General features: G+C 59.6%; 52 protein-coding genes (2 of these 52 running past the window's edge). 23 read left to right on the top strand and 29 right to left on the bottom strand.

What is annotated here, in order from left to right; genetic code table 11:
• Positions 1 to 729, bottom strand: partial view of an HpcH/HpaI aldolase family protein gene (locus ACYVI2_RS01235; RefSeq protein ID WP_415818043.1) — the 5' portion only. 63 nt of this gene lie to the left of the window's left edge; 729 of the gene's 792 nt are visible here — the first part of the coding sequence; its start codon is at positions 727 to 729; its stop codon lies beyond the left edge, outside the window.
• An 83-nt stretch (positions 730 to 812) separates the two neighbouring features.
• Between ACYVI2_RS01235 and ACYVI2_RS01230 the strand changes: the two genes are divergently transcribed.
• Both ACYVI2_RS01230 and ACYVI2_RS01225 read left to right on the top strand, forming a co-directional pair.
• Positions 813 to 1,736 carry an NAD(P)-dependent oxidoreductase gene (locus ACYVI2_RS01230; RefSeq protein ID WP_415818045.1) on the top strand — a complete coding sequence of 308 codons (924 nt, stop codon included), beginning with the start codon at positions 813 to 815 and terminating at the stop codon, positions 1,734 to 1,736.
• A 22-nt stretch (positions 1,737 to 1,758) separates the two neighbouring features.
• Entirely contained in the window at positions 1,759 to 2,481 is a 723-nt protein-coding gene (locus ACYVI2_RS01225; RefSeq protein WP_415818047.1) for a FadR/GntR family transcriptional regulator, read from the top strand.
• Between the two features lie 30 nt (positions 2,482 to 2,511).
• Here the strand turns inward: ACYVI2_RS01225 and ACYVI2_RS01220 are convergent, their stop codons facing one another.
• From ACYVI2_RS01220 to ACYVI2_RS01200, 5 genes are all read right to left on the bottom strand, one after another.
• On the bottom strand, positions 2,512 to 4,923 hold the full coding sequence (locus tag ACYVI2_RS01220) for a TonB-dependent siderophore receptor (protein WP_415818049.1): 2,412 nt from the start codon (positions 4,921 to 4,923) through the stop codon (positions 2,512 to 2,514).
• 235 nt (positions 4,924 to 5,158) lie between these two features.
• Positions 5,159 to 6,148: a FecR domain-containing protein gene (locus ACYVI2_RS01215; RefSeq protein ID WP_415818051.1), complete on the bottom strand. Its 990-nt coding sequence runs from the start codon at positions 6,146 to 6,148 to the stop codon at positions 5,159 to 5,161.
• Positions 6,149 to 6,156: 8 nt separating this feature from the next.
• Positions 6,157 to 6,690, bottom strand: coding sequence for a sigma-70 family RNA polymerase sigma factor (locus ACYVI2_RS01210; RefSeq protein WP_415818053.1), 534 nt, complete (start codon positions 6,688 to 6,690; stop codon positions 6,157 to 6,159).
• Positions 6,691 to 6,911: 221 nt separating this feature from the next.
• Positions 6,912 to 9,029, bottom strand: a complete 2,118-nt coding sequence (locus tag ACYVI2_RS01205; RefSeq protein WP_415818055.1) for a TonB-dependent receptor domain-containing protein — start codon at positions 9,027 to 9,029, stop codon at positions 6,912 to 6,914.
• 278 nt (positions 9,030 to 9,307) lie between these two features.
• The gene (locus tag ACYVI2_RS01200; RefSeq protein WP_415818057.1) at positions 9,308 to 10,072 is read right to left on the bottom strand and encodes a GntR family transcriptional regulator; all 765 of its coding nucleotides are present in this window, start codon (positions 10,070 to 10,072) and stop codon (positions 9,308 to 9,310) included.
• A 161-nt stretch (positions 10,073 to 10,233) separates the two neighbouring features.
• Here ACYVI2_RS01200 and ACYVI2_RS01195 point away from each other — a divergent pair, with 161 nt between their 5' ends.
• The 4 genes from ACYVI2_RS01195 (at position 10,234) to ACYVI2_RS01180 (ending at position 14,746) form a co-directional block, all read left to right on the top strand.
• On the top strand, positions 10,234 to 11,625 hold the full coding sequence (locus tag ACYVI2_RS01195) for an NAD(P)H-dependent oxidoreductase (RefSeq protein ID WP_415818059.1): 1,392 nt from the start codon (positions 10,234 to 10,236) through the stop codon (positions 11,623 to 11,625).
• Positions 11,626 to 11,694: 69 nt separating this feature from the next.
• Entirely contained in the window at positions 11,695 to 12,705 is a 1,011-nt protein-coding gene (locus tag ACYVI2_RS01190; RefSeq protein WP_415818061.1) for a Bug family tripartite tricarboxylate transporter substrate binding protein, read from the top strand.
• 19 nt (positions 12,706 to 12,724) lie between these two features.
• Positions 12,725 to 13,228: a tripartite tricarboxylate transporter TctB family protein gene (locus ACYVI2_RS01185; RefSeq protein ID WP_415818063.1), complete on the top strand. Its 504-nt coding sequence runs from the start codon at positions 12,725 to 12,727 to the stop codon at positions 13,226 to 13,228.
• Positions 13,229 to 13,237: 9 nt separating this feature from the next.
• A complete protein-coding gene (locus ACYVI2_RS01180) occupies positions 13,238 to 14,746 on the top strand; it encodes a tripartite tricarboxylate transporter permease (protein WP_415818065.1) in 1,509 nt (502 codons plus the stop codon).
• Positions 14,747 to 14,868: 122 nt separating this feature from the next.
• Here ACYVI2_RS01180 and ACYVI2_RS01175 read toward each other — a convergent pair whose 3' ends face one another.
• The 3 genes from ACYVI2_RS01175 to ACYVI2_RS01165 all read right to left on the bottom strand — a co-directional run bounded on the left by ACYVI2_RS01175 (position 14,869) and on the right by ACYVI2_RS01165 (position 18,090).
• Entirely contained in the window at positions 14,869 to 16,251 is a 1,383-nt protein-coding gene (locus ACYVI2_RS01175) for a tripartite tricarboxylate transporter permease (RefSeq protein WP_094820683.1), read from the bottom strand.
• A gap of 15 nt (positions 16,252 to 16,266) precedes the next feature.
• Entirely contained in the window at positions 16,267 to 16,728 is a 462-nt protein-coding gene (locus ACYVI2_RS01170) for a hypothetical protein (RefSeq protein ID WP_415818067.1), read from the bottom strand.
• A gap of 72 nt (positions 16,729 to 16,800) precedes the next feature.
• Positions 16,801 to 18,090: a hydroxymethylglutaryl-CoA reductase, degradative gene (locus ACYVI2_RS01165; protein WP_460490250.1), complete on the bottom strand. Its 1,290-nt coding sequence runs from the start codon at positions 18,088 to 18,090 to the stop codon at positions 16,801 to 16,803.
• Positions 18,091 to 18,296: 206 nt separating this feature from the next.
• Here ACYVI2_RS01165 and ACYVI2_RS01160 point away from each other — a divergent pair, with 206 nt between their 5' ends.
• The 3 genes from ACYVI2_RS01160 to ACYVI2_RS01150 all read left to right on the top strand — a co-directional run bounded on the left by ACYVI2_RS01160 (position 18,297) and on the right by ACYVI2_RS01150 (position 20,683).
• Entirely contained in the window at positions 18,297 to 19,697 is a 1,401-nt protein-coding gene (locus ACYVI2_RS01160) for an aminotransferase-like domain-containing protein (protein ID WP_415818069.1), read from the top strand.
• Between the two features lie 186 nt (positions 19,698 to 19,883).
• Entirely contained in the window at positions 19,884 to 20,141 is a 258-nt protein-coding gene (locus tag ACYVI2_RS01155; RefSeq protein ID WP_094820687.1) for a hypothetical protein, read from the top strand.
• A 14-nt stretch (positions 20,142 to 20,155) separates the two neighbouring features.
• Positions 20,156 to 20,683 carry a helix-turn-helix transcriptional regulator gene (locus tag ACYVI2_RS01150; RefSeq protein ID WP_415818072.1) on the top strand — a complete coding sequence of 176 codons (528 nt, stop codon included), beginning with the start codon at positions 20,156 to 20,158 and terminating at the stop codon, positions 20,681 to 20,683.
• Positions 20,684 to 20,688: 5 nt separating this feature from the next.
• Here the strand turns inward: ACYVI2_RS01150 and ACYVI2_RS01145 are convergent, their stop codons facing one another.
• Positions 20,689 to 21,639 (bottom strand): LysR family transcriptional regulator, encoded by a 951-nt coding sequence (locus tag ACYVI2_RS01145; RefSeq protein WP_415818074.1) that lies wholly within the window; start codon positions 21,637 to 21,639, stop codon positions 20,689 to 20,691.
• Positions 21,640 to 21,749: 110 nt separating this feature from the next.
• Between ACYVI2_RS01145 and ACYVI2_RS01140 the strand changes: the two genes are divergently transcribed.
• Both ACYVI2_RS01140 and ACYVI2_RS01135 read left to right on the top strand, forming a co-directional pair.
• Complete coding sequence (locus tag ACYVI2_RS01140; RefSeq protein ID WP_415818076.1) at positions 21,750 to 22,868, top strand: NADH:flavin oxidoreductase/NADH oxidase; 1,119 nt, start codon at positions 21,750 to 21,752, stop codon at positions 22,866 to 22,868.
• A gap of 187 nt (positions 22,869 to 23,055) precedes the next feature.
• Positions 23,056 to 23,439 carry a YbaN family protein gene (locus tag ACYVI2_RS01135; protein ID WP_415818078.1) on the top strand — a complete coding sequence of 128 codons (384 nt, stop codon included), beginning with the start codon at positions 23,056 to 23,058 and terminating at the stop codon, positions 23,437 to 23,439.
• A 40-nt stretch (positions 23,440 to 23,479) separates the two neighbouring features.
• Here ACYVI2_RS01135 and ACYVI2_RS01130 read toward each other — a convergent pair whose 3' ends face one another.
• Positions 23,480 to 24,187, bottom strand: a complete 708-nt coding sequence (locus tag ACYVI2_RS01130) for a glutathione S-transferase N-terminal domain-containing protein (protein WP_415818081.1) — start codon at positions 24,185 to 24,187, stop codon at positions 23,480 to 23,482.
• Positions 24,188 to 24,288: 101 nt separating this feature from the next.
• Between ACYVI2_RS01130 and ACYVI2_RS01125 the strand changes: the two genes are divergently transcribed.
• Positions 24,289 to 25,545, top strand: a complete 1,257-nt coding sequence (locus tag ACYVI2_RS01125) for a multidrug effflux MFS transporter (protein ID WP_415818084.1) — start codon at positions 24,289 to 24,291, stop codon at positions 25,543 to 25,545.
• Positions 25,546 to 25,575: 30 nt separating this feature from the next.
• Here the strand turns inward: ACYVI2_RS01125 and ACYVI2_RS01120 are convergent, their stop codons facing one another.
• Both ACYVI2_RS01120 and ACYVI2_RS01115 read right to left on the bottom strand, forming a co-directional pair.
• Positions 25,576 to 27,432, bottom strand: coding sequence for a choice-of-anchor I family protein (locus tag ACYVI2_RS01120; protein ID WP_415818086.1), 1,857 nt, complete (start codon positions 27,430 to 27,432; stop codon positions 25,576 to 25,578).
• A gap of 197 nt (positions 27,433 to 27,629) precedes the next feature.
• On the bottom strand, positions 27,630 to 28,601 hold the full coding sequence (locus ACYVI2_RS01115) for a Bug family tripartite tricarboxylate transporter substrate binding protein (RefSeq protein ID WP_415818088.1): 972 nt from the start codon (positions 28,599 to 28,601) through the stop codon (positions 27,630 to 27,632).
• 221 nt (positions 28,602 to 28,822) lie between these two features.
• Between ACYVI2_RS01115 and zigA the strand changes: the two genes are divergently transcribed.
• Entirely contained in the window at positions 28,823 to 30,025 is a 1,203-nt protein-coding gene (zigA, locus tag ACYVI2_RS01110) for a zinc metallochaperone GTPase ZigA (RefSeq protein ID WP_415818090.1), read from the top strand.
• Between the two features lie 45 nt (positions 30,026 to 30,070).
• On the opposite strand, the gene ACYVI2_RS01105 is transcribed toward zigA, so the two are convergent.
• The 5 genes from ACYVI2_RS01105 to ACYVI2_RS01085 form a co-directional block, all read right to left on the bottom strand.
• Positions 30,071 to 31,051, bottom strand: coding sequence for a tripartite tricarboxylate transporter substrate binding protein (locus ACYVI2_RS01105; RefSeq protein ID WP_415818092.1), 981 nt, complete (start codon positions 31,049 to 31,051; stop codon positions 30,071 to 30,073).
• A gap of 92 nt (positions 31,052 to 31,143) precedes the next feature.
• Complete coding sequence (locus tag ACYVI2_RS01100) at positions 31,144 to 32,397, bottom strand: CaiB/BaiF CoA transferase family protein (RefSeq protein ID WP_415818094.1); 1,254 nt, start codon at positions 32,395 to 32,397, stop codon at positions 31,144 to 31,146.
• An 83-nt stretch (positions 32,398 to 32,480) separates the two neighbouring features.
• Positions 32,481 to 33,620: an acyl-CoA dehydrogenase family protein gene (locus ACYVI2_RS01095; protein WP_415818096.1), complete on the bottom strand. Its 1,140-nt coding sequence runs from the start codon at positions 33,618 to 33,620 to the stop codon at positions 32,481 to 32,483.
• A 9-nt stretch (positions 33,621 to 33,629) separates the two neighbouring features.
• A complete protein-coding gene (locus ACYVI2_RS01090) occupies positions 33,630 to 34,826 on the bottom strand; it encodes an acyl-CoA dehydrogenase family protein (RefSeq protein WP_415818098.1) in 1,197 nt (398 codons plus the stop codon).
• Positions 34,827 to 34,841: 15 nt separating this feature from the next.
• Positions 34,842 to 36,023: an acetyl-CoA C-acyltransferase gene (locus tag ACYVI2_RS01085; protein WP_415818100.1), complete on the bottom strand. Its 1,182-nt coding sequence runs from the start codon at positions 36,021 to 36,023 to the stop codon at positions 34,842 to 34,844.
• 126 nt (positions 36,024 to 36,149) lie between these two features.
• Between ACYVI2_RS01085 and ACYVI2_RS01080 the strand changes: the two genes are divergently transcribed.
• The 3 genes from ACYVI2_RS01080 to ACYVI2_RS01070 all read left to right on the top strand — a co-directional run bounded on the left by ACYVI2_RS01080 (position 36,150) and on the right by ACYVI2_RS01070 (position 39,233).
• The gene (locus tag ACYVI2_RS01080) at positions 36,150 to 37,082 is read left to right on the top strand and encodes a LysR family transcriptional regulator (RefSeq protein ID WP_415818102.1); all 933 of its coding nucleotides are present in this window, start codon (positions 36,150 to 36,152) and stop codon (positions 37,080 to 37,082) included.
• A gap of 145 nt (positions 37,083 to 37,227) precedes the next feature.
• A complete protein-coding gene (locus ACYVI2_RS01075) occupies positions 37,228 to 37,446 on the top strand; it encodes a SlyX family protein (protein WP_415818104.1) in 219 nt (72 codons plus the stop codon).
• Positions 37,447 to 37,451: 5 nt separating this feature from the next.
• Positions 37,452 to 39,233 (top strand): ABC transporter ATP-binding protein, encoded by a 1,782-nt coding sequence (locus ACYVI2_RS01070; protein ID WP_415818106.1) that lies wholly within the window; start codon positions 37,452 to 37,454, stop codon positions 39,231 to 39,233.
• A 36-nt stretch (positions 39,234 to 39,269) separates the two neighbouring features.
• On the opposite strand, the gene ACYVI2_RS01065 is transcribed toward ACYVI2_RS01070, so the two are convergent.
• On the bottom strand, positions 39,270 to 40,193 hold the full coding sequence (locus ACYVI2_RS01065) for a LysR family transcriptional regulator (protein WP_415818108.1): 924 nt from the start codon (positions 40,191 to 40,193) through the stop codon (positions 39,270 to 39,272).
• 139 nt (positions 40,194 to 40,332) lie between these two features.
• Between ACYVI2_RS01065 and ACYVI2_RS01060 the strand changes: the two genes are divergently transcribed.
• The 4 genes from ACYVI2_RS01060 (at position 40,333) to ACYVI2_RS01045 (ending at position 43,145) form a co-directional block, all read left to right on the top strand.
• On the top strand, positions 40,333 to 41,295 hold the full coding sequence (locus tag ACYVI2_RS01060; protein WP_415818110.1) for an isocitrate lyase/PEP mutase family protein: 963 nt from the start codon (positions 40,333 to 40,335) through the stop codon (positions 41,293 to 41,295).
• Complete coding sequence (locus ACYVI2_RS01055) at positions 41,288 to 42,121, top strand: amidohydrolase family protein (protein ID WP_415818112.1); 834 nt, start codon at positions 41,288 to 41,290, stop codon at positions 42,119 to 42,121. Before ACYVI2_RS01060 ends, ACYVI2_RS01055 begins: the two co-directional genes overlap by 8 nt.
• A gap of 68 nt (positions 42,122 to 42,189) precedes the next feature.
• Positions 42,190 to 42,969, top strand: coding sequence for a tripartite tricarboxylate transporter substrate binding protein (locus tag ACYVI2_RS01050; protein ID WP_415818114.1), 780 nt, complete (start codon positions 42,190 to 42,192; stop codon positions 42,967 to 42,969).
• Positions 42,966 to 43,145: a hypothetical protein gene (locus tag ACYVI2_RS01045; RefSeq protein WP_415818116.1), complete on the top strand. Its 180-nt coding sequence runs from the start codon at positions 42,966 to 42,968 to the stop codon at positions 43,143 to 43,145. Before ACYVI2_RS01050 ends, ACYVI2_RS01045 begins: the two co-directional genes overlap by 4 nt.
• 199 nt (positions 43,146 to 43,344) lie before the next feature.
• Here the strand turns inward: ACYVI2_RS01045 and ACYVI2_RS01040 are convergent, their stop codons facing one another.
• The 4 genes from ACYVI2_RS01040 to ACYVI2_RS01025 form a co-directional block, all read right to left on the bottom strand.
• A complete protein-coding gene (locus tag ACYVI2_RS01040; RefSeq protein WP_415818118.1) occupies positions 43,345 to 43,761 on the bottom strand; it encodes a DUF4168 domain-containing protein in 417 nt (138 codons plus the stop codon).
• Positions 43,762 to 43,894: 133 nt separating this feature from the next.
• Positions 43,895 to 45,172, bottom strand: a complete 1,278-nt coding sequence (locus ACYVI2_RS01035) for an RNA polymerase sigma factor (RefSeq protein ID WP_415818120.1) — start codon at positions 45,170 to 45,172, stop codon at positions 43,895 to 43,897.
• Complete coding sequence (locus tag ACYVI2_RS01030; RefSeq protein ID WP_415818122.1) at positions 45,169 to 45,579, bottom strand: VOC family protein; 411 nt, start codon at positions 45,577 to 45,579, stop codon at positions 45,169 to 45,171. Before ACYVI2_RS01030 ends, ACYVI2_RS01035 begins: the two co-directional genes overlap by 4 nt.
• A gap of 200 nt (positions 45,580 to 45,779) precedes the next feature.
• Positions 45,780 to 46,133: a YciI family protein gene (locus tag ACYVI2_RS01025; RefSeq protein ID WP_415818124.1), complete on the bottom strand. Its 354-nt coding sequence runs from the start codon at positions 46,131 to 46,133 to the stop codon at positions 45,780 to 45,782.
• Positions 46,134 to 46,370: 237 nt separating this feature from the next.
• Between ACYVI2_RS01025 and ACYVI2_RS01020 the strand changes: the two genes are divergently transcribed.
• A complete protein-coding gene (locus tag ACYVI2_RS01020; protein WP_415818126.1) occupies positions 46,371 to 48,038 on the top strand; it encodes a SulP family inorganic anion transporter in 1,668 nt (555 codons plus the stop codon).
• A 112-nt stretch (positions 48,039 to 48,150) separates the two neighbouring features.
• Here the strand turns inward: ACYVI2_RS01020 and ACYVI2_RS01015 are convergent, their stop codons facing one another.
• Positions 48,151 to 48,774 carry a DUF937 domain-containing protein gene (locus tag ACYVI2_RS01015; RefSeq protein WP_415818128.1) on the bottom strand — a complete coding sequence of 208 codons (624 nt, stop codon included), beginning with the start codon at positions 48,772 to 48,774 and terminating at the stop codon, positions 48,151 to 48,153.
• Positions 48,775 to 48,975: 201 nt separating this feature from the next.
• Here ACYVI2_RS01015 and ACYVI2_RS01010 point away from each other — a divergent pair, with 201 nt between their 5' ends.
• Positions 48,976 to 49,842 carry a ParB N-terminal domain-containing protein gene (locus tag ACYVI2_RS01010; RefSeq protein ID WP_415818130.1) on the top strand — a complete coding sequence of 289 codons (867 nt, stop codon included), beginning with the start codon at positions 48,976 to 48,978 and terminating at the stop codon, positions 49,840 to 49,842.
• A 27-nt stretch (positions 49,843 to 49,869) separates the two neighbouring features.
• Here ACYVI2_RS01010 and alkB read toward each other — a convergent pair whose 3' ends face one another.
• The 4 genes from alkB to ACYVI2_RS00990 form a co-directional block, all read right to left on the bottom strand.
• A complete protein-coding gene (gene alkB / locus ACYVI2_RS01005) occupies positions 49,870 to 50,520 on the bottom strand; it encodes a DNA oxidative demethylase AlkB (RefSeq protein ID WP_415818132.1) in 651 nt (216 codons plus the stop codon).
• A 182-nt stretch (positions 50,521 to 50,702) separates the two neighbouring features.
• The gene (locus ACYVI2_RS01000; RefSeq protein WP_415818134.1) at positions 50,703 to 51,032 is read right to left on the bottom strand and encodes an I78 family peptidase inhibitor; all 330 of its coding nucleotides are present in this window, start codon (positions 51,030 to 51,032) and stop codon (positions 50,703 to 50,705) included.
• 207 nt (positions 51,033 to 51,239) lie between these two features.
• Complete coding sequence (locus ACYVI2_RS00995) at positions 51,240 to 53,324, bottom strand: acetate--CoA ligase family protein (RefSeq protein ID WP_415818136.1); 2,085 nt, start codon at positions 53,322 to 53,324, stop codon at positions 51,240 to 51,242.
• Positions 53,325 to 53,329: 5 nt separating this feature from the next.
• Entirely contained in the window at positions 53,330 to 54,133 is an 804-nt protein-coding gene (locus ACYVI2_RS00990; RefSeq protein ID WP_415818138.1) for an enoyl-CoA hydratase/isomerase family protein, read from the bottom strand.
• A 183-nt stretch (positions 54,134 to 54,316) separates the two neighbouring features.
• Here ACYVI2_RS00990 and ACYVI2_RS00985 point away from each other — a divergent pair, with 183 nt between their 5' ends.
• Positions 54,317 to 55,117: an IclR family transcriptional regulator gene (locus ACYVI2_RS00985; RefSeq protein ID WP_415818140.1), complete on the top strand. Its 801-nt coding sequence runs from the start codon at positions 54,317 to 54,319 to the stop codon at positions 55,115 to 55,117.
• A 63-nt stretch (positions 55,118 to 55,180) separates the two neighbouring features.
• On the opposite strand, the gene ACYVI2_RS00980 is transcribed toward ACYVI2_RS00985, so the two are convergent.
• Positions 55,181 to 56,217, bottom strand: partial view of a 3-deoxy-7-phosphoheptulonate synthase gene (locus ACYVI2_RS00980; RefSeq protein ID WP_415818142.1) — the 3' portion only. It continues 91 nt past the right edge of the window; the window shows 1,037 of its 1,128 coding nt (coding positions 92-1,128); the start codon falls outside the window, past its right edge; it ends in the stop codon at positions 55,181 to 55,183.

The following is a 56,217-nucleotide window of genomic DNA, read 5'->3' as shown; positions in this document are numbered from 1 at the left end:
TTGCGCGATAGCGAGCAGACGGCCGTCATTGGAGACGGTCAGCATCTCGAATTTTTTGTCCGCCATGTACACGGCGTATTCGATAGGCGAGCAGTGCATGACAGCGAATTTGCCGGCCTGTTGTGCGCGCGTGCGGATATCTTCGATGACGGCCAATACCTCGGGCGTGCTTTGGTCATCGACGGGATCAAAGCCCAGCGACAGGCTCAGATCGGCAGGGCCGATATAGACGCCGTTCAAACCCGGTACGGCCAGAATGCCGTCCAGGTTTTCCAGTGCCTGTCTGGTTTCGATCATGGCGATGGTCAGCACGTTGTCGTTCGCGCCTTTCCAGTAGTCCGCTCCCGCATACAAGGGCGCGCGCGTGGGTCCGAAACTGCGGGCGCCCACCGGGGCGTACCGGCAATAGCTGACGAATTCCTGGCATTGCTCGGGCGTGTTTACCATGGGGCAGATGATGCCGTAGGCGCCCGCGTCGAGGATCTTCATGATGATGCCGGGCTCCAGCCACGGTACGCGCACGATAGGGGTGACGTTGGTAGTGGAGATGGCGCGCAACATCTGCACCGTGGTTTCGTAATCCGACAATCCATGCTGCATATCGATGGTCAGGCTGTCCCAAGGCTGATGAGCCATGGCTTCGGCGACAGCGACGCTGCCTAGTGTCAGCCAGCCATTGAGGGCTGGTACGCCCGTTTTCAATCGGGCGATCAGTGGATTGGTGCGCATGTGATTGTCTCGTGGGAAGGAAAGTTTTATGATAACAATTAAACCATTAAAGAATTAAACCATAAGACGAAAAGGATACGAGTATGGGTTTACCCCAACCCCCCAAAGATTCACGCCGCGTGGGTTTTATTGGTGTGGGCCTGATGGGCCACGGTCTGGCAAAGCACGCGCTGGCACACGGGTATCTGGTGTCGTTGTTGCTGCGCAGTCCGGCGGCGCGCGAGCGCAATACTGACCTGTTGGAGGCCGGGGCGACCGTGCTGGATACCGCGGGCAGTGTGGCTGCGCAATGTGATGTCGTGATCATTTGCGTCACGGGGTCGCCGCAGGTGGAAGAAGTCATATTCGGCCCGTCTGGCTTGCTGTCGCAGGTGCGTCCCGGCACGGTGGTGGTGGACTGCTCGACCTCATTGCCAGAATCCTCCCGGCGTATCGCTGCGGCTCTAGAGACCGCAGGGGCGCATTTTCTGGATGCCGCGCTGACGGGGACGCCGAAGGAAGCCGAAGAAGGGCAAGTGAACCTGTTGGCAGGCGGGGACCCCGCGGTGTTGGATCAGGTGCGCGATGTGTTGTCGTCGTTTTCGCGCCAGATATACGAGTGTGGCGGTGTAGGTGCAGGCCACAGTGTGAAGCTGTTGCATCAGTTTGTGGTGTTGAGCAACGCGGCAGTGTTGGCGGAGGCGTTTTCTTGCGCGCAAAAGACGGGCGTGAATCTGCAGACGCTATGTGGTGTGATTGGCTCTGGCGGCGCGAATAGTACGGCGTTTCAGCGCTTGAGCGCATTCGTGGCCGAAGGCAATGATCAGCTATTCCGCTTTTCCTTGGCAAACGCGTTAAAGGACATGCAGTACTACACGCGTATGGCGAGCGATGCGCAGGTGGTGTCCGCTGTGGCGGGCGTGGTGCATAACAGCTATGCCGTGGCCAACAATGTGGGGCTGGGCGAGCGGTATGTGCCGCATCTGATTCAAAGTCTGAATAAAATGAACGGCAATAAATCTGCTTAAAACCCTGAAACCTAGGTAATCCATGACCCTACGCGAGCCCGGCATCGGCACTGAACTGAGCAAAGGCAGCACGCTGACCGACAAGCTCAGCAAGGCGCTGCTGGACGTGATCAACGCGGGCGAATTTCAGCCCGGCGAAAAGCTGCCCACGGGGCAAGAACTGGCGCGCCGATTCGGTGTCAGCTTGACGGTGGTGCGCGAATCGATTTCCACGCTCAAGGCCGACGGCATCGTGGAAACGCGCCAAGGCGCCGGCGCGTTCGTCAGCAAGTCAGCACACATGCGGCCGTTTCGGATTACGCCTTCGGGCGCTTCGGAGGATCAGCCGGCCATTGGTCCAGAGCAGATTTTCGAATTGCGCACTGGCGTGGAGATGCAGGCGGCCGCCTTGGCTGCCGAACGGGGCAGCGATGCACAACTCGCGGCGATTCGCGATGCTTATGCGGCGATGCAGGCCGATATCGAAGCCGGCGGTGATGGGGTGAGTGCGGACATCGTGTTTCACCGCGCGATCGCGGAGGCCGCAGGCAACGCCTTGTTTGGATCGTTCCTCGATTTCCTGGGCGGCTATATCCGGGAAAGCATCAAAGGATCCCGGCAGGATCAGGCATGGGTAGAGCATCAGGATGCGGTCATGCAGGAACATCACGCCATTATGGAAGCGATTTGCCGGCGTGATGGGCAGGCGGCTCGCGATGCCGCCCACGCGCATATGGCCAACTGTCTGCAGCGCTGCCTGCCGTAGCGGGCGGCGCTGGGACGGCCGGTGTCCCCCTTACATCCGCAGGCCTAGCGACAGCATGAAATTACGCGGATCGCCGTAGTAATTGCTGATGCCTGTCGCATCGACCTTGCGGTAGTACACCTTGTCGAACACGTTGTTGACGTTTAACTGCAGGCGCACGTTTTCGTTGAAATCGTAGCTGGCCATCAGGTTGTAGACGGCATAGCCACCCTGGCGGGCTTCGATGCCTCGGCTGGTGGCGTAGGTGCTGCTTTGTGCCTGCACGCCGCCGCCGATGGTCAGGCCGTGCAAGGTACCGGGGAAGCGATAGGTGGTGAACAGACGCAGCAGGTGGCGGGGATCGAGGGTACGAATGGGTTGCCCGATGTTGGTGTCGGACGCATCACGCACATATTTGGTCTGGGTGTTGGTGTAGCCGGCCATGATGTGCCAGTTCGGCGTGATCTCGCCGGTCAGTTCCAGTTCCCAGCCTTGGCTGCGCGTTTTGCCACCTGCGACTTTGCAGTAGCCGTTGGGGTAGTTTGGCAGGCAGGGATTGGCGCTGTTGGCATCGTCCATCGCGCGGCCCGTGTTGTTGATGCGGAATACCGACGCGCTGAAATTCAGGCGGCCATCGAGGAATTCGCCCTTCAAACCGGCCTCGTAGTCTTCGCCGGTGATGGGGTCCAGCAGATTGCCGGTCGCATCGTAGGCGTCTTGCGGCACAAAGATCTCGCTATAGCTGCTGTAGAGACTGAAGTTGTCGTTCAGGTCGTAGATCAGGCCGACATAGGGGGTGATCTCTCGATCGATACTGTAGTTGCTGTCGGAATCGCCAGGGACTTTGTAATCCCACCATGTGGCGCGCGCGCCCAGCAGAACGGTCAAGGGATCCGTGACTGAAATGCGGCCTACGGCATAGGCGGCTTGTTGTTTGACGATGTTATTCGTGGCTTCGTAATAGGAGCCAGCGGTTTCATCGGTTGGTTCGGGGTAGCTGGTATAGGGATCCCAGTCGCGGATGTCGATGTTGCTCAGGGGGCCGAGATTGAAGTAACCGCTCGACCCGGTGGTACGGGTGTAGTTGCTTTCCAGGCCGACGGTCAGGTGATGTTTGCGGCCGAACATTGCCAACGGACCATCGGCCACGAGCGCGAGCGCGTTTTGATCGCTTGCGGAGTCGGGATAGACCGATGTCGTCACGTTATACAAATACGGGTTTGTCGTGCTGGCGCGCGTGATGTAACTCTGCTTGAAACCGCCATCGAAATAACGGAATCGCGTGTTGGCGGCACTGGCTTTGACTTTCCAGTCGTTATCAAAGCGGTGTTCCAGTTCCAGCGAGGCTTGCTGGTTGTAGCGGTTCCAATGATTCCACGCGGCGCCCAGATAGGTGTCTCGCGAGAAATGCAGTGAGCTGCCATCAAAATCCCGAGGCAGTCCCCCCCATGCGCCCGTGGCTTTGAGTTCGGTGTGTTGGAAACTCGCGGTGAGGGTGGTGTTGTCCGTCAAATCGGCTTCGAGCACGCCATAGAACACACGGCGTTTTTCTTCGCGCGCATCCTGGAAAAAATCTTTGTTGTCTAAGACAGCGACGACGCGGCCACGCAGGCTGCCGGATTCATTCAGCGGGCTGGAAATGTCGGCCTCGACGCGGTTGCGATCCCACGAGCCTGTCATGAGTTTGACGCCGGCCTGGAATTCAGGCGTGGGGCGTTTACGGACGAGGTTGACGGTGGCCGATGGGTTACCCGATCCACGTAGAATGCCGGCTGCACCGCGCAGCACCTCGACGCGATCGAGAACGGCCGTATCGGGTTGAATAAAGGTCGAGCCCGATTGGTAGACGTTCAAACCATCGATCTGCAGAGAGTCGATCTGAAAACCGCGCGAGTAGTAGGTGACGCGTTCGCTGTCGGTGTAGTCCACTGTGACGCCCGGCGTATTCTGCATCACGTCGTGCAGGTCCGGCATGTCGCGATCGTCGATGAACTGGCGCGAGATGATGGTGACAGGCTGCGGTGTTTGGCGGATCGATGTCTCGCCTTTGAATACCGAGGTCGTATGGCCGCCATAATTGCCCGAGTTTTCGGTTGACGCCATGGATGAGGCTGTCACGGTCACAGGAGCCAGCGTGACGTCGCCGCTGCTGCGAGGCACGGGTTTTCTTTCAAGCACATAGGCGCCGTTGGCGCTGCGCCGTGCTTGCCAGCTCGATGCAGCGAGCACTCGCCGCAGGCCTTCGTCTACCGTGTAGCGTCCTTGTACGCCCGGCGAGGTCTCGTTTTGCAGCGCATTGGCGTCGAATGTCAGCGCGATGCCGGCCTCGGAGGCAAACTGATTGATCGCGGGCAGCAGCGGGCCCGCTGCAACCTGATAGGTCCGTACGGCGACCGACTCCGCTGCGGGGGCTGCGTGGGTCGCGAGCGGCGCCAGATTGAACGACATGGTCGTGCTCAGCATGAGCAAGAGCCTGGCTTGTGGGAAAACGCGCGTGGATGAGGACGAGAGGGTTGGCTTCGTGGGCAGGTGTCGGAGCGGCATATTGAAACGGACGGTGATCGTCAATGTTCACGGATACCAAGGAGGCCGAATGACGCCGCGATTTCTTGCAAGCCAATTTGTTTCTGGTTGAAACCAGCGGCGCTGGCCCGATGACTTCACGAGGTTCGAAATGTGATTTGTGCGGCGAGCCCCCTCAGGCCCGCGGTTCGATCCAGGTGAGATAACGTGTCAGCCGCCGTACCTGCACGGGATAGCTGTTTTCCAGAGCGGCTAGCGCCAATTCCGGTTTAAACAGGGGAAATACGCCAGAGACTTCCACGTTTGCCAGACTGTCATCCAAGAACAGATAACCGCGCTGGTAAGCCTGGAATCGCTCGACAAATCGCGGCAGGCGCATGTTGGTAGCCACCAGCGAGCCATTGCGCCAAGGCGCAAAATTGCTGGCGGCCAGCGCATCATGCTTCTCGACAGGCCCGGCCTCCAGGTCGCGGTCCTCGAATGTCGCGCGATGACCCGCCCGGATGATCATCGGGGCGTCCGGCGCACCTCTCGGGCTAACGCGCACAGCATGTTCGTTGACCCAGACCTTGCTGTGCGTATCGGTGACGCGGACCATGAATTCGGTGCCTAACGCTTCGACTGTGCCATGGCGGGTCTGCACAATAAAGGGCCGTGATCGGGCGGCGTTGTCGGCATGGGTATTGGTGTAGAGACGGCCGGCGCGCAAGACAATACGACGGACATCGGCAGTGAAATCTACATCTGCCGCACTGTTGGTATCCAGGATGGCCACAGTGCCATCAGTGAGGGGCAGGGGAGCAACCTCGCCGATAGCAGTACGAAAATCAGCCGTCCATCTGGCGCGGTGAGCATCGTCACTCATCCAGAATCCCAGCGGCAACAGCGCACCGCCGGCTGCGGCCCAACTCAGCAGCCGGCGCCGTCCGTGATCGACATTCTGCAGGGTCGGCAACGCGACATGGCCGGGTACCGCGGCGAACTGTTGCTGCACTGCTTGTACTTTTGACCAGGCGTTGCGATTCTCGGGATGACGCGCCATCCAGGCCGACCAGGCCGCACGTGCGGCCTCATCCGCCTGCGACGCTTGCAGGCGGGCAAACCAGCGAGCCGCTTCTTTTATGGCAGTACGTTGTTCGGCAGTGGAGGAAAGTGAGACGGTCATGATCGTGCTCAATCCAAATCCATCACCAGGCAGCAACGTTCCATGGCCCGGGCCATATAGTGACTGACGGTCCGTTCCGAGATGCCCAGGCGCTGCGCGATGGCGGGATACGTGGCGCCCTCGATGACTGATAACAAAAAAGCTTGTTTTACTTTGGCTCCCAGGCCGTTGAGCATGCGGTCGAGCTGGACGAGTTGTTCCTGGATCAATGCTTGTGCTTCAAGCGACGGCTGGTGTTCGACCGGTAATGTCTGCAGAACCTGCAGATAGGCTTGTTCCAACGCACGCCGCCGCCACAGGTCCACGACCAAGCCACGCGCAATCGTGGTCAGGTAGCTGCGTGGCTCTTGTATGCGGTCAGCCAGGCGCGATTGCAATACGCGCACGAACGTGTCGTGCGCGACATCGGCCGCATCATGTTGATCGCCCAATTTGCGGCGCAGCCAACTGTTCAACCACGTATGGTGGCTTTGATAAAGCGTGCCGACGCATTCAGTGGCTGATGGGGGCAACGATCGTGCAGGGACGGCAGGCAAGGGCATCGGGCATGCGCGGTTAAGTTTTGTAATGAGAACGTGTCTTATTAGTGATTATATAGAGGTTCATGGCGCAGGTGGTCGCTCTGTGCCGAGCCATGCAGCACGCCGACTGCGCCGTGCTCTGGACGGCGGCAGCGACGTGAGAGGAAATTGCCGAGTGTGCACTGCATTGGTGCGTCGGCAGACCCAAAAAGTTGAAGGGCGTGTTGCGGCCGGGCGCCGCGTCAGAACTGATAGCTGACGCTCAATCCTGCGCTCCAGTTGCGACCTGGGGCGGGTTCAAAGTAGCGGTCATTACCATCATTGACGATGACTGAACCTACGTAATCGCGGTCGAACAGGTTGTCTACGCGAGCATAGGCGTTCCATTCCCAAGGGCCTTGGCGCCAGAGATAGCCAGTAGAGACCGAGGCTACGAAATAGCCGGGGGCCGTGTCGCTATTGGCGTCATTCACATAGATCTTGCTGAGGTAGCGGCCTTCGATGCCGGCGCGCCAGCCTTCTGCGGGGGCCCAGGCAAGGGCTCCGTACAGCATTTGGCTGGCGATGCCGGGGATCTTGTTGCCAGCGCGAATATCCGAGTCATCGACGCTATCGCGGTAACGCGCGTTGATCCAGGTGTAGGCTAGATCAGCGCGCCAGTTTGAGTCGATGGTGCCGCTCCAACCCAGTTCTGCGCCATCGCGGCGCGTCCGCCCGGCGTTGCGATACGAGGTCCGTCCATTCAGGCTGCCTGCTGAAACGATCTCGTCGCGGGTGTCGATGTGAAAAGCTGCCAGGGATAGGATGCCGTTGCCGAGTTCGGTCTTTATTCCTGCTTCGTAGTTATTGCTCAACGCGGGCTGCAAGCCCAGGTTCAGGCCCGATTCGCCATCAGGGCGATAGGATAGTTCGTTGGTTGTCGGGGTCTCAAAGCCGCGGCCATAGGAAATATAGGCCATGGTTTTCGGCGTGAACTGGTAACGCAGCGCCGCCATGGGCAGCGCCTTGCGATAACGCGTCGAGCCGCTGTCGTCGCCGTTGGCTGCGTTTACGTAATGGTCGTCGGAGTCAAAGTCGATCGTGCTGTAACGAAGTCCGGCATCCAGGGTCCAGTCCGGTGCGAATTGCCACGAGGCCTGCAGATAAGGATCCAGGCTGTCGACGTCGTTGGTTTCGTTGCGACGCAGTGCGCCTTTGACGCCGAGCTCAGTCGGGGCGCTGGCGCTGCCTAGAAAATTTTCATAGCCTTTGCGCCGTTCGCTCAAGGTGTCGTACGACACGCCGCCAATCAGGGTAAAGGGCCGGCCCGCCAGGCTCAGATGCGAGGTCCAGCGCAGATCGGCCCCGGCATATTCGCGCCGCAGATCAATGACACCGCCGGATTGTTGGGGATTGGCTTGGATGATGGCCGGAATGGATTGATATTGCACGGTGTGGCGCTGGCCGTAATACACCATCGCGCGCAATTCGTTGTCCGCGTCCATTTGCCGTTCGTACACCAGGCCGCCCTGGGTTTGCTGGACGGTTTTGCGGGTGTTGTATTGGTCGGCTTGCGGTGCAGCCTGCCGCGGATCGGATTCGTATTGCTCGCGAGTCAAGCCCAAGGGATCCTGAGCCGTCAGGTCGACACTGTTGGCCACGACCGTCAGACGGCTGTCGTCATCGAGTTGGATACCCAGCTTGGCATTGCCCAGGTTCTTGCGTGCGCTGCTGTGATCGCGATAGCCGTCGGTGGTAAAGCGGTTGGCGCTGACCACGTAGTCGAACTGGCCCGTTGCGCCGCTAGCCTTGGCGCCATAGTGATATGTGCCGTAGCTGCCAGCGCCGAAGTTGGCTTGTAGGGCGGGAGGGGCTTTACCCGTTTCGGTCTCGACCAGCAGCACACCACCGGACGCATTGCCATAGAGCGCGGAAAATGGGCCTCGCAGGACTTCGACGTGATCCGCCGATGCGATATCAATGTTGGACGTCTGGCCCTGGCCATCCGGCATGGTGGCCGGGATTCCGTCGACAAAGATCTTTATCCCTCGTACGCCAAAGGTCGAGCGGGCGCCAAAGCCACGTATCGAGAGCTGCAGGTCCTGGGCGTAATTCTGCCGATTCTGAATCTGCAATCCAGGGACGCTGCCCATGCTGTCGGATAGATTGATCTGTAGATTGTCTGCGCGCAATTGAACGCCGTCGACAATGTTGACCGAGGCAGGCGTGTCCAGCACATTGGTGTCATAGCGGGTACTGGTCGTGATGACCGGCTCGAGCGTAGGCGTTTGTGCCAACGCGGCCGAAGCGCTGAACCACAATGTACTGTGGCAGGCTAATCCAAACCATGAGAATCGGTGCGCTGATGGTGAATGAGGCATGTGTGGATGCGTGATGACGCCAGGCACTGCAGCCCAGATATGACACGGCCGTATGTCCAAAAAGGCGAGCATGCGCAAGAGACGTGCCCGGTATTTTTCAGGATGAACGGGATGCGTGAAGGATAGAGTCGAACAGCAACTCTACAGCGAGTCAGGCGATACATAAGACTTGCCAAGCTTCAAATTGTGCCTTTGCATCAAACTCCTTTAGGGGAAAACCATACAACGGGTCTAGTTATTGTGTGTGCGTTGGATGGCTCCGGCGCCATCCAACGTTGCTACTTACTTCGCTTTGACGCTGTTGGGTTACGGCGTTGCGGTCGGGGGCGGGCAGTTGAGATGTCGGCGGCTGGCAGGCTTTCTTCCAGTACGCCGCGTGATACTACCCAGCCTGCTTTGTGATGCCTGCGGAGCATTTCGCGCAAGACCGGTCCCGCACGATCACGCAGCGCGTTGAGCATCTCGCCATGTTCGCGCACGGCTTGGTGCCAACGCGCAGGTTGTTGATTACCTGCGTAACGATAGCGGCGTATACGCGCGCATTCTGCGGTATAGATGCGTGAGAGCACGGGGTTGCGGGCGGCATCGACCATGCGTTGATGGATGGCTTGGTTGATCTGGAAGTAGGACATCAGGTCGCCCGCATCGTGGGCCGCCACCATTTGCATATGCAACGCCTCTATTTCTGCGACCTCGCTGTCGGTGATCAATTCACAGGCGGGTTCGGCGGCCAGGGCTTCGAGCCCGCTCAATACCTCTATCGCGGCTTCGACTTCGAGCAGGGACAGGGCGGTGACCACCGCGCCGCGATTGGGCTCCAGGGTCAGCAGACCCTCGGCCGCGAGGATCTTGAATGCCTCGCGCAACGGGGTGCGGGAAATCCCCTCGAATTGCTCCGACATGACGCGTTCGGACAGGCGTTGTCCGGGGGATAGGGTGCCTGACACGATCAGCTTGCGCAGCTGTGCGGCGACCTGGTCGGTGCGCATTCCATCCCGGCTGGAGGGTTTGGCCGGGGCCAGGGGTTCAGTATCTGGTTTCATCTCGTAATCAGTACTTTTGTGCAAAGTGCATGCAATCAATCAATTTTTAGCCTAATATTCGGCCTGTCATTCAACTGAAATGCCAAGATTACATGCAAAAGTGCATGTAATTCGCGTTTCCTTAGAAGCGCATTGTCGCTTAAGCGTGCTTATTTCACTCCATGGACTATCTGCATCGTTATCACGGCGTCACTCAGCCTATCGAAGTTTGCGTTATCGGAAGCGGTGGCTTCGGACGGAGTTTCCTCGCGCAATCACGGCGTGTGCCGACGATCAGCGCCCGTGTCGCCGTCGACCTGACGTCGGCCATCGCGGCAGACGCCTGGCTTTCGATCGGTGTCGACGCTGCTCAGATCGCGCAGTGTGACACGGCGGAGCAAGCCGTGAAAGCCTGGGAGCAGGGCCTGTTCATTGCCGCGAGCGATGCCGCTGCCGTTGTCGGTTTGCCGTTGCAGGTCATGGTGGAGGCTACCGGTCACCCCGAAGCGGGTGCCCGTCATGCGCGTCTGGCGATCGAGGCGGGTCTGCATGTGGCGTTGGCCTCGAAAGAGGTCGATAGCGTGGTTGGCCCGGGGCTGTCGCGCTTGGCGCGTGCCAAAGGCCGTGTCGTGACGCCGGTCGATGGTGACCAGCCGTCCTTGTTGATCGGCTTGGTGACCTGGGCGCAGGCGATGGGCTTTGAAGTCCTGTCCGCGGGCAAATCCAGCGAATACGACTTCGTTTTCAACGCCGAGGCGAGCCGCATGGACAGCAATGGTGTGTCCGTCGATGTGCCTGGCTTTGGCGATCACTGGGTGATGCCTGGAGGCAAGGCAGTTGAGTGCGTTCAAGCGCGCGCCGCTATTTGCTCGGCATTGCCGCAGCGGGCCGTGCCCGATTTGTGTGAACTGCAGGTCGTGGCAAACAGCACAGGCCTGGGCGTGGATACTGCGGCTTTCCATGCACCTATTGCGCGTCCGAGCGAAGTCCCCGATTTGTTCGCCACAGCGGCCGAGGGCGGATTGTTCCGAGCCAATGGCGTGGTTGATGTATTTCACTGCCTGCGCAAGTCTGACGAGCTGAGTTTTGCCGGCGGCGTGTTCGTCGTGATTCGCTGCGATGACAAGCCAACCTGGGACCTGCTGTTGGGCAAGGGGCATGTCATGAGCCGCGATCAGCAGCGCGCCATGATGTACATTCCCCGTCATTTGCTGGGTCTGGAGGCTTTCAGCAGTGTGTTGGATGCAGCCGTTTACGGGCTGTCGAGCGGCGCTCAGGCGCCTGAACCCCGCTTGGATCTGGTAGCTCGCAGTACGCGAGCGCTGGCTGCCGGCACGGTCTTGACCATGGGCGGCCATCATCACACGATCGACGGCACCACGGCCGAGTTGGTGTCCGCGGCTCCGCTGGCTGCGGGCGTGCCTGCTCCGTTCTATCTCGTTGGCAATCGCAAGCTCGTCCGCGATGTGGCTGCCGGGCAATTGATCTGCTTTGACGATATTGAGATCGATCCGGCGTCGGAGCTGCTGCAGTTGAGGCAACAGCAGGATGCGGCGTTTTTTGCGGCCGCCTAAGCCGCTGCACGCCGCAAGCAGTACGACAAGACTTTGTTTTCATTAATAAATCGCTATACAGGAGACAACATGCGTAGCGCATTTCGTTTTGCTTCTTTGGCTGCCGCCTCGATCGGCGCCTTTGCTGTCACCCTGCCGGCCATAGCGGCCGACTGGAAACCCACGCGTCCCGTAGAGTTCGTCGTGACAGCAGGGCCCGGTGGCGGTACGGATCAGTTTGCTCGCGTGGTGCAGGCGGTGGTGCAAAAGCACAAGCTGATGCCCGTGCCTATCATCGTCACGAATAAAGGCGGCGGTGCCGGCTCGGAAGCTTTAGTCTATTTGCAGTCGTCTGAAGGCGATCCCACTCGCCTGGTGTTCTCGACCAATCTGGCTTATCTGATGCCGATGATCACCAAGGTGGGTTATCAAATTGAAAACATGACGCCGATCGCCATCATGGCGGCCGACGAGTTCCTGCTGTGGTCAAACGCCGACGGCCCCTATCAGGACGTCAAGAGCCTGTTGGACGCCGCGCGCGCCAAGCCGGGTTCGATCAAGGTGGGCGGTGCACAGTCCAAGGACACGGATCACATCTTGACCCGTCAGATCGAAATGACGACTGACGTCAAGGTTACGTACGTGCCGTTCAAGTCCGGCGGTGAAGTCGCCGCGCAATTGTCGGGCGGCCACGTTGATGCCAACCTGAACAATCCGTCGGAGAACGTGTCGCACTGGCGTGCCGGCAAAGTGCAACCGCTGTGTGTGTTCACCAAAGAGCGCATGACCATTGCAGGCAAAGTGCATGGCGACAAGGGCTTTGCCGATGTGCCGACCTGCCATGAGTCGGGTATTGCGATCGAGACGTTCAATATGCCGCGTACGGTCTGGGCAGCAGGCGGCTTGACCCCGGAGCAGGTCAAGTACTACGAGGACGTCATGGACAAAGTTCGTGAACAGCCCGAATTCAAGGCATGGATCGAACGCGGATTGCAGACCGAGATGTTCCTGACGGGGCAGGCGTTGAAGGACTACATCGTCGCCGACGGCAACAAAAACAAAGCCCAGTTCGAAAAAGACGGCTGGTTGGTCAAAGACTGAACCCCGCGGGTGACTCAGCATGAATGGCAAGTCTATATCGATTCAACGCCAAGCCATGGAGGTCACCATGGCTGGTCTTCTGGCCGCGTTTTCCGCAGTGGTCATCTACGGCAGTCTGCAACTGAATTCCGGTTGGAGCAGCACTGGGCCGGAGGCGGGTTATTTCCCCCTGCGGTTGAGCGTGTTGCTATTGATCGTCAGCGTATTGCTGCTGGTCCAGGCCGTGCGCAAACCTGTGCAGGAAGTATTCGTCACTGGCGAGCAGTTGCGACGCGTCATGTCGCTATTTATTCCCACGGTGGTGCTGGCGGTTGCTGCCCCATTTCTGGGTTTCTACGTGGCGTCGGCCGTCTTTCTGGTCTACATGTGCCGGGCACATGGCGGTTTTGGCTGGGGGCGTTCGCTGCTGGTCGGTGTAGGCGCCGTTCTCGTGCTGTACGCCGTATTCGAACTGTGGTTCAACGTGCCGCTGGCGCGCGGGCCACTGGAAGACTGGATTGATACCTGGCGCATTGCCGCCTAGAGATTTGCCATGCTAGATCAACTGAGCTATCTCGCGTCAGGCTTTGACACTGCGCTGAGTCTGTACCACATTGGGTTAATGGCGGCGGGCGTGCTGCTGGGCATTCTGGTCGGCGTGCTGCCCGGCCTGGGTGCGCCGAACGGCGTGACGCTGCTATTGCCTTTGACGTTCACGATGGAGCCGGTGGCGGCCATCATTTTGTTGTCTTCCATGTACTGGGGCGCGCTTTTCGGCGGGTCGACAACTTCTATTCTCTTTAACATTCCGGGCGAGCCATCGTCGGTGGCGACGACCTTCGACGGTCATCCGATGGCGCGCAAGGGGCTGGCGCCAGAGGCCCTGGCTACCGCGTTCATTGCAGCGGGCTTCGGTGCCATGGCGGGGGTGATTGTCGTTACCCTGATTGCCAATGCGATCGCAGATTTTGCGCTGAAATTCGGTCCGCCAGAGTTTTTCGCTGTGTATCTGTTGACATTCTGCAGCTACTTGGTGAGTGGCGGTTCCCCGCTGAAAACCCTGGCCTCGCTGTTGATCGGTTTGATTCTGGCCACCGTGGGCATGGACACCGTGTCGGGCGAAATGCGCCTGACTTATGGTTCCAACACGCTGGTCAGCGGCATCTCGTTCCTGGCGGCTGTGGTGGGTTTGTTCGGCATTGGCGAGTTGCTGGTCACGATCGAAGAAGGCCTCAAATTCAATGGCCTGCGGGCGCGCATGAGTTGGGGCGTAGTGTGGCAGGCCATCAAGAAAATGCCCAAGCATGGCGTAACTCTCATTCGCTCCACGATCGTGGGATGCTGGATGGGAATCACACCCGGTGGCCCAACGGCGGCATCGTTCATGTCGTATGGCTTGGCCAAACGTTTTTCCAAGTATCGCAATAACTTTGGCAAGGGCGAGCCGGACGGGGTCGTGGCTCCGGAGGCGGCCGATCACTCGGCGGGCGTGTCGGCGTTGCTCCCCATGTTGGCGCTGGGCGTGCCCGGCTCGGCCACCGCTGCGGTGATGATGGGCGGGCTGATGATCTGGGGTTTGCAGCCGGGTCCGATGTTGTTTATCGAACAGCCTGATTTTGTCTGGGGCCTGATTTCCTCGATGTACGTGGCCAATATTGTGGCCGTGGTGTTGGTGCTGGCGACGATTCCGCTGTTTTCGTCGATCCTGCGTGCACCGTTTGCCGTGATTGGGCCGTTGATTATCGTCATCTGCTTGATCGGCGCCTACACGATCAGCGGCAAGATGTCGGACGTGTACATCGCGCTGGTGTTCGGGGTGGTCGGCTATGTCTTTAAAAAGCTGGACTATCCGATTGCGCCATTGATTCTGGCCATGGTGCTGGGCGACAAGACCGAGGACGCTTTCCGTCAAAGTATGTTGTTGGCAGATGGCTCTATGGGGGTGTTCTTTGAGAATGGCCTGGTCGGCACCATCATGACGGCAGCGCTGCTGTTGTTGGTCTGGGGCTTGGTCGGGCGCTTGTTTACGGGCCGCAGTAAACAAGCGATTGCCGAACAGTAGTATCTGAATCGCTAACGACCGGTGAAAGAATAAAGCCCCAGTTCATCAGATGAGCTGGGGCTTTTGCCATGTGCGGATGGTGAAGTCGGAGCACGCGCATTCGCAGCGCGAGCCGCTGGGCTTTACAGCAGCTTGACCAACGCGGGCACACTCAATACGGCGGTGTAATACCCCATGAACTGCACGCCGGTGTTAAAGCCGAAAATACGTGACAGCAGGCCACCCATCAAGCCCATGGTCAGAATGACCAGCAAGCCGAGCAGTTGGCCTTCCCACACGCTGATGACAATGATCAGGCCGACAAAGGTGGCAATGATGGCCTCGTGGCTGACTTTGCGCGAGACGAACAAGGCTGCGCGGCGCGCATAATTCATCGCGAACGGATAGGACACGACCGCCGCCAGAATCACGGCCAGCATGCCGTAACCCAGGAATTCCCAATGGTTCATCAGGTTGTGCAGATTGTGCGTCTGACCTGTTGCGGAATCCACGGTAAAGCGGGGTGGGGCATTGAACAGCGGTGCGGCGGGACCTGCGGCGACGGGACTTAGCGGCAGACCAAATGCGATCAGCGGGATCAAGGCCTCGGCAATGTAAGTGGCTTCGGTGACGCCATTGCGCGCGCTCAATACGGTGGTCAACCGATGATAAGCATGTTTGATCCGCGAGCCGACGATTTCGCCCAGAACGACCGTCATGGCTACAGGACTGAATACAAAGGTCGCGCTGGATACCAGTGCCGTGCTCAGCGTCCATCGTGTCTGGCTGCGATCGAGCACCTTGAACGGGTTGGGGAAGTATCCCGACCAGCCTTTGACGTCGGGAGCCAGATTGAATTTGCGCACATTGTCGCGTGACATCCGTTGGCGGCCCGCAGGCGACAGCACCGTGAACAAGTCCGCAATCAACGGCCCGATGGCAATCCCAAGGAAATAACTGATGCTGAGTTTGACGTCATATTTCGCAGTCAGACTTTGCAACGCCAGAATCACCACGACAAAGGGCACCAACAGCGCGACGGATGCCCAGCGGCCTGCGGAAAAATAGGCGATCAATATCGCGGCGGCCAGGAAAATCCAGGGCGCTGTTTTAGTGATGAACGCGCCAAACGGCGCCAGCATGACGGCAAACAGCACAGCCAGGGGCACCGCGACAAAGGCCGCGATGATGGCGCCAGAAACCATTTTGCGCAGGGCGATATGCGGCACGCCCAGCTTGCGCAGCAGGTTCGCGTCCTGCAGGAGCGGCATGGCCATGGTGTCACCGGGGATGCCCAGCAAGGCCGTAGGTACCGCGTGTGTCATGTGTTTGGCGACGGCGCCGGCCAAGAAGAAAGTAAACACGCCGGCGGGCGGTACGCCCAACAACACCGTCAGCAATGTCAGTGGAGCGAGCGTCGTTGTTTCATCGGTGCCAGACACCAGGCCGATGGCTGCAAAGACCACGGCGCCGATCAGGCCCATGCCCGCCGCGACCGCAATCTGTTCGATCAGATGAGGATCCATGAAGTGATTCCTTGTTCAGCGGCTGGCAGGGACGTTGCGTGCCGAGGACTCGGTGTCGGCAAACAGGTCGTAGAGTTTGAGTTCTTTCAACTCTTTGGTGACCGTGGGCGGCAGGTCGGCGATCGAGCCCATGCCGCCGGACGTCATGGCGAGTTCGTCCAGGACCTCTTGCCGCCATTGCGGGTCGACGGAAATTTCCGTTTCCGTGACCTCGCGTTTTGGCGGAAACGCCTTTGCGCAAATCACGCCGGCGATGATGCACCCCGCCAGGCCTGCCAACATCGCGTAGGCATGGGCCAGTTGCTTGGACTCGACGACCGATGTCAGCCAGTGGCTGGCGACGTAAAAGCCAAAGATGCTGATACCAATGCCGATGCCTATCGCCCAGGCTAAGTGCTTCAGGTCTACCGTGTCGCCCCAAACCTCGGCGAACCGGCCTTGCGGCGCAGGATGAGGGCCTCGATGCTCGGATGTCATGGATAAGTCTCCGTGAGTGTCAGGTGAGCCGTTACGCAGGCGGCTCTTTTTTCGTTTTTGATGCGAGGGTGCTTAGCCTTTGGCGCGCAGTTCTTGCAGGACCTCAAGCGCACGGTCAGTGCGTACGTCGTGTTCGGCTGCCAGGCGTTTGGCAACCGCGTCGACCTCGTCGCCGACCGCACCCGCCACCAGCGCGATATTGCGCGCGTGCAGCGCCATGTGGCCGCGCTGGATACCCTCGGTGGCCAGCGCTCGCAGTGCCCCCAGGTTTTGCGCCAATCCGACGGCTGCGCAGATTTCGCCTAGGTCTTGCGCGGATTTAACTTGCATGATCTTGAGCGCCAGACGGGCGAGGGGATGCGTTTTGGTGGCGCCGCCGACCAGGCCGACAGGCATGGGCAATTCGATCGTGCCGACCAACGCGCCGCTGTTGTCCTTTTCCCAGCGAGTCAGCGAGGTGTAGCCGCCTTGGCGGCTGGCGTAGACATGCGCGCCGGCTTCGACGGCGCGCCAATCGTTGCCGGTGGCAACGATGATGGGATCGATACCGTTCATGATGCCCTTGTTGTGCGTTGCAGCACGGTACGGATCGATGGCGGCGAAAGTATAGGCGTCCAACACGCCTTCGATGATGGCCTCGCCGCTGCGTTCTTTGGTGGCCAGCGTCTGCGGAGTCAGGCGGACACGGGCGCGGGCCAGACGCAAGTCAGCCAGATTCGAGAGAATGCGCAGGCGCACTGAGCCGCCCGTGAGTTCCTCGACCAACGGTGCGACCGATTCTGCCATGGTGTTGACCGTATTGGCCCCCATGGCGTCGCGCACATCGACGATCAAGTGCATGACAATCATGGGCCCACGCGGCGATTCGGGGAACACGTGGACTTCGATGTCCTTGCAGCCGCCGCCCAGTCCGATGAGCACTTTGTCGCGGCTGTTTGCACGCTCGATGATCTGGTCACGCGCCTGCAGCAGCGCGATGCGTGCGCCGTAGGGATCGGAGATGCCCAGGACCTGCACTTGGGCGCGCATGAGCGGCAGCGTACTGGATGTCTGAAAACCGCCGTCTTCCCGAGCCAGTTTGGCCATGTACGAGGCGGCCGCGACGATCGAGGGCTCTTCGACCGCCATGGGAATCAGGACGTCCCGGCCATTGATCTGGAAATTGCTGGCGATCCCCATGGGCAATTCAAAGGTGCCGAACACGTTTTCAATCATGCCGTCGGCAATATTGACGGGCAAGGCGCCCGGCTGTGTGAGCAACGCGCGATCTTCGTCCGTCAACCCGCACGCGTTGGCAAGAAAATCCCAGCGTTGGGCAGGATTGAGGGCACGGAAATTGGGCAAGCGGGAATCGGCAACCACGACAGCACTCCAGAATGTTGAGGCCCCGATCCGCATCTTTCAATTGACGCAACCCGGCGGCCCAAAAAGTAGACAATGCAAAACAATGGAGCGCACTGTATTAAAGGTGACTCATTTATAAAAGGTACAGTTTGCACAAACAGTATCATTGCAATGCAACATTCAAGGCGTTGCGGCGTCAGGAAAAAACAGAGGATCAACGAGACATGCGCGTGCAACGTTCGGCCACGATTGCCCAGAAACTCGCCGATATCATCGGCCAACAGATCTCGGACGGGGTGTATCAACCCGGTGACAAGCTGCCATCGCTGCGCGAGTTGGCGCGATTACATCGCTATGCGATCAACACGGTGGTCTCCGCGTTCGATATCTTGGTGTCGCGCGGCATGATCGAGCCTCGCCGAGGTGCAGGGTTTTACGTGTCGGCCCAGTTCCGCCGAGCCGAGGAGGCCGAGGACGAACCCGGGCAGCTGCATCGCGCCATGGACACGGTATGGCTGATGCGCGAGCAGCTCAAAACCCATCCCGGTACGACGGCCGTCGGCGACGGATTTCCGCCGATCGAGTGGTTAGCGGATATGCGTATGGACCGTTATCACCAAAAGGTCGTGCGTACGGGATTGAGTTCCTTATTTCGCTATGGACATCGTTATGGGTACGCCCCGTTGCGCGACAGCCTGGTTCGCAAGCTGGGCGTGCTGGGGTTGGAGGTCAGTACCAGTCAACTGGTGTTGACGCAGGGGGCAAATCAAGCGCTGGATCTGGTGATTCGTTATTTCGTTCCGCCGGGCGCCACGGTGTTGGTGGATGAGCCTGGGTATTACCTGCTGTTTGGCAAGCTGAAGCTCGCCGGGGCGCGCGTCATCGGTGTGCCGAGATTGGCAGATGGACCGGATTTGGCCGCGTTGGAAAATATCTTGATGACCGAGCGGCCCAGGTTGTTCTTTACGCAATCTGTCGCGCACAATCCTACGGGGTCTGATATCAGTGCGGCCAAGGCTTATCGCGTGCTGCAGTTGGCCGAGCGCCATAATCTGCTGATCGTCGAGGATGATCCTTTTGCCGATTTCAAGCCTCCGTCCACTGTGCGCCTATCTACGTTGGATCAACTCGAACGTACGATTTATATCGGCAGCTTTTCCAAATCTTTTTCTGCCGCGTTACGGGTCGGGTTTATTGCCTGCAATACGGCATTGGCCAGCGATCTCGCGGATCTCAATGCCCTCATTCATGTCAGCGGCTCTGAATATTGTGAACGCATGGTCGACATCATGCTGCGCGAAGGACATTACGAGCGCCATCTCGTCAAGTTGCGCCAAAAACTGAGTACGGCATGCGTATCGGCGCAGCAATGGCTGGACGAACATGATTGCGAAGTCTTTGCCCGTAGCGGACAGTCGCTTTATTTGTGGGTGGCTTTCCCGGGAGTTCATGATTCTTTGCAGTGGGCGGAGGACCTGCTGGCGCGTAATGTCAAGATGGCGCCCGGGCGGGTGTTTCACCTGGACTCGGCCGCCATCTCACGCTGGTCCCGCTGCAACGTTGCAGCCATGCTAGACCCGCGATTTCAGCAGGCGGTGGAGGCATTGCTAGGCGCTACGGGCTGACAGATTTATCACTCATGGCATTGTGAATACGCCTGGGCGAGACATACACTATTCCAACGGATTCAAGCGCTAGTGCAGCGGGACTGCACCGTTGAAAACGGTGCGTGGTTCTCGATGGCCACTCTTTTTTATTTGTAAGGTTGTCAGTTGACAACTTATTGATGTGCTTGTACAGTGGGAGCATTGATGGTTCGTCGGATTCACCCAAAAAAGGAAATCGAACAGGTACTCAGATACGCAGAGCAACAAGGCTGGCGAATCGTTGTAGGGGGTGGTCACGCGTGGGGAAAAATGTATTGCCCCTACAACGACGACGAGTGTCGTTGCGGTGAGTTCTGTATTACCTGCATATGGAGCACACCCAAAAGCCCGGCTAACCATGCCCACGCTTTATGCCGTGTCGTAGAAAACTGTTCAACGCACCGCAGAATGCTTTTGTCTTGAGCTAAGGAATCTTGATGGAATATGTTTTTACCTTGAAATATCAGCTTGCGAGTGACGATCGGAATATGGACGACATCGTCGAGCGCCTCGGAGAGGCCGGCTGTGATGACGCGTTGGTCGGTATGGGTGTGCCCGGACGATTGGCATTGGAATTCACCCGTGAAGCAGAGAGTGCCGAGGCTGCCGTTCGCAGCGCGTTGGCCGATGTTCAACTGGCCATTCCTTCAGCACAACTGATCGAGGCTACTCCGGATCTGGTCGGATTGACCGATGCTGCCGAGCTGGTGGGGGTGTCTCGACAGAACATGCGCAAATTGATGTTGACGCATTCGGGGACTTTTCCGACTCCCGTTCATGAGGGCAGCTCGGTGCTGTGGCATTTGGCCGATCTGCTGGCGTGGCTGCAATCAAGGGGGGGATATGCCTTGTCGCAACCCATGATCGAGGTGGCGAAGATGACCTTGCAGGTCAATATCGTTAAACAACAGCAGCGCGTGTCGCGTCGGCTCGCGACGGGCTTGCGTACCTTGATCGCCCGTTAGTTTCCTCAACGTTTCGTGCTACGTTTGGTGGGCGCCGCCTTGGTCCGAGCGCCAGACGGTGCGGGTCGGCGATTTTGAGGGCGTTCTGAGGCGATGTGTCTTTTCAAGTAATCGACGATATAGGCCGCGCGAGTCGACAGTGGCCATTCTGCGCGATGGATCAGCCACAACGTATCGACGACGGGCGCACCGCATTCAACGACTCGGATAGCCTCTGGGCGGGGGAACGCCTGGCGTGCATGACGGTGCAATACGGTGAATCCGAGGCCGCGTGCCACCGGTTCCAACATCAAGCCAATCTGATTGCTAAAACCGTGTATGGACAGACTGCGCATTCCTGGATTACCGGGAAACCGGCGCGCCAGCAGACGGGTGGCCATGGCTTGACCCTCAGGATGATCGATGAACCCCAGGCTTGCCAAATCCTCCCAGCGGTCTACGCGTGCCGAGGCGGGTACGATGAGTTCCAGTGGTTCTTCTGCAAATTTTTGCGATGCCAGACGAGGGTCGTCCGGGCGCAGCGTGACCAATCCCAGTTCGAATTGTTTGCGCAATATCGCATCGATAGTTTCCCAATCAGGCGCGAAACGATGGCGAATACTCAGGCCCGGCCGTGCACGTTGCAAGTCCAGTAATACGGGATACAGGGACAGGCCGATACTGCCGGGCGTGATCAAGCTGATTTCGCCATGCTCTGTGTCTCCATCGCTCAATCGAGCCTGCAGCCGGCGGTCTGCTTGTTCAATATCGTTGCAGTATTCCAGCAGCGCCATGCCTGCAGGCGTCAGTTCAATCTGACGTGGACGCCGGATCAACAATGGACCGAGTGCGGTTTCCAGATGCCGGATGTGTTGGCTGACGGCAGCCTGGGTCAAGCCCAGCTCAATGGCCGCGCGGGTAAAGCCACCGGCCTCGCTTACCGCGGAAAAGGTCCGTAGCCATTGCGGATTTAGCATAACAATAATTTATCGAAGGGATAATGATCCATTAGATCAAATTCTGGTGCGCGGAGGGTAATCTAGCGCTGTCCCTACCTAGTCACCGTATTTTTTTCAAAGAGAATCTGATGTCGTCTGCATTATTCACGCCGTTCACACTCAAGGACGTCACACTGCGCAACCGGATTGCGATACCGCCCATGTGCCAATACAGCGCCGAGGACGGATTCACGACGGACTGGCATCAGGTGCATTACCCCAGCATTGCGCGTGGCGGTGCCGGGTTGGTGATTGTCGAGGCGACTGCTGTGTCGCCCGAAGGGCGGATTACGCCCGCCTGTACAGGCCTGTGGAATGACGCACAAGCCGAGGGGATGGCACGTATCGCGGCCAGTATCAAAGCCGCTGGAGCCGTACCTGGTATCCAGATCGCTCATGCCGGCCGCAAGGCCAGCGCCAATCGTCCCTGGGAAGGCGACGATCATATTCCCAATGATGCCCCGGGCGGCTGGCAGACCATTGCGCCCTCGGCGGTGGCGTACGGTGGTGACTTGCCCAAGGTCCCGACTGAAATGAGCCTGGCAGACATCGAGCGGGTCAAGGCAGACTTCGCTGCCGCTGCGCGCCGCGCGCGTGACGCGGGATTCCAGTGGCTGGAGCTGCATTTTGCGCACGGCTATCTGGCGCAGTCGTTCTTTTCGAGCCATTCCAATCAGCGTACGGATCAGTACGGCGGCAGCTTCGACGGACGCAGCCGTTTTCTGCTGGAAACGCTGGACGCCGTGCGCGCTGTATGGCCGGAGCACCTGCCGCTGACCGCGCGTTTCGGGGTGCTGGAATACGACGGGCGCGACGAGGAAACGTTAGCTGAGTCGATCTCGCTGACGCGTGCAATGCGCAGGGGCGGGTTGGATCTGTTGAACGTCAGCGTCGGGTTCACGATTGCCGAGGTCGATATTCCCTGGAAAACGCCAGCGTTTCTGGGCCCGATCGCAGAACGCGTGCGCCGTGAGGCCGAAATCCCCGTGGCCTCGGGTTGGGGCATGGACGATCCCCTCATTGCACAAGGTCTGGTCGAGAAGAACCAAATGGACTTGGTGATGATAGGGCGTGCACATTTGGCAAATCCGCACTACCCGTATCATTTGGCCCAAGTGCTTGGCGTACAGGATCCGGACTGGGTGTTGCCGGCGCCTTATGCTCATTGGTTGTCGCGCTATCGCGGCGCAGGCAAGAAATCGGCTTGAGGCCGGGGCAGGGCCAGTCATTGGTATTATCTCGGGGACGACGTTTCGAACCTTATTTCGGTCACGTTACTTCTCTCCGATCAAGAACCCATGACGCCTCTGCACTCCCTGAATACGCCCGCGTCACAGCAGCCTGAGCGCCAGATTGTGGCAGCCGAGGGCGGCGTGCAATTGTGGCCGCAGTTTTATGGTTGGTAGGCATCGCTGGATACGCCGCTTGTATTGGGCGTTGGGCATGCTGATGCTCGTGCTGGCCGTCATTGGCGCAGTACTGCCAGTGATGCCCACCACGATTTTCGTGATTTTGGCGGCGGGGTGCTTTGGCCGCGCCTCGCCTCGCTGGGAAGCCTACTTATTACAGCATCCCCAGTTCGGTCCGCCCTTGGTCGCCTGGCGAGAGCAGCGGGCTATTTCTGCACGCGGCAAGGCGTTTGCCGTGGCAGGCATCGCCGTTGGGCTGGCCGTGTTTTGGCTTACGGTCGACCCCGTTTGGTGGCTGGGCGCAGTGGTCAGTCTCTTTATGGTGGGCTGTGCGGTGTGGCTGCTCAGTCGTCCTGCGCCGAGAGCATAGCGATGGTTAGCCTTGTCTCGGCGTGTTCGAGTGCGGCGGTTCAGTTCGGCGCTGCAGGAATGGTCAACCCGCGTTGAACGGCGGGGCGCGCAACGAAAGTGTCCAGCACGCGCTGTACATTGGCAAAATCGCCAAAGCCCACCAGATCGCCGGCTTCGTAGAAACCTACTAGATTGCGTATCCACGGGAACGTGGCGATATCGGCAATGCTGTATTCGTCGCCGAGGATCCAGGCGCGACCGGCCAGGTGACCATCCAGGACCTGCAGCAGGCGCCGTGATTCCGCGACGTAGCGATCGCGCGGACGCTTGTCCTCGTATTCCTTGCCAGCGAACTTGTTAAAGAAACCGAGTTGGCCAAACATCGGGCCGATACCACCCATCTGGAACATCAGCCATTGCAGCGCCTGGAAGCGGCCTGCGGTGTCCTGGGGGATGAATTGTCCGGTCTTGCTGGCCAAATAAACCAGGATCGCGCCGGATTCGAACAGCGCCAGGGGCTGACCATCCGGACCGTTGGGATCCAGGATGGCGGGAATCTTGTTATTGGGATTCAGCGATAAAAATTCCGGAGAGAGCTGGTCCTGCGTGTCGAACGCCACGCGATGCGGTTCGTAGGGCAGGCCCGTTTCCTCGAGCATGATCGATACCTTGACGCCATTGGGCGTGGGCAAGGAATACAACTGAATGTGGTCCGGGTGGCGGGCAGGCCATTTGCGGGTAATGGGGAAAGCGGACAGGTCAGCCATGGAGATCGATTTCCGTAGTGATGGTGGGCGTTGGAATCGTACCCGAATGGCGGGGCCAATATCTTTGATATACAATTAATTGATATGTCATGTATTTGCCGATGGACTCTACTACGTTGCCACGTGGCGTGACGCACGACGAACACTCGCCGTCGCCAGCCGCCGATCTCTCTGATGTCCCCACTGTGGCGCATGTGCCGCTCTGGTTATTAGCCCTGTTCACCTTTAGCGGTACGCTGGCGATGCATATTTTTGTGCCGGCGCTGGCGATGGCCGGTCACGATCTGCAGGCGGGCAATGGCGCGATGCAGATGACGGTCAGTCTCTACATCATCGGGTTGGCGGTGGGGCAACTGATCTATGGTCCGTTGTCCGATCGGTATGGGCGCCGCCGTGTGCTGATGGCGGGCTTGGTGATCTATACCGTAGCTGGATTGGCCGCAGCGTTGGCGCCTGATGTCTATGCCTTGATCGCCGCGCGTCTGTTTCAGGCCCTGGGTGGCTGCGCGGGCCTGGTGCTGGGCCGTGCCATCGTGCGTGATACGGCTGCACCCGCGGAAGCGGCGAAACGTTTGGCGTTGATGAGTTTGATGGTGACGGTCGCGCCCGGTGTCGCCCCGATTGTGGGGGGAGCATTGGCGACGTGGGCTGGCTGGCGCTCGGTGCTGTTCAGCCTGTGCGTGCTGGGCGTGGTGAATTTCCTATTGGCCTGGCGTATGTTGCCGGAAACGGGAGCCAAGCTGGCGCGCGTGACGTCGGCAACGTTGATGCGCCATTATCGGCAATTGCTCGCATCTCGGGCGTTTATCGGCTATTCGATCGGGGGCGGTTGCGCCACCACGTCGATGTTTGCCTTTGTCGCATCGGCACCGTTTATTTTCGTGAATGAACTGCACCGGCCTGCAAGCGAAGTCGGCCTGTATTTGGCCGTGCTGGTCTCTGGCGTGTGGCTGGGCTGTGTAGTGACGTCGCGGTTGATTGGCAAAGTGCCTATGGACCGCGTGATGGTCGCGGGTAATGCATTGAGCGCCATATCGGCGGTGACATTCTTAGGGCTGGTGTTGTCGGGCTATGCCACTGTTGCACCGATCGTGGCGGTGATGTTTTTTTATACGTTCGGCTGCGGCATGGCCGGGCCGATTTCCCTGACGCTGGCGGTCGGCGTGAATCCGCTGGTGATCGGCTCGGCGTCGGGCTTGTATGGCGCGTTGCAGATGGCGGTGGGCGCGCTGTGTACGGCGTTGGCCGGACTGGGCTCGTCTCCCGCGCTTTCGACCGCGTTGGTGCTGGCCGGCGCTGGTCTGACGGGACAGTGCATGTTTTGGATGGCGTCGCGAGGACGCTCGTCGCGGGGCTGAGCGATGCCCAGCCCCTGACGTGATCTACGATCAGTTTGCGTCGTCAGCCAATACGATGCGATAGATCGAGGTGGTGCCGCTGACTTCGTTACCGACAATCAACAAAGGCTGGCCGTCGGGCGAATCCTCGGCGGATACGAACGCCAGTCCCTCGGGACCGAGGTCTCCTGCGCCTGCCGGGTTTTCAGCAGAATCCACGTTGAAGTCGCGCGAGTTCACATAGGTGGTGAATACGGGATTTGCGGGATCGCTGATGTTGTAGACCATGATGCCGCCCATGCGCTCCAGACCGACAAAGGCATAGGTTTTTTCGCCGATCTTGCCCAGTGTGACGCCTTCGGGTTCCGGCCCCTTGTTGTCGCTGCGATCGTCGAAGATCGTTTCGTCATGGCCCGAGTTGAACCACTCTGGATAGCGTTCTGCCGTGATCTTTTCGAATTGATCGCCCGAGTCCCAGACCAGTTTGCCGTCGGCATCGCGGATCGAGAATGAGCGTGCGCCGTAGGTGTATAGCGTGTCATAGACCAGGCGGCCATCAGCGCTCAGTTGCGGTGTGCCGTCGGCGTTCTGTTTGTAGCCCATGGTCCAGGTCACGGTCAGGCGGCCGAGGTTTTCGTCTTCGCGGCAATCGCCAGGATCAGTGTCAGTGGCGCCGCAATAGGCGAAGACGGCGGGGTCGAGCAGGCCGCCAGGCGCCAGTTGGCGCAGTTGGGGCGGCAAGTCGTCGCCAGCCCGGCGATCGAAGCCGCTCTTGTGTACCAGGTGTTTGACGCGGAACTCATCGACAAAACCGGGCGCTTCGGAGGCATCTAAACCCAGCCAGTTGCCGTCGGCATCGCGGCCCCAGTTCCAGTATGCATCGTTGTCTTCGCCCCAGGCGCGGCTATCGCCCTCGTTGGCGGTGACGATGTAGGTGGCGTCGCCCACCGTATAGGATGCGATGCCGTCAGGCATGTACAGGCCTTTGACGCCGGCCCACGGGCGGATGTTGATGGCGCCATCGGCATCGCTGACGTCCAGGCCATTGCCGTCGATGCCGTGGTCTTTGGCGCCCAGCGGCAGGATGTCGGTGATGCGGGCGTTGGCAACATCCAGTTTGGCCAGTGCATTGTTTTCTTGCAAAGCAACCCAGGCGGTGGCGCCGTCGTCCGATACCGTGATGTACTCGGGTTCAATATCCTGTGCGGCCGTCGCGCGCGGGCCGACCAGGCGTACACCCTGCGTGCGCAGCGCGGCCTCTTTGCCGTTCCATTCGGTGAATCCAGCGGTGCGTGCAGTCAAGGCTGCCGGGTTGGACACATCGATGACGCTGACCGAGCCTTCGGGATCGATTGTGTAGTCGTCTGAGGGCTCGCCTTCGTTGGCGACCAGCACGGTCTTGCCGTTGGGGGTAAAAGTCACCATGTCGGGCAGGGCGCCGACTTGGATCGAGCCTAGCAGGGCGAGCGAGGCGGCGTCGTACAAGGCGACATAGCCGGGATCGGTCTTGACCGGCGCTTGAATCGCGACGGCGACCATGCCGTTGTTGACGGCAACGCTGTTGATCTCGGCGCCAGCCAGCACCGCCTCGGCGTCGAGTGTGCCGAGGTGGCTGGGCGTTGAGGGTATTTGCAGGTCCAGTATATCGATTTTGCCGGAGAGGGCATTGACGACAAAGACGCGTTTGGTCGCAGGATCAAAAGCCGGAATCTCAGCGGCGCTCACGCCGTAGCTGCCGGCCTCATAACGGCCCAGGAAATCCACCGAGGTGATGTGTTGAGCGACTTCGGCAACGGGGGGTGTAGTCGGCGGGGCCGTCTCGTCATCGTCGTCATCACTGCTACTGCCGCAGCCCAGCAGGGCGAGGGGTAAAAGGGCGGATGCCGCGGCGAGTTTCCATGTATTCATTGTTCTCTGTCGCTCAGTTCAGGAGTTCGTAAGAGCGGACAGACTAGGGGCGGTTTGTTTCGGTGTTGTTACAAACGGAGATTCGGTCGATAAATAGAGACAACGGGCAAGGCGTGCCTATCGTATCTGCGCAAATACGATTGGCGTGCCTTGCCCGTTCACAGGACATCACAAGCCGCATGGCGGCACGGAGAACTTTAATCCAGCGTGATCCCTACGCTCTTGACGACTTTGGCCCAACGATCGCGCTCGGTCGTGTAGAACTTGCCGAGTTGCGCCGGATCGTAGGTGACGACTTCCGCGCCCTGTTGGTTGAGCTTTTCGACGATCTCGGGTTTTTTGGCGATGTCAGCCAGGATTTTGGCCAAACGCTCTGCGGTCGCGGCGGGCAGGGTGGCCGGGGCCATGATGCCTTGCCAAGTGCCCGATTCGAATCCCGGAACGCCTTGCTCGGCGATCGTCGGGATGTCCGGAATCAACTGCATGCGTTCGCGCTTGGAAATGGCGATGGCGCGCAGGTTGCCGCTGCGGATGTGCGGCAGGGTTGCGAGCAAACCATTCATGATGACTTCGGTCTGGCCGCCTACCGTATCGGAGATGGCCTGTGCGCCGCCCTTGTAGGGCACGTATTCCCATTTTGCGCCGGTGGCTTGCTGTACGGCGACCGCGGCCAGGTGAGGGGCGCTGCCGATGGCAGTGACGGCGAAATTGACGCGCTGCTTTTTCGAGAGCTCGACGATTTCGGGCAGGGTCTTGGCGGGAAAGCTGGGGTGAACGGCCAGGACGTGCGGGGAATACGCCAGCATGCTGACGGGGCGCAGGTCCTTCGACGGATCAAAGGTGAGTTTGGTGTAGACCGATGGCGTAATCGCCAACGCGCCGATGTCGCACAGCAACAGGGTATGGCCGTCGTCGGCCTTGGCCACGATGCCGGTGCCCAGGTTGCCATTGGCGCCCGGACGGTTTTCCACGACGACGCTTTCACCCAGGGCTTTGCTCAGCTCGGGCGAGATCAGGCGCGCAATGATGTCTGATGACCCGCCGGGTGTGTAGGGCACCACGATGCGCACAGGGCGCGTCGGCCATTTTTCCTCGGCAGCATGAGCGTGGGCGACAAGACCCGTCAGGGGTAGCGCTGCGGCGGTGCGCAGAAAGTCACGGCGTTGCATTATTTAAATCTCCTTGGGCACCGGCCGAATGGTCGCGTAGTGCCCATCTCGTTATGGTCGTATGTTGTCGTACAACTTATCGTGGTGTGAGATTAACCCGGGAGATTACCGTTTTGCAATCTTTCCTGTTGATGGATTGATGGTTGACGGAAACGCGTGATTTGTTTTAGAAATGATATAACATAACATTTTCGGTGAATGCGTCGCTGGCGCTGGTTGCTATGACTACAAAATTGCCCGTCACGGTACTGTCCGGTTTTCTTGGGGCCGGTAAAACCACTTTGCTCAACCATATTTTGAATAATCGCGAGGGCCGCCGTGTGGCGGTGATCGTCAATGACATGAGCGATGTGAATATTGACGCAGAGCTCGTGCGCCAAGGCGGGGCGGAGCTCTCGCGTACCGACGAAAAGCTGGTGGAGATGAGCAACGGCTGTATCTGCTGCACATTGCGGGAAGACCTGCTGTTGGAAGTCGGCCGCTTGGCGCGCGACGGGCGGTTTGACCAGTTGGTGATCGAGTCCACCGGCATTTCCGAGCCGTTGCCGGTGGCCGAGACCTTTACGTTCGCCGACGAGGCCGGGCAAAGCCTGTCTGATGTCGCGCAATTGGACACCATGGTGACAGTGGTGGATGCCTACAATTTTTTGCGTGACTACAGTTCCCACGATAGCCTGCAGGCCCGCGGTGAGTCACTGGGCGAGGAGGATGAGCGCACAGTCGTAGATTTGCTCATCGAGCAGATCGAGTTCTGTGATGTGATCGTCGTGAACAAAATCGATTTGGTGGATGCGGACCAACGCGCGCAGTTGATGGCTATCCTGCAGCGTTTGAATCCGCGCGCACGCATCGTCAGCGCCGAATTCGGCCGCGTTGCGTTGTCGCAGGTGCTGAGTACGCGGCTATTCGATTTTGAGCAGGCCTCTCAGGCGCCTGGATGGCTCAAAGAACTGCGTGGCGAGCATACGCCTGAGACGCAGGAATATGGCATCAGCAGTTTTGTGTATCGCGCCCGACGCCCGTTTCACCCCATGCGCTTTCATCGGTTGATCGAGTCCGATTGGCCCGGCGTGGTGCGTTCTAAAGGGTTTTTCTGGCTGGCCAGCCGTCCGGCGTTTGCGGGCTCTTGGTCGCAAGCGGGCGGCGTGTGCCGGCATGGTCTGGCTGGACGTTGGTGGGTGGCGGTGCCGCTCGAGCAATGGCCTGAGGACACCGAGACCGTTGCTCATATTCGGGAGCGTTGGGAGGAAGGGACTGGCGACGCGAGACAGGAACTCGTATTGATCGGCATGCAGATGGGCGAGGCTGTGTTGCGGGCGCGTCTGGATGCCTGTTTGCTCAATGATGTCGAGATGGCACAGGGGCCTCACGAGTGGATGACCTATTCGGATCCTTTTCCGTTGTGGGGCGTAGAGTCCGAATAGGGGTAACGTCAGTCCGTCGTGTCGCGTGACGGGACGATGCGCGATCTATTTCGCCATCAGGCCTAGATGCTCGATCAGGGTCTTGTCTTTTGCGTAGGTGGCGATGGCCCATTCGCGGTAGTCGTCGCTGTTGCGATAGACCGGCTCTTGGTTGAGCTGCTTCATGATCTCCATGCTTTGTGCAGAAAACAGGGCGGTTTTAAAGGCATCGTGCAGTTTTTTGACCACGGCAGGGTCCATGCCTTTGGGACCGGCCAGCCCATAAGGTGACGTGGATGTGACGCCATAGCCTAGTTCCTCTGCTGTCGGGACATCGGGCCAGCGCGTCGTGCGTTTTTCGCCAAAGGTCACCAGCAAACGCATTTTGCCGCTATCGACGAATTGATCCCATCCGCTGGCATCGCTTTGCGCCATGACGTGTCCGCCCAGCAGTGCCTGTTGCATGTCGGCGTTGCCTTTGAAGGGCACATGAGTCAATTTCACTTTGGCATTGATGGCGAGTTCTTCCATCAGGAGATGGGGAGAGGATCCTACGCCTGTTGAACCATAGTCGATCGCGCCCGGCTTTGCGCGAGCCGCGGCAATGTAGTCGTTAAAGGTCTTGAAAGGCGAGTCTGCACGGACTGTGAAACCAAACGTATAGCCGGAGAGGCCCACGATGAAGGTGAAGTCTTTGATCGGGTCCCAGTCGGTCTTGTGCATGTAGGGCATGCGCAGCATGCCCAACGGATAGAGGCTGATCGTATAGCCGTCGGGTTTGGCCGATCTCGCCATGTTGCCAGGCGCCATGGTGCCGCCTGCGCCCGGACGGTTCTCGACGACGACGTTCTGCCCCAGCGATTTGCTGGCTTCCATAGCGACGGCGCGCAGGTGGCGATCGGTGGATCCGCCCGCGGGAAACGGCACAATCAATGTAATGGGCTTGGTGGGAAAATCGGTCTGCGCCAAGGCGGGCCAAGCGATGGTCAGGTTCAATAGTGCAGCCAGTGTCAGCCGAAAGCAGGTACGGCGGGTATTCGATGGCATGATGGGTTGTCTCCGTTATCGGTACTGATTAAATGCCGCGATAGGCTGGGTCTGATCTTTGTCATGATCCCGAGTTAGCGGTTTGCTTTGTGTCATTCAGCCGGGGTTTCTCCCGGCAAGGTCAACACGCCTTTGGCTTGCAGGGCGCGTAATTCGGGTTCGGATAGTTGCAGCAGCCGCTGTAATACGTCTTTGGTGCCTTCGCCCAAGGTCGGCGGCGCGTGACGGATGGGCAGGCGCTGGCCGTCGAGCCGATAGGGGGGAGCATAGACGTGGGTGGATCCCGCGACGGGGTGCGGCAGGCTTTGCAGTAGGCCGCCCTGGCGTGTGCGTTCGCTGGTGAGGGCTTCGTGCAATCCTAGGACTTTGCCGCATGGAATACCGCACTCGCTCAGGCGTTGCAGCAAGAGGTCACGCGGAAATTCGTGTAGCAGGGCCGTCACCATGGGCAGCAGGGTCAAGCGGTTCTTGGCGCGTTCGATATTCGTGGCATAGCGCGGATCCTCGACGATGTCGGGCCGCATCACGACCTGGCGGCAGAATTTGTCGAACTGCGTATTGGTGCCGACTGCGATGATAAAAGGCCCGTCGGCGGCCTCGAACATGCCGTAAGGCACGATGGACGGATGGGCGTTGCCGTAGCGTTGCGGATCGCGCCCCAGCAGCAAGGCATCGAGTCCGTAGTAGCTCGTGACCATGATGCCGCAGTCGTAGAGCGCCATTTCGATCAGACGCCCTTTGCCGCTGCGTTCGCGCCGGAACAATGCCGCCAGTACGGCTTGTGCGGCGTACATGCCGGTCATCATGTCGACGGTCGCCACGCCGAATTTCAGAGGCGGCTGGCTGGCTTCGCCATTGAGGGCCATCAATCCGCTTTCGCCTTGGATTACGAGGTCGTAGCCCGGCCGGGTGGCCTCTGGGCCGGTGCTGTTGTAGCCGCTGATGGCGCAATAGATGAGATCGGGTTTGTGGGCTTTGAGTTGTTCGTAGCCGAGGCCCAGTTTGTCGGCGCCGCCGCATTTGAAGTTGTGCAGGACGACGTCGAATTGGGGCAGCAGATCGTAAATGAGCGCCAGGCCTTCGGGGCTTTGCAGGTCCAGGGTGATGGATCGCTTGTTGCGATTCATGCTGTTGTAGTAGGTGGTCTCGGTTTTGCCGATACGCATGCCCCAATCGCGCGTGTCGTCGCCACGTACAGGGTGTTCGACCTTGATCACCTCGGCGCCAAAATCGGCCAGGACCTGGCCGCACAGCGGGCCTGCAAAGACGCGAGAGAGGTCCAGCACGCGGATGCCTTCCAGCGGCAGGTCTTGATCGTTGGCGTGAGCGGTATGTGTGTCTGGCATGGCATCAGTTCGGTTGGTGGGTCGATGCGATGCAGCGGCCCGGGTGATGGTTTGCGTCAGCACAGTCTGTGTGTGGCATGTCGTCAACCCGGCTGGTGAGCCAGCGCGATGTAGCGATTCAAATGATGATCTTCGTCGCCTAACTGATGATCGATCATGATCAGCCGTTTGGCGTAGTGCGCGAGGGGCAGTTCCCATGTCATGCCAATGCCACCGTGCAACTGGATGCATTCCTCCGCGACCAGCGTGCCAACGCGGCCGACGGTGTATTTCGCAGCGGACAGGGCGCGTTCGCGTGTGATCCGGTCGGCGTGATCGAGCTGCGAGGCCGCGTTGATGACTGCGGAGCGGGTTTGTTCGATTTCCAGCAGGACGTCGGCCATGCGGTGTTGCAGTGCCTGGAACCGGCCAATAGGGACACCGAATTGTTTGCGCGTTTGCAGATAGTCCAACGTGGCGTCACGGGCTGCACCCATGGCGCCCAGGGCTTCTGCGCACAAGGCGAGGACGCCTTTGCCGACGCTGCGTTCCAGGGTGGCGTATCCCTGATCGATCGTGCCCAAGACTGCATCGTCCCGTAGTGCGACGTCGCGTAACGTGATATCCGCCGCACGTCCGCCATCGATCAATGGGTAGCCGTTGATATGTAGGCCAGGAGTGGTTGCCGGCACCAGAAACAGGGTGATGCCTTGCTCGTTTTCCGCGTCGCCGGACGTGCGTGCCGACACGACGAATAAATCGGCATGTTCGGCTTGGGCGACGACGGCTTTGTGGCCATTCAGTGTCCAACCGTTTTTGTTACGCACCGCATAGGTGTCAACATGGGCCAGCTCGTAATACGCTTGTGGTTCCGTGTGCGCCAGCGCGATTCGCATTGCACCGGTTTGCACGCTTTCCAGGATGTCTTTTTGGGCTGGGGTGCCTACGGCTGCGATAGCATCGCCGGCCATCAGCGTATCGAGAAACGGTTCGACGACGAGGCCTCGTCCCAATGCCTCAAACACCACCGCGATGTCAAAGCCATGGCCGCCAAATCCACCATTGGCCTCGTCGAACAAGGCGCCGATCGCGCCCAGTTCGGCATAGCGTTGCCAGAACTCCATGCTGTAGCCTTCAGCAGAGTTCGCAATCCGGTCGCGTACCGCAAAGCCGTATTGCTCGGCCACAAAGCGTGTGAGCATATCCGACAGCATGCGCCGGTCTTCGGTATGGGTGAAATTCATGGCGGCTCCTTACAGGCCCAGAATCATCTTCGAGATGATGTTCTTCTGGATTTCGTTCGAGCCGCCAAAGATCGACAGCTTGCGGTTATTGAAATATTGCGCAGCGGCGCTGTCCGCGCCTGTCGGGCCGATGCTCAGATGCTGGTTGCCGTCCTCGAGCGCCTCAGCCACATAGGGGCGTGCATAGGGGCCCATGGCGCGGCGGTTCAGCGATGAAATCTCCTGGCGGATCTGGGTGCCGCGGATCTTCAGCATCGAGCTTTCCGCGCCGGGCGCGCCGCCGTTGGCAGCGGCCGCCAGTACGCGCAGATTCGTGATGCGCATGTTGTCCAGGTCGATTTCGATACCCGCCAGACGGGCCGCGAAGGCGGGATCTTGCAGCAGGGGGCGGCCGTTTTTCTGCTGTCGAGCGGCGACTTCCTTCAGCTGCTGCAAGGCCGCTGTCGAGAAACCGATCCCCGCAATATTGGTGCGCTCGTAGGTCAGCAGGTACTTGGCGCAGGACCAGCCACGATTTTCTTCGCCCACCAGATTGTCGACGGGGACGCGCACATCGGAGAAGAACACTTCGTTGACTTCGTGTCCGCCATCCAGCGTGATGATAGGGCGGACTTCGATGCCAGGGGTGTTCATGTCGATCAGCAGAAAGCTGATGCCTTCTTGAGGTTTGCCGTCGCTGCGCGTGCGCACCAGGCAGAAAATCATGTTGGCGTACTGGCCCAAGGTGGTCCAGGTCTTTTGGCCGTTGACGATGTAGTGATCGCCATCGCGCACGGCGCTGGTTTTCAGCGATGCGAGATCCGAGCCCGCGCCGGGTTCGGAATAGCCCTGGCACCACCAGTCCGCACCGTTCAGGATACGCGGCAGCCAATAACGTTTTTGTGCTTCGTTGCCGTACTTGATGAGGACAGGCCCCAGCATGCTCAGGCCGAACGGCACGATGCGGGGGGCATGCGCTAACGCGCATTCATTCTCGAAGATGAATTTTTGTACCGCCGTCCAGCCAGTGCCGCCGTATTCCTGCGGCCAGTGGCTGGCGAGCCAGCCCCGGGCGTTCAAGATCGCGTGCCAGGCCTCCATATCGGCTTTATGCAGATGACGATGTTCACGCACCTTGCGAGCCAGGGGCTCGGGCAATTCGGCTGCCAGGAATGCGCGCACCTCGGCGCGAAAGGCTTCTTCTTCGGGAGTGAAAGTCAGATCCATCAGGGATTCTCGTAATCAGTAAATTTCGAATAAACCGGCGGCGCCCATGCCGCCGCCGACGCACATCGTGACGACGGCATAGCGGATGCCGCGGCGACGGCCCTCGATCAGCGCATGGCCAGTCAGACGCGCGCCTGTGACGCCAAACGGGTGGCCGATGGAAATCGCACCGCCATCGACGTTGAGCCGTTCGGATGGGATGCCGAGTTGTTGCTGGCAATACAGGGCTTGCGAAGCAAAAGCTTCGTTCAGTTCCCACAGACCGATGTCGTCGACCTTTAGACCGTGGCGGGCCAATAGGCGCGGCACGGCGTAGACGGGGCCGATACCCATTTCGTCGGGCTCGCAGCCCGCAATGGCCAGCCCACGAAAAGCCCCCAAAGGCTGCAGGCCGGCGCGTTCAGCGTCGCGGGCTTCCATCATCACGCAGGCCGCAGCGCCGTCGGAGAGCTGCGAGGCATTGCCCGCAGTGACGAATTGATCCGGGCCGCGTACGGGCGCCAGTGTCGAGAGATTGTCATAGGTGGTGCCGGGCCGGTTGCAGGTGTCGGCATCGACAGTGACTTCGCGGGGAGTGACGCTGCCGGTGGTTTTATCGGCGACCGCCATTGTCGTGGTGACGGCGATGATTTCGTCACGATAGCGGCCGGCGGCCTGCGCATCGGCGGTGCGCCGCTGGCTTTCGACACTGAAGCGGTCTTGGGCTTCGCGGCTGATGCCATAGCGGGCGGCTACGATGTCGGCCGTCTCTATCATGGGTAGATAGAGCGCCGGCTTGTTTTCCAGAATCCATGGGTCGACGCCGCTGTTCGGATCATCACGGGTGCGCAGCTGGGATACGCTCTCGACGCCGCCCGCTATCATGGCCGGCGCGCCATCCATCACAATGCGGGCGGCGGCGCTGGCGATGGCCTGCAGGCCAGAGGCGCAAAAACGATTGACGGTCGCGCCGCCGATGGTGACGGGCAAGCCCGCGCGTAGCACGGCCTGCCGGGCGATATTGCGGCCGGTGGTGCCCTCGGGATAGCCGCAACCGAGAATGGCGTCCTCGATCATGCCCGGGTCGATGCCCGCGCGTTCTACCGCGGCTTTTACAGCAAAAGCGGCGAGCGTGGCGCCTGGGGTGACGTTGAATTCGCCGCGATGTGCCTTGGTAATGGGCGTGCGGGCGGTAGAGACAATGACAGCTTCACGCATGAAAACGTCCTGAGGGAAAAGAGGGATATGAACCGCGGCAGCGTTCTATTCTTCATCAGTAAGCAAGGCTTGACAATTACATCAATAGTTGACATTGCGTTCAAAAAAATTTGACAATCAGTCCTTATGGATACGAAATCACTGACGCTGCTGGTGGAAATACTCGACGCGGGCAATCTGAGCGAGGCCGCGCGCCGTCTGAAAATGACTCGGGCCAATGTGAGCTATCACCTGGGTCAATTGGAGCGGGCGATAGGGATGCAGTTGGTGCGCCGTACGACTCGGCGCGTCGAGCCTACCGAGATCGGGCTCAAGCTCTATCAGCACGGGTGCAACATCCGCGACGAACTGGCCGCGGCGCAGGCGTCAGTGGAGTCGCTGGGGAAAACGCCCCAGGGGCGTGTGCGATTGAGCGTGCCCAGTGGTTATGGACAGTTTGTCATGACGCCATGGCTGCTGGAATTCAAGCGCAGCTACCCGGATATCGTGCTGGATGTGTTATTCGAGAACAGCGTCGAGGATTTGCTGCGCGACGAGGTGGATATCGCCGTGCGGATCATGTCCGAGCCACCGGGACATCTGGTGGCGCGTGAGTTGGGGCAGGTGCGTTACGTGGTCTGTGCTTCGCCAGCCTATCGGGACCGTCATGGTTTGCCTCGCCGTCCCGAGGCATTGTCCGATCTGCCTGTGATCAGCGCGGCAGTGATAGGCCGGCCGCTGCGGCTTTCGGCCTATCAGGGCAACCAGCGTCAGCAGGTCGTTCTGGATCCGACGATCGTGTCGCGCAATTACGCGTTTTTGCGCGATGCTGCGCTGGCAGGTCTGGGCGTGGCGGTAGTGCCCGACTATGTCGTGTATGAGGATGTCGCGCAACAACGTCTGCTGACGGCACTGGACGACTGGCGGCTCAGCATTTTCGGACGGGCGATGTATCTGCTGATGATGCCCAGCCGCCATCAGCCTCGCGCCTTGGCGATGCTGATCGAATTCATCATGGATCGGGCCCACGCGGTGCATGTGGGGCGGCCGGGGCTGTTGTTGCCGAGGCAGGCTCGGTAAGCAGGGGCGTTGACCTGCGATAATGATTCTTTGGCGGCATGATGCTGCTTTGGGCGCAATCGGCCGGATGCATCGATCGGCTGTGTCGATGCATGTTGCTGCGTTGGTGGTGCGGGCCCCGGATTATTTGAGAGTCGAATTTGCCATGAGTGCTGCTACGGATACTGACCGTCGTTTAACCGATCTGGAAATCAAGCTCGGCTTGGCCGATGATATGCTGGATCAATTGAGTCAGACGCTGTTTCGTCAGCAACAGCTGATAGAACGCTTGGCGCGTGAATTGGCCGAATTGCGCCAACAGGTGCCGGATACCGCGGGAGGCAACTTTCGCAGCCTGCGTGACGAGATTCCTCCTCATTATTGAACGCGATGCGTATCCTGTGGGCGTATCTGCGGCCGCATAGCCGCCTGGCCGTTTTGGCATTGGTGCTGGCTGGCGCGAGCCAGGTGCTGGCGCTGATCGATCCGATTATTTTTGGCAAGATCATCGACGAGTACGCGATCAATCGCGCCGGTAAAAGCGACAGCGAGTTGGTGTCGGGTGTATTGACGCTGCTGGGTTTGGCGGTGGCGATAGCGGTGCTGTCCAGGCTGGCAAAGGCCTTGCAGGAATACGTCACGCGTCTGGTGGTACAGAAATTTGGCACGCAGCTGTTCAATGACGGCCTGCGTCAGGCGATGCGTCTGAAATTCCAGGAATTCGAAGACCTGCGTAGTGGCGAGACTTTGTCGCTGCTGCAAAAGGTGAGGGCCGATAGCGAGCGGTTCATCAATACGTTCATCAACACGCTCTTTGCCGCCGTGGTGGGGATGGGTTTTCTGGTGTGGTATGCCGTGACGCGGCATTGGCTGCTCGTGCCGGTATTTGTTATCGGTGTGTTGGTGTTGGGGGGATTGACCGGACTGCTCAGTCGCGAGATCAAAACACAGCAGCGTTCGATCATGCGCGAAACGAACCGCAGCTCCGGCTTTATTTCCGAGTCGCTGCGCAATATCGAGCTGATAAAAAGCCTGGGATTGACGTTTCCGGAGATCCGCCGATTGCAGGCGCAAATCGTGCGCATCTTTGAGCTCGAGATGCAAAAGGTCAAACGGATCCGATTATTGTCCTTTTTGCAGGGAGTGACGCTGAGCCTGCTGAAACTCGCGATTCTATTTGCATTGCTGTGGCTGATCTTTCGCGATGTATTGAGTACTGGTGAATTGATCGCGATGCAGTTTATTTCTGTGGCGATTTTTGCGCCGTTGCAGGAGCTGGGCAACATCATTCTCGCGTATCGCGAGGCTGACGCATCATTGTCGAGTTTCGATGCCCTCATGAAAAGACCGATCGATAGGCGGCCGGAATCGCCGCAGGATAGCGGGCCGATCAATGGCGTGCGATTTGCCGATGTGACGTTTCGCCATAAAGGAGCTCGCGATAACGCACTGGATGGCGTGACGTTTTCTGCATCGCTCGGGGATACGATCGCATTCGTAGGGCCGTCGGGGTCTGGCAAGTCGACGTTGGTCAAGTTGCTGCTGGGCCTCTATACCCCGGCGTCGGGCGAGGTCTTCTACAACGATATTTCCACCAAAGTTCTGCGATATAACCGGGCGCGCCGCCAGGTCGGTCTGGTGACGCAGGAACCTTATCTGTTCGCTGGCACGCTGCGCGACAATATTCGGTTGGTGCGTACCGATGCCACGGATGAGGAAATCACCAAAGCGATGGAGCAGGCAGCGTGTGCCTATTTGCTGAACAAATCACCTGACGGGCTGGATACGACGATCGGCGAAATGGGCATGAAGCTATCGGGCGGCGAGAAACAGCGCCTGTCGATCGCGCGGGCCTTGATTCGCCAACCGAGGCTGTTGATTTTTGACGAGGCGACTTCGGCATTGGACTCGCTGACCGAAGAGCAGATCTCGGATACCGTGCGTCATATTTCTGCTAGCCGGCAGCAGATCACGCTGCTCATTGCGCATCGGCTATCGACGATCATGCACGCCGATACGATTTTTGTACTGGAAAAAGGCCGTATTGTCGAAAGCGGCACGCATTCCCAACTGTTGGCACAGACAGGCTTGTACTACGCGATGTGGCGTCAACAGATTGGTGAGCGGCCGGTGGAACATACGCTGGAATCGGATTCGTCATCGGAAAGTTAAGGACAGGATGATATTGGGCCGACGCTTTGCGTTTTGCTAAGCATCATTCTTTCTCAGCGGCGCAAAGTATCTCGAATCAAGCATCACGCGCCGTGCAATGCCGACCAGAGCCTCGAGCCCATCAGAGTGCGAGGCTTTGCGATAGGCGGCGCAGATCCGTAGCGATCTGAACGGCGTTTGCTGGCGATAGCTCACGACAGAGCCGCGCTGGATTTCGTTGCGCAAGATGCATGTGGGCAGCACGCCTACTCCTACGCCGCTGGCTACCAGACGGGCGAGCATCGCTAGGCTGTTGCAGGTGTTGACCCTGAGCGCTGATCCGCCCGCTTGCTCCCACCAGTTGGCCATCATCTCGTTCAGCGGCGACGGCTGGGGCATGCAAAGAATCGTTGATTCAGACAAAGACTGCGGATCGGCAAACTGAGAGGGCATGGCGATGGAGCGGTGCCCCACCCAGGCGACAGGCGCCAGTGCCAGAGGTTCAATTTGCATGTTCGCCAGATGCCCTGGATCGGCCAGTATCGCCAGATCCAATTGATTGGCCGCCAATCCGTCGAGCAGCACAAAGCTGTTGCTGACGGTCAGCTCGACTTTCAGGCGCGGATAGCGTTCTCCCAGCAGGGTGATGATCTTGGGCAGGACCGCGATGGCGATGGTTTCCGATGAACCGACCCGCAGTGTGCCTTGCAGCGGATCGCCGGTGCGCAGCCGGGTTTCGAGCTCGTCCAGCAGTTTCAGCACTTCGTCGGTGTAGTGCAGTGCGACGGTTCCTTCGGCGTTCAGTTTGGCGGTGCGCCCGTCTTTTTCGAACAGCCGGGTGCCGAGGGCTTCTTCGAGCTCTCGCACGCGCAGCGAAATCGTGGGCTGTGTGACGTTCATGTGCCGGGCCGCTGCCTGAAACGATCCTAATTTTGCAATCGCTGCGAGTGCCTCGATCTGAGCCAGGGAGTATCGACGCATCAGTTTTTCCTATGGAAAACGTAGAAAAAGTTTAATTAGTTTAATGGTTTGAGCGGCGCTAGGATACGGGCATTACGACAAATACGCGGCATGCTGGAAGCAAACGCGATCCAGGTCCGTCCCAATTGGAGAGAGGGCAATGACGAAAGCGAAACAGTTGAGGGATGCTATCTACGCGCCGGAAATACTCGTGCAGCCAGGCGTTTTTGACGGGTTCAGTACACGGCTGGTGGAACACATGGGCTACACCAGCGCGTTTATTACGGGCAGCGGCGTGAGCGAGACGCGTCTTGGGCAGGTCGATGTGGGCATCATGGGCATGGAGGAAAATGTCGCGGCCGTGCGCAATATCACCGCCTGTTCGAATCTCGCGCTGCTGGCCGACGGCGATACGGGCTATGGCAACGCCATCAACGTCTTTCACACGGTACGGGCTTTCGAGCGCGCGGGCGCAGCCGGCATCATGATCGAGGATCAAGTCTGGCCCAAGCGTTGCGGCCATATGCGCGGCAAGGAGGTTATCCCCCAAGACGAAATGGAGCAGAAGCTGCGCGCCGCGTGCGAGGCGCGCACAGACAAGGATTTCGTCATCAAGTCGCGTACTGACACGCTGGCAACGCACGGACTGGATGAGGTGATTCGCCGGTTGAATGCGTACGCGGAAGCGGGCGCGGATCTCTTGTTTGCCGATGCCTTGTTGGATGCCGAACAGATTCGCACGGTTGCGGCCAACGTGCCTAAACCGCTATGCGTGAACATGGGTTTTGGTATCCGCCAGCGTTCGACGACGCCGCTGTTGTCCGCCGCGCAATTGCAGGATCTGGGCGTGGCCGTGGTCATCTACCCGCGGCTGTTGACGGCCTGCGCGTTGGCTGGCATGAGAAAGGGCCTGGAGATCCTGGGGCAATCGCTGCAAAGCGGAAAACCCGAGGATAGACCCGATGCGGCATTGAGTTTCGAAGAGCTCAACGACATCATGGGAATGGTGCACATCAAGGATCTGGAGGAAAAATTCCTGACAGTCGCGCAGAAGACCGCGAAATATGGCCGGGAACCGGTTGGCGCAGTTCGCGAGGAAAGTGAGGGAGCCTCGCATGCATAGTGCGGCCACAGACTCGCGCATATTGCCGCCGGGATCGGCGGATTGCCATGCTCATGTCATTAAAACGGACAGGCCGCTGGTCAGCGACCGGCATTCTCAGCCCGCTGCTGATGCGTTGGTCGAGGACTATCTGCATACGCTGACGGCTAATGGCGTCATGTACGGGTTGCTCACAGCACCGAGTTTTTACGGCACGAATAACGACGTGCTGCTCGACGCATTGAAAAGATCCGGCGGCAGGCTGCGCGGCACGGCAATTGTGGAGCCCGAGATTGGCGAGGCTGCTCTCGCATCCTTGCAGGCCGAGGGCGTGTGCGGCATCCGATTGAATTGGGTCAAGCGTGCAGCAATTCCCGATATTCAGTCCAGGGAATACCAAGGTCTGCTGGCCAAGGTAAAGAATCTCGGCCTGCATGTCGAGGTGTACCTGGAGGGCGAACATCTGCCGCCGGTTCTCGCTGCCATCAATGCCAGCGGGGCGCGCGCCGTGATTGATCATTTCGGGAATCCGGAGGGCGCCGATGGGATTCACAGCGAGGGCTTTCGGGCGTTGCTGGCCGCGCTGGATGCCGGTAACACCTGGGTCAAGTTATCGGCGCCCTTTCGATTGCGAGGCAGTGCGGCGCCCGCACTCGCAGCCGAAATCATCAAGCAGTCCAATGGTGAACGAGCACTATGGGCAACTGACTGGCCCTGGGTAGGCCATGAAGAGAAGGTGACTTATTCGCAGTGCATCGCATCGCTTTTCGAATGCGTGCCCGATGCGGAAATTCGAAATCGAATCCTGACGAAAAACGCCTACGAAGCGTTTGGGTTCGGTCCGTAACGGCGAGCCGATCAACCGATTGGCCTGTCCCTCTGACCATTTCTACGCTATAGGTAGGAGACAACATAATGAGAAAACATAAACTTCTGAGCGCGGCGCTTTCTGCGGCACTCGTCTGCATGGCCAATGCCTCGGCCGCCAAGGACGTCGTAGACATGATTATTCCGACCGCTCCGGGTGGCGGAACGGACTCTCTGTTTCGCGCCATTTCGCGCTATGCGGAGCCATATCTTGACGCCACGATCGTGGTAAAGAATGTGGGCGGCGCCGGCGGAACGATAGGGATCGGTCAAATGGCTCGGGCAAAGCCGGACGGTTTGACGATGGCGGGTGTCTGGATGGGACCCATAACGGTGGCGCCGCATACGGTCGATACGACCTACGGTCTGGACGACTATATCCCCGTCATTCAGCTCGACGCCGCACCTTATGTGCTCTGCGTTCGCAGTGATTTTCCGGCCAATGACGGTAAAGCTTTCCTCGATACACTGAAGTCCAAACCCGATCAATATACCTTTGGGACCGACGGTGTTGCAGGCCCCGGTCAATTGGCGGCCGAACGTGTGTTTCAGTCTTTCGGTATCAAGGCTCGCGACGTGCCTTACCGCGGTGCAGGGGAAATCATGCCCGCATTATTGGGGAACGTTGTCGACATTTACGTGGGTTCTGTGCCTCTTGCCGTCTCGATGGAAAAAACAGGAAAAATCAAATGCCTGTTGGTAACCGGTGCAGATCCGGTAAAGGCGTTACCACGAGCCACTACGCTCACCGAACTGGGTATCCCCGAGAAAGAGACGCTGTTGTGGCATGGCATGTGGTGCCGGCCGGGACGCCGGATGCGGCAGTGAAGCGTTTGGGCGACGCATTTGAAAAAGCCGCAGATTCGCCGGAAATGGCCAAGTTCTTTGAAACGGCTGGTGTGGAGAAGAAAATTTTGCGCCGTAAAGCATTCTCTGATCATGTGCGTCAGGAATACGCGGAACTGGGCGAGCTCGTGAAAACGTTGGACCTCAAGAAACCATGATGAGCAAGCCGTCAGCGTTAGACAAAACACGGGTGCTGGTCACGGGGCGGCACATCAGCGGTCAATCTCTGGGGGTGTGCGGGAATGTGGAAACGATGCGGCGGCGTTGAATCAGCCTCCCGACGCATTTCGTCGCCGGATGGCGACGAAATGCGAGGCTGTATGCCGCCGCAGTAGGTGGCAGTGAGCGCAGTAATGCTTACTGTGGCGCCGTACTACCTGCAGGAGCGTTTTTCTGAGCCATGTCGATCACGCGCTGGCGTAGTTGCGGATCTTGTTCGACGGCTTGTCCGATGCCGTTGAACTCATCGACTGTCAGGCCATCGGCTTGCACCATTTTCACCATTTTGTCGTCGGCTTCGCGATAGACCTGTTGGCGGGCAGGCTCATCCTTTGCGGCTTGCAGCTTCGGACGATACTCGTCGGCAACCATGGCGACTTTCTGTGATGCACTGGCGAATTTTTGCAGTTGTGCTTCAGAGGGTTTGATAGCAGGCTGTACTTGGGCAGGGGGTTGCGCAGCCGGTGCCTGTGCCGTTTGGGCCAGTACCACGGCGGGCGACAGGCTCGCGGCGAGTACGGCTGCGGCAAAGAATGCGTATGTAGAACGCGGCATGGAGACCTCCTTCATGGGTTAAACGTCGTACCCCTCCATGATGACAAGTCCACCAAGTATGGTTCAAGCTTTCGGATGTTTGCGCATGTGACAGCCCGCAGGGACCCCGCGTTACGGGGCGTTTCAAGGCGGTTCAGGACTTGAGCGCGCGCGCTCTGGCCAGTAGAAATTCACGTTCACGCGCATTGCGTGTGAGAGCCGCGGCGCGGTGGAATTCCGCATCGGCTTCGTCGCGGCGGCCCAGTTTTTCCAGGAAATCGGCGCGCACGCTGGGCAACAGGTGATAGTCGGCCAAAGACGATTCGGTCAGCAAAGCATCGGTCAGCGCGAGCCCGGCCTGGGGGCCATACGCCATGCCTACGGCGACAGCGCGGTTGAGTTCGACGATAGGAGATGGGGCGGTTTGCACCAGCGCGTCATACAGTGCGACGATCTGTGGCCAATCCGTATCCTCGGCGCGGGCGGCGCGAGCGTGGCAGGCAGCGAGCGCCGCTTGCAGGGCGTACGGGCCCAATGTGTCCGATTGACTTTGCGCACGATGCAATGCGGCCAGGCCGCGTCGAATTTGCAGTGCGTCCCAGCGGCTACGGTCTTGTTCCATGAGCAAGATAGGGTGACCCTGCGCATCGGTCCGCGCCGCCAGACGCGATGCCTGCAGTTCCATCAATGCTACCAGGCCGTGAACCTCGCTTTCCTGGGGCGCGAGTTCAGACAAGATGCGGCCTAACCGCAGGGCCTCGTCGCACAAGGTTGGACGCGTCCAGTCGTCGCCCGCCGTGGCAGCGTAGCCTTCGTTGAAAATCAGGTAAATCACTTCCAGCACAGAAGTCAGGCGCGCCGCCAAATCGTTTCCGCGTGGGACTTCGAATGGGACTTGTGCCTCGCGCAGGGTCCGCTTGGCGCGGACGATGCGCTGGGCAATGGTGGCTTCGGAAACGAGAAAGGCGCGCGCGATTTCGTCGGTACGTAATCCACCTAGCAGACGCAGCGTCATCGCGACACGTGCCTCGGCTGACAACACAGGATGGCAGGCCGTAAAGATCAATCGCAGCAAGTCGTCGCCGATCTCGTCTTGGCGGGCCTGGTCCAGCGCGTCGACGAAATCGGGTTCGACATGGGTTTGCAACGCGTCCATTTCATAACCCAATTGCTCGTGCTTGCGTTCGTGTAACGCGTGTTGCCGCAATCGGTCGAGGGCGCGGTTCTTGGCTGTGGTCATCAGCCAGGCTCCTGGTTTGTCAGGAATGCCGTCGCGGGGCCAGTGCTCCAAGGCCGTGACCAGCGCATCTTGAGCGAGTTCTTCGGCCAGGCCCACGTCGCGCACGACGCGCGCGACGCTGGCGATCACTTTGGCTGACTCGCTGCGCCAGACGGTCTCGATGGCCCGATGGACGGCGTCGCGAGAACTCATTGTTGCGGCATTTCCGCGTTGGGATCCATATACATCAGTTCCCAGATATGACCGTCCAGATCTTCAAACGCATGGCCGTACATGAAGCCATAGTCTTGCGGCTCTCGCGGCACCGAGCCTCCAGCTGAGACGGCGCGGGCGACCAGATCGTCAACCTCGGCGCGGCTGTCGCACGACAGGCAGACCAGCACCTCGGTGCTTTGTTTCGGGTCGCAAAGGGGTTTATTGACAAAGGTCTTGAAGTACTCGCGCGTGAGCAGCATGGCGTACAGGTTTTCACCCAAAACCAGGCAGGCCGCGTTCTGATCGCTGAACTGAGGATTGAAGTCCAACCCGAGTTTGCGGAAAAAGGTCATGGCAGCGGGCAGATCAACAACGGCGAGATTGACGAAAATTTGCTTATGCATGGTGGACTCTCAAAGTGGGAGGTCGAGTTGGAGGATTTGCGACAGCCGGGTTGATGGTGGCTGTTATGCATACGACGAATCAGATCTCCTGCAATCGACATGAAAATTGATGCTCAGGGAAAACCCTAATCAATCGGTCCAGCAATCGGCCTGGCAAGGCCAAATGACAACTCAACGTCCCGCAGACCTGCTACCGCAAACTAAGCGAAGCAGGGCCCGAGTTCGCGTATTTCCACCGTGCACCATTGGGCGGCTGGACATTCTGCAGCGATGGCGATGGCTTGTTCGCGCGTGTCACAGTTCAACAGAAAAAATCCGCCGATCATTTCCTTTGCCTCGGCATAGGGGCCATCCAGCAGACGTTGCCGGCCATCGCGGACCTGGAGTTTTACGCCTTCTTTTTCTGATTTTAGGGATTGGGCGTCTTGCAGCAGGCCGCGGGATTTCAGGTCCGCCGCGAATTGCATCATGCTGTCGTAGGCGGCATGCCCCTCCTCAGGCGTGCGCTGCGCCCGTTGGCCGATGGGTTCGACGATGAGCATCATAAAAGACATGACTGTCTCCTGAATAGGCGAAGAATCGCAGTCTAGCCGGGCAATGGGGCGAATGGAAGTCTCATCCGGGCCGCTGGGGAAGTGCTGCCTGCGGGACGCAGACTGCGTGTTATTTGCGCTTTGTCAGTGACTTCCCCATAGGGGCAGTAGAGAATCGCACCGCCGTAGCAGTAGACTGTGTCATTCTGTATTTGCCCCCTGGGTGGGGCGTGCTGTTTATTCCAAAGGATCGACGTCGTGATCGCGTTGCGGGAAGCTTATCGGGCGGGGCTGTTTCAGCGGCGGCAGTGGTTGCCGAATATCGTGTCTGGAGTGATTGTCGGGGTAGTGGCGTTGCCATTGGCGATGGCATTTGCAATCGCGTCCGGCGTGAAGCCCGAACAGGGTTTGTACACCGCGATTATTGCCGGGTTATGCGTATCGATATTTGGGGGGAGCAGGCTGCAGATTGCGGGTCCCACCGGCGCGTTCATTGTGATCCTGGCTGCCATCGTGGCCGAGCACGGGGTGGCAGGGTTGCAGATTGCCACCCTGATGGCGGGCATCATTCTGCTGTTGCTGGGCGTGGCTCGTATGGGAGCCGTGATCAAATTCATTCCGGCGCCTGTGATTGTGGGTTTTACGGCGGGTATCGGCGTCATCATCTGGGTCGGGCAGTGGAAGGAGTTTTTCGGTCTGCCCAGTATCACGGGTACGCATTTTCACGAGAAATTCTGGCAGCTAATACAGGCTTTGCCCCAGTTGCATGTGGCGACGACGGTGCTAGCCTTGATCAGTTTGGCGATCTTGATTGTGTCGCCTCGGGTGCCATATCTGAGGCGCGTGCCAGGCCCCTTGATTGCGTTGGTGGCTGCCACGGTGCTGCAGGCCTTGTTTGGTTTCGACGGCGTTGCAACGATAGGGTCGGCCTTTGGCGGCGTACCTCAGGGGTTGCCCTCGTGGCATTGGCCGGAGGTCACCTTGTCGCGCGTGGTCGAGTTGATCGGTCCGGCGTTTGCCATTGCCATGCTGGGGGCGATCGAGTCGCTGCTGTCGGCGGTGGTGGCCGATGGAATGGCGGGCACGCGTCATAACTCCAACCAGGAACTGATCGGCCAAGGCATTGCGAACATTGCCGCGCCGCTATTCGGCGGGATAGCGGCGACGGGCGCGATTGCGCGCACGGCGACCAATATCCGTAATGGTGGCACCAGTCCCTTGGCGGGCATTGTGCACGCAGCGACGTTGGTCGCTATCGTCGTGCTGCTGGCGCCGTTGGCAGAGTACGTGCCGTTGGCGGCCTTGGCTGCGATCTTGTTCATCGTCGCCTGGAATATGAGCGATCTGCGGCATTTCGGCAGAATGCTGCGCCGCGCCCCTCGGGCGGATGTGGTGATCTTGCTGGTGACCTTTGCCTTGACGGTGTTCGCTGATTTGGTAGTCGCGGTCAATATCGGCGTGATCCTGGCGACATTGCATTTTCTGCGTCGCATGGCGTCCAGCGTGGGGGTTCAGCAAATGGGCCGCGATGAATTGAGCCGGGAACTGGCGGCCAATGCAGGCATCGATGTCCCGGATGGCGTGTTGGTCTATACCATCGAAGGACCCTTGTTTTTCGCGGCGGTAGAAAATTTCGAGCGAGCGCTCGACAACACGAATACGGATCCCCGTGTGCTCGTGCTTTGCCTGCGCCGCGTTCCGTTTGTCGATGTGACAGGGTTGCAGGTGCTGGAGGACGTGATTGTCCGTTTACGCTCGCGTGGGGTGCGTGTGTTGCTGGCCGAGGCAAATACCCGCGTGCGAGGCAAACTGCGTAAAGCCATGATTGCCGACTTGGTGGGACCGCAGGGGATGTTCGATACGTTGCCACAGGCCTTGTCGGCTGGGGGCGCATCGCAGATGCCAGACGCTGCCGCGACGGCGTAGTAAAACTGGCCGGAAGCGTCAGGCGCCGGACACCGTCCAGCGCCTGACGCAGACCGCAAGGCGCAACCCGGCAGGTGCAGTTGGAGCCAGGTTGCGTCCGATCCCGCGGAATTTAGTTTTTACCGAAGAGTCCGCCGCCCATTTTCAGCAAGTCGCCCAGGCCGACTTGGCCATCGCCGTCCTGGTCCAGCAGCGAGCCCAGCAGGCCGCCACCCACACCGCCTTGTTGTTGGGCGGCGTCGCGTTCCTGTCCTAGTTGGGCGCCGAGTCCGCCGGCGTCCAGGTTGTTGCCTTGCATGCGATTGGCCAGAAAGGCCATGACGATGGGCGCCAGGATCTGGAGCAGGTTCGACGCATTGCCGCCGCCCAGGCCGGTCGCTTGGCCAAGGTTATCTTCGGCGCGTTGCTGGTTGCCGCCAAAGATGTTGCCCAGAATGCTGGCGCCATCGGATTGGCCCGCACCTGCGTTCGCGCCGCCGCCGAGCAACGACCCCAATAGTCCACCCAGATCGGCGCCACCGCCGGCATGATCACGCTGCAGTGCGCCAAACAGGGCGTCGGCGCCTCCCGGTTGCGAGGCGTTCTGGCCTAGCGTACCCAGCAGCATGGGCAGCGCGGCGCTGACCGCGTCTTGCGTTTGAGCCGTATCGGTCCCCAGTTGTTGAGAGATTTGTTGCATCGGCCCGCCTTGTAACTGCGCGAGCAATTCGTCGGAAAGCGTAGTGGGGGAGTTCATGGTGTGTTCTTCCTGGTTAAAGGTGGACTAAGCGTACCACCGGATGGCGTTGCAAGTGTGTTCTTGACAGTTATTGATGATTGGTCCGGGCGCAGGGAAAACGCCGTCCTTGCCGGCCCATCTCGCCAGGCGGCAGCCGGATCGCGAGGCCAATGTTCTAATAGCGGTCGCGCAGATGAACTACACGCCAAAATCGCTACGATGACGATCCAGATTAACGAAGAGTTACGAACTTATATCGACCCGCTGAGCGCCGACGAATACGAGGCGCTGGAGCGCAGCCTCCTGGCCGATGGGTGCCGCGATGCGCTCGTGTTATGGGGCGATGTCCTGGTCGATGGACATAACCGCTATGCGCTGTGCACCAAACACGGCATCGAATTCAAGACTACGCAAAATACCCGCTTTAAATCGATGGACGATGTGCGGTTATGGATGATTGAAAATCACCTGGGCCGGCGCAGTGTCTCGGATTTCCAGCGAGGAGTGCTGGCCTTGCGCAAGAAGGAAATCTTGCAGCAGCGGCAGCAGGAGCTAGAGGCACAGCAACAGGCGCAGCAGGCAGACGCTGGCTCAGCCGGCGAGGCGGAAACGCCCGCGGCCTCACCGGCCGAGCCGGTGGTCATTCCCAATCGCCAGGCGTTGGCACGTGCGGCACGGGTCAGCAGCAATACGCTAGGACAGATCGAAAAGATTCAAAAAGATGCCGCGCCAGAGCTGGTCCGTGCGGTCAAGTCCGGCGAGATTTCCATCAACGCTGCTGCGGCCGTTGCCGAAATGCCGGTCGACAAGCAGGTCGCCGCCGCAGCCGAAGGGCGCAAGGCATTGAAGGAGCTCGCGCGCCAGGCCCGCGAGGCGAAGGCCAAGGCAAAAGAACCGTCAATGGACACTGAGGCGGGGGACGGCGAGTTGGAGGCAGAGCCACCCGTTGAGGCGATCGAGGACTATCCCGCCGAGGTGGCGCGCCTGCGTCGACTGGTGGCGGCACTGACCGAGGAGCGCGATGGTTTGAAAAAGAAAGTCATGCACTTGACTGTGGCATTGTCCGAGGCGCGTCAGGACAAATAAGAGCCAGAGCGCGGGCGTTCGGGCGTATCATCCTGCCCGGCGAAACGTCAGATTGATGCGCATGGCGCCCAACAAAGGGTGCGTGGCGTCTTTCAACTCGGACACGCCGTGATACCGCAGCCGATCCCGGCCGCCCCACACGGCGACGTCTCCATGCTGCAGTGGCACGCGTTGCGCGCGGTCACTGCGTTGTTCGCCGCCGAACAGGAACGTCGCAGGAATTCCCAGCGACACCGATACGATAGGCGCGCTGAAATCCCGTTCATTCTTGTCCTGGTGCAAGCTCATGCGGGCACCCGGCAGATAGCGATTGATCAGGCAGGCATCGGGCTGAAAATCCGGAAAGCCGGCGGTTTGCGCCGCCTGCTGCGCCAGTCGCAAAAACGACGCGGGTAAAGCGGGCCAGGGCAGGCCGGTTTGCGGATCCTGCTGGGTGTAACGATAGCCGCGCAGATCCGTTGTCCACCCCAGCGAGCCGCAGTTCGTCAGCGCGACAGACATCCGGAACCCGCCCGGCGTCACCATATGGCGTAAAGGCGCCGCCGCGAATATGGCGTCCAGCTCGGACAATAGCGCATCAATATAGGGCAGTGCCAAGCCTCGCAGTACAACCGCTTGCGGACCCAATTGCACGTTGACTGGGGCGACTGCGTCGGGAGCAAACAAGTCCAGGTTCATGGTAAGGCTGCGTCGGCGTGTAGATGGTGTTTCGTTGCGCTGGCCGGCGGTTGCGCCACGGTGGTCGGTCACGCGACCATGGGCGAAGAGGCCGGAGTGTGCGTCAGAATCGTATATGACCCTAATGTAGGCATCCTTGCGATGCCAGACACTCCGGCTTTTGCGCTTGAACTCGTTGGTGCTCAGCCGCAGCGCAATGCGCTGATCGAGCCGTCGCTTTCCACAATCACGTTCAAACGCGTGGGGTTGTATTCCATGGTCATGACTTCGCCGGGTTTCAGCACGCGTAGTTGCGTCGCGTTGGCACTCGAGCTCAGCGTGCGGTTGAGCGACTCCGAGTACTTTTGACCCACCTGATCTTGTACCGGCTGGGCATCGCAGGTGGCGGCCGTGCCAGACGACGCGCCACTGCCGCCGTATGTACTGGTATCCGATGAGGTGTGCTGCGTTCCAGAGGAGGCGCAGGCGGTGAGGCCGGCGACGAGGATGACGGGAAACAGCTTGCGCATCATGAGAGAAACTCCTTCTTGCAAATTAGTCGTCAATGATAGACCAGCTTGATCATTGATTTGTTTGCATATGATTCCACGCCAGGCCTGCTGCGCTGTTATTCGCCGGGTGTGTCAGGATCAGGAGGCTGTCATGCACCTGATGTTTCCATTGTATGGAATTTCAGGTGGTGGAACGCAAGCCCGTCTCGTTTTTCCGTCTATCGGTGCTCAGGCAAGCACGGCAATACCGTCCGCGGCACGCACGCCTTGACCTGCAGGCATAACGAACAGGGGATTGATTTCGGCTTCGACCAAGCGGTCGCCCAATTGTGCGGCCATTTGCGAGAACGCAACGATGGCTTTCACCAGCGCATCCAGATCGGCTTTGGGCCGGCCACGAAAACCGTCGAGCAGTGGCCAGGTTTTTAACTCGTGGACCATGTCGAGGGCATCTTCGCGGCCGAGGCCTTTATTGCCGGATGGCAGCAGGCGCATCGTGGTGTCCTTGAACAGTTCCGCGGTGACGCCGCCCATGCCTAGCAGGATCGCCGTGCCGAGCGGGTCGCGATGCATGCCGAGAATCAGCTCCGTGCCGCCGGCGACCATTTCTTGTACCAGAAAGCGCTGAGGCACGATGCCGGTCTTGCTTTGTACTTCGTCCTTCATTGCCCTCAGCCGGTCACCGATCTGCTCGGCAGTGAGGTTGATGGCGACGCCGCCGACGTCGCTCTTATGCGTAATTTCACTCGACAGGATTTTTAGCGCGACACGCGTATTAAAGGCACGCGCAGCTTGTTCCGCGCTGGTGGGCGTTGTCACAACGGTTTCTTGCGCGCAGGGCACGCCGAAGCGCGTGAACAATTGCTTGGCTTGCGCTTCGTCCAACGAACCTGCAGGCAGATCTGCTATGTCGATCGGCGCAGCAGGAACCGAATATGTCGGCTCCCTCCACTGCGCGTGCTGCAGCATACCGGCCAGCGCGACGGAGCATGCCTCTGGGATGGCGAAAGCCGGGACGCCGCGCTGTGTGAGCAGGGCACCGACATTCGGCGCGTGAGGACTGACGAAGGCGATCACGGGCTTATCGCTTTCGGGTAGGCAGTCCTGGATGGCGCCAGCCATCAGCTCCGGCATGGCGAGGCCCGAAGACCCCACAATGATGGCGAGCGCGTCATAGCTGGGACTTGCCAGCAGCGTTCGGATAGCGCCACGTAACAGATCTGGCTGCAGACCGGCCAGGGTGACATCGATGGGATTGCGATCCAGCGCGGCGTGGTCGCCGGTCTGCAGCGCGCGCAATTGCGCAGCGGTGGCGGCATCAGGGGCCGGCGCCTCAAAACCCGATACGCCCAGGCTGTCGGACACCAGTGTGCCAGCGCCACCCGTCGAGGTCAGGATGGCGACACGATTGCCCCGCAGCACGCGGTTTGTGGCCAGCGCAGCAGGGATATCCAGCAAGTCGCTAAAGGTCTGGGCGCGAATAATGCCGACTTGCTTGAATAGCGCGTCGTACATGCGGTCGGCACCGGCCAGTGCACCTGTATGCGACACGGCCGCTTTTGCGCCGGCTTCCGAGCGGCCGATCTTGAAGGCGACGACCGGCTTACCGGCGCGGGCGGCCTTCAGGGCTGCAGTGCGGAATTTCTCCGGGTTGCGCACGCTTTCGACATAGAGCGCGATGACTTTGGTGGCTTCGTCGTCAGTCAAGTAATCAATGAAGTCGGCCAAATCGAGATCGACTTCGTTGCTGGTTGAGATGAGCTTGGACAAGCCGATCCCGCGAGACGCTGCGCGGGACAGCAGCGCACCGAGGATGCCGCCGCTTTGCGACACCACACCGATGGACCCAGCCGGGAAATGATCCATTTCCAGTGCGCCGCTGGCCGACAGCACGATGTTGTCGGTCAGATTGACCAAACCGATCGTGTTGGGGCCGAGGATGCGCATACTGCCTGCGGCCTCGATGAGTTCGGCTTGCCGGCGCGCTCCCTCTGCACCGACTTCGGTGTAGCCGCTGGCCAGCACGATCGATGCCGCCGTACCGCGCTGTGCGAGTTCTCGTACGGCCAAGTGCGCGCGTTCGGCGCCCAACAGTACGATGCCGACGTCGGGTACCGACGGCAGCGATGCGATGTTGGGATAGCAGGGCAGGCCGTCGATATTGTCGGCTCGTGGATTGACAGGATAAATGTGGCCGGTAAAACCGTGCTTGCGCAGATAGGCGACAGGGCGGCCGGCGGTCTTTCTGCTATCGGCGGAGGCGCCGATGACGGCTACGCTGCGTGGATTGAGGAGGCGGGTAAGGGGGCTCATGTTTGTTACTCTTTGCTGGTGCGCTTTTCGGCGGCCTTGGCCAGGAAAGCCATGACCGATTCGCGGTGCTCCGTGCTCGTGTAGCAGATGCCTTGCGCTTGGCTGCCTTGTGCGAATACTTGTTCAGCCGACATTTCGAAGCTCTGGTTGAGAATGGTCTTGCCCAGCGCCAATGCAGTCCCGGAGCCTTGGCTCAGCTCGGCGGCCCAGGTCTGCGCATCGGTCAGCAGTTGCGCTGCGCTGGTGGTGCGATCCACGATGCCTAACCGCAGGGCTTCGTCGCATTCGACTTTTCGACCGGTGAAAATCAGTTCTTTTGCTTTGGATAGACCCACCCGGCGCGGCAGGAAATACATACCGCCACCGTCCGGGACGATGCCGCGATTGATATACGACCAGGTAAAGCTCGCGGCGTCGCTGGCAATGATGAAATCGCAGGCCAGGGCAGTGTCGGCGCCCAGGCCGGACGCAGCGCCATTGACGGCAGCAATGGTCGGCTTGGGCATGGTGTGCAGCAACGATTGGGTGTAGTGCACGCGCTGCTGACGGTGCCAGCCGTTGAAAGCGATTTCGCCAACAGGGGCGTTCATCCGCCGTTCCATCCCCGCGACATCGCCACCGGCGCAGAATCCCTTTCCGTTACCGCTGAGCACCAATGCGCGGATCGCTTTGTCGGCACTGATGCGTTCCAGCGCCGCGATGAATGCGCTGCGCATATCGTCGCTCATGGCATTGCGTTTCTCAGGGCGGTTGAGCAGCAGTGTGGCAATGCCGTCGGTAACGGTCAGTTCGATCAAATCCGTGGTCATGTCGCGAGTTTTCCTTGAGTCGGCTCAGTCGTTGGCGATGTGGCTTTTCTTGACGCGCCTGCGTCAAACCAGCATTTGCCTTTTGCCGGATAGTTTAGGTGCCCAAGCCGCAATATGTATTCCCTGAATTCCACTTGATGGAAATAGTGCTAAGCTGCTGCGTCCCACCCATTTCGCTACATCATGTCCGATTCTTCTCCCCAGACCGTGCGGCGGCACCATCACGAAGACCCTGTGTTGAATCGTTCGTTGGTGCGTGGGGTCGAGATTCTGCGCGCGTTTCGCCCCGGTGCAGATCAACTCGGCAATGGAGAAATCGCGGAAAGGACTCAGCTTTCGCGCGCCACGGTCAGCCGTCTGACGCAGACGCTGGTCGAATGCGGGCTGCTGGAGCATGATCGGGTGCGGCGGACTTACCGTCTGGCCACGCCGGTATTGAGCCTGGCTCACGCAATGCGTGCGGGCTCGCCGGTGTTGAATGCGGTCGCGCCGCTGATGCGTGCGATGGCCGAGAAAATGCGGATCAATGTGGGGCTGGCGACCGCGGACCGTGACGAAATGGTCTATTTGGAATCGTTTCGGTTTAACCGCAAGGTGGCGCTGCGCAGTGTTGTCGCGGGGCAGCGTGTGCCGATGGAGCTCACTTCGCTGGGCAGAGCCTATCTGGCGGTCGTCGATGACGTACAGCGGCAGGCGTTGCTGGAGCAGTTTCGCCAACGGCGCAGTACTGACTCGCGCCGTCTGCTTGACGAAATCCACGCCGCCAGGCTCAGCGTCGATACCAAAGGCTATTGCGCCGCCTCATGGCAGCCGGAGGTCGTGGCAATGGCAACGCCGCTTGTGCTGCCAGACCGCCCCATTTACGTATTGAATGTCAGCGTCCGGACCATAGCCAGCATGTCAGAGACGCAGAAACAGCTGGGTGGCCCGTTGCTGGAACTCCGCGAGAAGGCGAAGACCGCGTTACTTACCGCTGACGCGTGACCGGCTCCAGCGGTGACAGCACTCGGCGACATACATGATGTGCCAAGTGCGTAATGATGCTGATCAGCCTGCCTTGCGTGCGCGCCGCTTGCGTACGGCCTCGGCCAGATCGGCCAGCACCGGTTCGGTCTGTGTCCAACCCAGGCAGGCATCGGTGATCGACACCCCATGACGCAACGGCACGCCGGGTTTCAGGTCCTGGCGGCCGGCCTCCAGATGGCTTTCGATCATGACGCCAATGATGCGCGAATCGCCGTTGGCGAGTTGCGTGCCGATATCGCGGGCCACGTCGATCTGGCGCTCGTGCGATTTGTTGGAGTTCGCGTGCGAACAGTCGATCATGACCTGTTCGCGTTGGCCTGCGGCTTTCAGTGCGGCGCAACTGGCCTGGACGCTGGCGGCATCGTAGTTGGGGCCTTGTTTGCCGCCCCGCAGGATCACATGGGTATCGTCATTGCCGCGCGTCTCGAAAATCGCGGCCATGCCCATTTTGGTCATGCCCATAAAGGCATGTTTGGCGCGGGCCGCCACGATCGCATCGGCGGCGACCTGCATGCCGCCATCGGTGCCGTTCTTAAAGCCCAACGGGCAGCTCAGGCCGGACGCCAATTGGCGATGGCTGGGGCTTTCCGTTGTGCGTGCCCCGATTGCGCCCCAGGCGACCAGGTCGGCAATGTATTGCGGGCTGAGCAGGTCCAGGAATTCGGTGGCGATGGGCAAGCCCAGTTCGCTGATTTCCAGCAACAGCTCGCGCGCGCGGTGCAGCCCCTCATTGATACGGAAACTGCCATCGAGGCGCGGGTCATTGATATAGCCCTTCCAGCCGACGGTGGTGCGCGGTTTTTCAAAGTACACGCGCATCACGATCAGCAGGTCTTTGCTCAGTGATTGCGCGGCGCTTTTTAGCTTGCGCGCGTATTCGATTGCCTGATCATGGTCGTGGATGGAACAGGGGCCTACCACCACGACCAGACGGTCGTCGCGGCCGTGCAGCACGTCGGCAATCTGCCTGCGGGCGTTTTCGACGAGAGCCAGCGTCGTAGGAGGAATTGGTAGTTCATCCTGCAGCAGGGCAGGCGAAATCAGCGGACGTACCGCGC

This window comes from Bordetella tumbae (genome assembly GCF_054780995.1).
The sequence above is the reverse complement of the archived record's forward strand: the minus strand, read 5'-3'. Positions and strand labels throughout refer to the sequence as shown.

Coding starts and splice junctions, on each gene's coding strand:
- ACYVI2_RS00985 (WP_415818140.1), top strand. CDS start 54,317: ATGTCCGATTCTTCTCCCCAGACCGTGCGGCGGCACCATCACGAAGAC.
- ACYVI2_RS01025 (WP_415818124.1), bottom strand. CDS start 46,133: ATGTCTTTTATGATGCTCATCGTCGAACCCATCGGCCAACGGGCGCAG.
- ACYVI2_RS01075 (WP_415818104.1), top strand. CDS start 37,228: ATGAGTGCTGCTACGGATACTGACCGTCGTTTAACCGATCTGGAAATC.
- ACYVI2_RS01155 (WP_094820687.1), top strand. CDS start 19,884: ATGGTTCGTCGGATTCACCCAAAAAAGGAAATCGAACAGGTACTCAGA.
- ACYVI2_RS01195 (WP_415818059.1), top strand. CDS start 10,234: ATGGACTATCTGCATCGTTATCACGGCGTCACTCAGCCTATCGAAGTT.
- ACYVI2_RS01215 (WP_415818051.1), bottom strand. CDS start 6,148: ATGACCGTCTCACTTTCCTCCACTGCCGAACAACGTACTGCCATAAAA.
- ACYVI2_RS01150 (WP_415818072.1), top strand. CDS start 20,156: ATGGAATATGTTTTTACCTTGAAATATCAGCTTGCGAGTGACGATCGG.
- ACYVI2_RS01015 (WP_415818128.1), bottom strand. CDS start 48,774: ATGAACTCCCCCACTACGCTTTCCGACGAATTGCTCGCGCAGTTACAA.
- ACYVI2_RS01230 (WP_415818045.1), top strand. CDS start 813: ATGGGTTTACCCCAACCCCCCAAAGATTCACGCCGCGTGGGTTTTATT.
- ACYVI2_RS01175 (WP_094820683.1), bottom strand. CDS start 16,251: ATGGATCCTCATCTGATCGAACAGATTGCGGTCGCGGCGGGCATGGGC.
- ACYVI2_RS01080 (WP_415818102.1), top strand. CDS start 36,150: ATGGATACGAAATCACTGACGCTGCTGGTGGAAATACTCGACGCGGGC.
- ACYVI2_RS01100 (WP_415818094.1), bottom strand. CDS start 32,397: ATGCCAGACACACATACCGCTCACGCCAACGATCAAGACCTGCCGCTG.
- ACYVI2_RS01135 (WP_415818078.1), top strand. CDS start 23,056: ATGGTTGGTAGGCATCGCTGGATACGCCGCTTGTATTGGGCGTTGGGC.
- zigA (WP_415818090.1), top strand. CDS start 28,823: ATGACTACAAAATTGCCCGTCACGGTACTGTCCGGTTTTCTTGGGGCC.
- ACYVI2_RS00990 (WP_415818138.1), bottom strand. CDS start 54,133: ATGACCACGGATTTGATCGAACTGACCGTTACCGACGGCATTGCCACA.
- ACYVI2_RS01000 (WP_415818134.1), bottom strand. CDS start 51,032: ATGATGCGCAAGCTGTTTCCCGTCATCCTCGTCGCCGGCCTCACCGCC.
- ACYVI2_RS01030 (WP_415818122.1), bottom strand. CDS start 45,579: ATGCATAAGCAAATTTTCGTCAATCTCGCCGTTGTTGATCTGCCCGCT.
- ACYVI2_RS01140 (WP_415818076.1), top strand. CDS start 21,750: ATGTCGTCTGCATTATTCACGCCGTTCACACTCAAGGACGTCACACTG.
- ACYVI2_RS01065 (WP_415818108.1), bottom strand. CDS start 40,193: ATGCGTCGATACTCCCTGGCTCAGATCGAGGCACTCGCAGCGATTGCA.
- ACYVI2_RS01210 (WP_415818053.1), bottom strand. CDS start 6,690: ATGCCCTTGCCTGCCGTCCCTGCACGATCGTTGCCCCCATCAGCCACT.
- ACYVI2_RS01090 (WP_415818098.1), bottom strand. CDS start 34,826: ATGGATCTGACTTTCACTCCCGAAGAAGAAGCCTTTCGCGCCGAGGTG.
- ACYVI2_RS01125 (WP_415818084.1), top strand. CDS start 24,289: ATGGACTCTACTACGTTGCCACGTGGCGTGACGCACGACGAACACTCG.
- ACYVI2_RS01115 (WP_415818088.1), bottom strand. CDS start 28,601: ATGCAACGCCGTGACTTTCTGCGCACCGCCGCAGCGCTACCCCTGACG.
- ACYVI2_RS01205 (WP_415818055.1), bottom strand. CDS start 9,029: ATGCCTCATTCACCATCAGCGCACCGATTCTCATGGTTTGGATTAGCC.
- ACYVI2_RS01120 (WP_415818086.1), bottom strand. CDS start 27,432: ATGAATACATGGAAACTCGCCGCGGCATCCGCCCTTTTACCCCTCGCC.
- ACYVI2_RS01105 (WP_415818092.1), bottom strand. CDS start 31,051: ATGCCATCGAATACCCGCCGTACCTGCTTTCGGCTGACACTGGCTGCA.
- ACYVI2_RS01010 (WP_415818130.1), top strand. CDS start 48,976: ATGACGATCCAGATTAACGAAGAGTTACGAACTTATATCGACCCGCTG.
- ACYVI2_RS01200 (WP_415818057.1), bottom strand. CDS start 10,072: ATGAAACCAGATACTGAACCCCTGGCCCCGGCCAAACCCTCCAGCCGG.
- ACYVI2_RS01170 (WP_415818067.1), bottom strand. CDS start 16,728: ATGACATCCGAGCATCGAGGCCCTCATCCTGCGCCGCAAGGCCGGTTC.
- ACYVI2_RS01160 (WP_415818069.1), top strand. CDS start 18,297: ATGCGCGTGCAACGTTCGGCCACGATTGCCCAGAAACTCGCCGATATC.
- ACYVI2_RS01070 (WP_415818106.1), top strand. CDS start 37,452: ATGCGTATCCTGTGGGCGTATCTGCGGCCGCATAGCCGCCTGGCCGTT.
- ACYVI2_RS01055 (WP_415818112.1), top strand. CDS start 41,288: ATGCATAGTGCGGCCACAGACTCGCGCATATTGCCGCCGGGATCGGCG.
- alkB (WP_415818132.1), bottom strand. CDS start 50,520: ATGAACCTGGACTTGTTTGCTCCCGACGCAGTCGCCCCAGTCAACGTG.
- ACYVI2_RS01035 (WP_415818120.1), bottom strand. CDS start 45,172: ATGAGTTCTCGCGACGCCGTCCATCGGGCCATCGAGACCGTCTGGCGC.
- ACYVI2_RS01085 (WP_415818100.1), bottom strand. CDS start 36,023: ATGCGTGAAGCTGTCATTGTCTCTACCGCCCGCACGCCCATTACCAAG.
- ACYVI2_RS01130 (WP_415818081.1), bottom strand. CDS start 24,187: ATGGCTGACCTGTCCGCTTTCCCCATTACCCGCAAATGGCCTGCCCGC.
- ACYVI2_RS01225 (WP_415818047.1), top strand. CDS start 1,759: ATGACCCTACGCGAGCCCGGCATCGGCACTGAACTGAGCAAAGGCAGC.
- ACYVI2_RS01185 (WP_415818063.1), top strand. CDS start 12,725: ATGAATGGCAAGTCTATATCGATTCAACGCCAAGCCATGGAGGTCACC.
- ACYVI2_RS01220 (WP_415818049.1), bottom strand. CDS start 4,923: ATGCTGAGCACGACCATGTCGTTCAATCTGGCGCCGCTCGCGACCCAC.
- ACYVI2_RS01145 (WP_415818074.1), bottom strand. CDS start 21,639: ATGCTAAATCCGCAATGGCTACGGACCTTTTCCGCGGTAAGCGAGGCC.
- ACYVI2_RS01040 (WP_415818118.1), bottom strand. CDS start 43,761: ATGCCGCGTTCTACATACGCATTCTTTGCCGCAGCCGTACTCGCCGCG.
- ACYVI2_RS00995 (WP_415818136.1), bottom strand. CDS start 53,324: ATGAGCCCCCTTACCCGCCTCCTCAATCCACGCAGCGTAGCCGTCATC.
- ACYVI2_RS01190 (WP_415818061.1), top strand. CDS start 11,695: ATGCGTAGCGCATTTCGTTTTGCTTCTTTGGCTGCCGCCTCGATCGGC.
- ACYVI2_RS01095 (WP_415818096.1), bottom strand. CDS start 33,620: ATGAATTTCACCCATACCGAAGACCGGCGCATGCTGTCGGATATGCTC.
- ACYVI2_RS01180 (WP_415818065.1), top strand. CDS start 13,238: ATGCTAGATCAACTGAGCTATCTCGCGTCAGGCTTTGACACTGCGCTG.
- ACYVI2_RS01050 (WP_415818114.1), top strand. CDS start 42,190: ATGAGAAAACATAAACTTCTGAGCGCGGCGCTTTCTGCGGCACTCGTC.
- ACYVI2_RS01060 (WP_415818110.1), top strand. CDS start 40,333: ATGACGAAAGCGAAACAGTTGAGGGATGCTATCTACGCGCCGGAAATA.